Origin of the sequence: Halorubrum sp. CGM5_25_10-8B (genome assembly GCF_005435095.1) — an archaeon.
GTDB classification, from domain to species: domain Archaea; phylum Halobacteriota; class Halobacteria; order Halobacteriales; family Haloferacaceae; genus Halorubrum; species Halorubrum ezzemoulense.
Genome location: NZ_SGTY01000022.1, coordinates 1 through 41,148, shown reverse-complemented (window position 1 = coordinate 41,148; position 41,148 = coordinate 1). Strand labels below are relative to the sequence as shown.

The following is a 41,148-nucleotide window of genomic DNA, read 5'->3' as shown; positions in this document are numbered from 1 at the left end:
CGGGTAGGGTGGGCGTCGTTCGAACCGACTACGGCTCCAGCCGGTTGGGGTCACGCGGGAACATGATCGCCTCCTTGATGTTGTCGAGGTCGGCGACTTTCTGGACGAGGCGGTCGATACCGAGCCCGTAGCCGCCGTGGGGGGGCGTGCCGTAGCTCAGCGCCTCGATGTAGAACTCGAAGTTCGCGGTCTCGACGCCCTCCGCCTCCATGACCTCCACCATGCGCTCGACGTCGTGTTCGCGCTGGCCGCCCGAGGAGAGCTCTTGGCCCTTGTAGATGAGGTCGAACTTCCGGGAGGCGATCTCGTCGTCCGGCACGTCCTGCATGTAGTAGAACTTCTCGTCGGGGTAGCCGACGACGAAGAACGCCGGATGCCCCTGCTCCTCGAAGTGCTCGCCGAGCAGCTTCTCGCCCTTCGTGTCGAGGTCCGTCGGGTCGTCGGGGAAGTGGCCGAACTCGGTTTCGAGGATGTCGAGCGCCTCGTCGAAGGTGATCCGCGGGAAGTCGTCCTCGGGGACCTCCAGGTCCACGTCGAGAAGGTCGAGTTCGCGCTCGGCGTTCTCGGCGACCTCGCGGAGCGCGTAGCGCAGCGACTCCTCTTGGACGTCCATCACGTCGTCGTGGTCGTCGATGTAGGCCAGCTCCACGTCGAACATCGCGATCTCGGAGACGTGGCGAGAGGTGGCGAAGTCCTCGGCGCGGAACGCGGTCCCCGTCTCGTAGACGGCCTCGTAGCCCGAGGCCATCAGCATCTGCTTGTACAGCTGGGGGCTCTGCGAGAGGAACGCGTCCTGGTTGTAGTAGAGGATCGGGAACAGCTCGGCGCCGCCCTCAGCGCCGCCCTTCGAGATCAGCGGCGTCTTGATGTCGACGTACCCCTCGGCTTCGAACCACTCCTCCATCGCGGTGATCAGCTCGGAGCGCAGAGTGAACACCGCCAGCGTCTCCGGCTTCCGGAGGTCGAGCGCGCGGTTGTCGAGCCGGGTCGAGAGGTCGACCTCGATGTCCTTCGAGATCTCCAGCGGGAGCGGGGACTCCGCCTCGTCGATGACCTCGTACTCGGTCGGCGCGATCTCGACGCCCCCGGGCGCCTGATCGCTCTCCAGCGGTTCGCCGACGACGCGGACAACGTCCTCGGCGCCGACGTCCTGAACGGCCTCGAACAGCTCCGGCTCGCGCTCCTCTTTGAAGACGATCTGGATGAGCCCCTCGCGGTCCCGCACGATGAGGAACACGAGGCCCCCCAGGTCGCGGATCTCGTGGACGTGGCCGGCGATGGCGACCTCGTCCGCGTCCGGTTCGACGTCCGACGTGTGAATTCGCTCGATCATGGCGGTGACTGCTTACGCGCAACTGGTCGGGCGGCCGGCATAGGCCTGTCGTCTCGGGGGCGACTGAACGGGTCGCCCGCGGCCGCTCCGGCGGATTATCGGCGGCTTCCGGACCGAATTAGCCATGTCATGAGGTAGCATAACTAACATAATTTTAATACGAAACCGGTACTGGGATTGGACGACGGCGCATTCAGCGCCTCGGAGACCGACCATGACCCGTTCCACCCTCCCGACGCTCGTGCGGTCCGTGAGCGTCGCGTCCCTCGGGTGGATCGGGATCGGGTATTCGGCTCCGAACTCACGGTCCGTCCGCCCGACCGCGTGACGCGCGTCGGCTGGGGAGGTTTCCCCGCGGGACGGACCACACCCGTTCTCTCCAGCCGCCGCGTTCGTCGCGCGGGTCGAACCGGACGACCGTTGCCCTCGCGAGCGCTGCCGCCGGCGACCTCGCCGCCGGCGCGTTCGAGGCCGCGGACCGGTCGCGTTCCGGGTTGCGACCCCGGGCGGCCGACCGGCCGCACCGCGTTCGACTCGCGGCGGGGGCGTATGGCGGCAGCCATCCACACGCCGTCGGTCGAGGCCACGGTGACCGTCCGCGTCTCGCAGGCGGCCACCGGCGACCTCGTCGCCGGCGCACGAGCACAGATCGAGCGAATCGACGGCCTCCGCGTCGAGGAGATCGAGATCGCCGGCCTCCGTCCCGGCCTCAACGACACCACGGTCGAGGCGGTCGCCACCCTCGCGGTCGGCGAGGAGGCGGGCCTCAACGAGGACGCCGAGGAGTTCGTCGTCGATCGCGTCCGCGAGCGCCTCGCCGACGGCTTCGGCGTCGACCCCGAGCGCGTCGAGCGGGTCGACCCCCCCGACTGACGGGGGTGCCGGGGCGTCACCTCCCGGCCTATTCTCGCGGGAGCTGCTCCCGCACCTCGGCTTCGACGCGGCGAAGCACCTCGCGGATCGGGAGGCCGGTCGCCTCCGCGACCGCGGCCGCGTCGTCGTACTCCCCGCTGACGTCGTACACCTCCCCGTCGGTCGTCGAGGCGACCTTCACGTCGACCTCGTGGTCCTCGCCGTCGACCCGGAGCGTCGCCGTCTCGAACGCGCGGTCGGCGATCCAGCGGTGGCTCGCGCCGGACTGGCGCACCCCGAGCGTCCCCGTCTCGCGGGCGAGGCGCTCGGCGACGGCCTCGGCGTCCGCCGGCTTACAGATCACCTTCACGAGGTGTCCCGGGCGCGACTTCTTCATCGCCGTCGGGACGATCGTCACGTCCCGCGCCCCGGCCCGCGAGAGCGTCTCCTGAAGCCCGCCGAGCACCTCCGGCGCGGCGTCGTCGAGGTTCGTCTCCAGGACGGCGATGTCGTCGTGTGCGAGCCGTCCGTCGACGGGCTGCCCGGCTCGGGCTCGGTCATCGTCGCGTTTCTCGCGGTCGCCGTCAGGTCCGGGTTCTCTCCTGTCGCCGACGAGCGCGCGGAGGACGTTCGGGTGGCGCTCGAAGTCGGCGTCGCCCGCGCCGTAGCCCGCGCGTTCGACCGCGAGGTCCGGGACCGCGTCGAAGCCGTCGGCGACCGCTCCCAGTATCGCCGCGCCGGTCGGCGTGAGCAGTTCGCGGTCGATCGGCCCGCCGGCGATCCGGAACCCGGCCCGGCTCGCGATCTCGGTCGTCGCCGGGGCCGGGACGGGGTACGTCCCGTGGCTCATCTCGACCGTCCCCCCGCCGGCGGCGACCGGCGTCGTGACGACTCGCTTGGGACCGAGGTCGGCGAGCAGCAGCGCGGCGCCGACCACGTCGGCGATCGCGTCGTCCGCGCCGACCTCGTGGAAGTGGGTCTCGTCGAGGTCGGTGCCGTGGACCGACGCCTCGGCGCGGCCGAGCAGCTCGAAGGCGTCGAGCGCGGTCGACTCGACGGCCGGCGGAAGGCCCATCGACTCGACCAGATCGACCACTTCGCGGTAGCTCCGGTGGACGCCGGCCCCCTCGGCCGGTTCGTCAGATCCGGAGGTGCTCGGATCGTTGTCGTGGTCGTGGTCGTGGTCGTGGCCGTGGCCGTGGTCGTGGCCGTGGTCGTGGTCGTGGCCGTGGTCGTGGTCGTGGCCGTGGTCGTGGTCGTGGCCGTGGTCGTGGTCGTGGCCGTGGTCTCCGTCGGTCTCGACCGTCCTGTCATCGACGAGGACGTCGACCGTCGTCGCGCGGATCCCGTTCTTCTCGACCTCGCCGACGGCGTACCGGACCGGAAGCGCGTCGCTCACGGGGGCGAGCGCGTCGGGGTCCGCCCCGGCGGCGATCAGCGCGGCGCAGATCATGTCGCCGGCGGCCCCGGTCCGACCGTCGAAGACGAGCGTTCGCATGCTGGTTCCGACGCGACTGCCGGACAAATACCTCCGGATTCGATCGCGGGCGGGCGGCGAGGCTCGGGCGAGTTACACCCCCTGGCCGGCCGCGAACAGGTACAGTTCGCCGATCACCAGCAGCGCCACCACCGCGAGCGGGACGGCCAGAATCCCGGCGACGCCGAGCGCGTACAGCGCCGCCCCGACGAGCGCGCCGGCGACGAGGAAGGCGAGCCGAGCGAGGAGGGACCGCATTGGGCCGGAGAGGGAGTCGAACACGGCCGAAAGTCACCTCGGACGGGCAAAAAACGTCCGTTGCGGCCGCCGCAGATCCACGGCGAAAACGCACGCTTACGACGAGGTTTTAAGAACGGACGCCTAACCGTGCTATATGATAACACAACCTGCCGCGGCCGCCGACAGATCGGTGCGGAGCGGCGGCACGGGCAACAGGCTTATTCCCGGACCGGGTCCAGATACGACCATCCCCCGCGAGGAACTATGAACGAAGTCCAACTCGAAGTGGCGAAGGCGTACCCGAACGACTCGGGGCGCGGCATCGCCCGACTCGACCCCGATACCCTGTTACATCTGAAGCTCTCGCCCGGCGACATCATCGAGATCGAGGGCGCGGAGACCACCGCGGCGAAGGTCTGGCGCGCCGACCGCCAGGACTGGAACACCGACACCGTCAGGGTGGACGGGTTCACCCGCCAGAACGCGGACGTCGGCATCGGCGAGCGCGTCACCATCCGGAAGGCGGAGGCCGAGAAGGCCGACAAGCTCGTCTTGGCCCCGCCCGAGGAGGCGTCCGTCCAGTTCGGCTCCGACGCCGCCGGCATGGTGAAACGCCAGATCCTCAAGCGGCCGGTCGTCGAGCGCGACATCGTCCCCGTGATGTCGTCGACGAACCACCCGTTCATGCGGTCGCCCGGGCAGGCAATCCCGCTGATCGCAGTCGAGACGGAGCCCGATGGCGTCTGTCTCATCACGGAGGACACCGAGGTCGAGCTGCGCGAGGAGCCGATCTCCGGGTTCGAGAAGACCGGGGGCGGAATTACGTACGAGGACATCGGCGGCCTCCAGTCGGAGATCCAGCGCGTCCGCGAGATGGTCGAGCTGCCGATGAAACACCCGCAGATCTTCTCGAAGCTCGGGATCGAGCCGCCGCAGGGCGTCCTGCTCCACGGCCCGCCCGGCACCGGGAAGACGCTGCTCGCGAAGGCGGTCGCCAACGAGACTTCGGCGTCGTTCTTCTCGATCGCCGGCCCCGAGATCATCTCGAAGTACTACGGCGAGTCCGAACAACAGCTCAGGGAGATATTCGAGGACGCGAAGGAGGAGTCGCCCTCGATCATCTTCATCGACGAGCTCGACTCGATCGCGCCGAAACGGGAGGACGTCACCGGCGAGGTCGAGCGCCGCGTCGTCGCGCAGCTGCTGACGATGATGGACGGGCTGGAGACCCGCGGGCAGGTGATCGTCATCGGCGCGACGAACCGTGTCGACAGCGTCGACCCCGCGCTCCGCCGCCCCGGGCGCTTCGACCGCGAGATCGAGATCGGCGTCCCGGACGAGGTCGGCCGCAAGGAGATCCTCCAGATCCACACCCGCGGGATGCCGCTCTCGGACGACGTGAGCCTCGACCACCTCGCCGACGAGACGCACGGCTTCGTCGGCGCCGACATCGAGAGCCTCACGAAGGAGGCCGCGATGAAAGCGCTCCGGCGCTACCTCCCCGAGATCGACTTAGACGAGGAGGAGGTGCCGCCGAGCCTCATCGACCGGATGATCGTCAAGCGCGACGACTTCTCGGGCGCGCTGAACGAGGTGGAGCCGTCGGCGATGCGCGAGGTGCTCGTCGAGCTCCCGAAGATATCCTGGGACAACGTCGGCGGACTCGAAGAGGCCAAACAGCAGGTTCAGGAGTCGGTCGAGTGGCCGCTCACCTCTCCCGAGAAGTTCGACCGGATGGGCGTCGACGCGCCGAAGGGCGTGCTGCTGTACGGCCCGCCCGGGACGGGGAAGACCCTGATGGCGAAGGCGGTCGCCAACGAGACGAACGCGAACTTCATCTCGGTGCGGGGGCCGCAGCTGCTCTCGAAGTGGGTCGGCGAGTCTGAGAAGGCGATCCGGCAGACCTTCCGGAAGGCCCGGCAGGTGAGCCCGACGATCATCTTCTTCGACGAGCTCGACAGCCTCGCGCCCTCGCGCGGCCAGGAGATGGGGAACAACGTCTCCGAGCGCGTCGTTAATCAGCTCCTGACGGAGCTCGACGGCCTCGAAGACATGGGCGACGTGATGGTGATCGGCGCCACGAACCGCCCGGACATGATCGACCCCGCGCTGCTCCGCTCCGGCCGGTTCGACCGGCTCGTGATGATCGGCCAGCCCGATCAGGAGGGCCGCGAGCAGATCCTCGACATCCACACCGAGAACACGCCGCTCGCGCCCGACGTGAGCCTGCGTGAGGTCGCCGAGATCACTGACGGCTACGTCGGCTCCGACCTGGAGGGGATCGCCCGCGAGGCCGCCATCGAGGCCCTGCGCGACGACGACGACGCCGAGGAGGTCGAGATGAAGCACTTCCGGCGCGCCATGGAGTCGGTGCGGCCGACGATAAACGACGACATCCTCGCGTACTACGAGGACGTCAGGGAGCAGTTCAAGGGCGGCGGCGGCGAGTCGCTGCGCGACACCGGCGGTCGGATCGGGTTCCAGTAACGCGGCCGGCGGTCGATCTCCTGCGGGGACGTTTTGAGTGTCGCGCGCGTAGCGATGCTCATGTCCGACGACGTGACCGTCGACGTGGAGGTCGAGGTGGAGGTCGACCGGGACGAACTGGAGATCGAGCGCGACGACGCCGAGTCGATCGAGGCGACCTACGAGGCGAACGGGATCGAGATCGAGGTCGAAGCGGAGGTGGAGACGGACGGCGGAGACGGCGAGTCCGCCGAAGAGGAGGACGAATCCGCTGAGAGCGGCGGAGAATCCGGCTACGAGGACTCCGAGTAGCGGGCGTCGAGTCGCCGCCGCTCCCCCCGGCGCACCGACCCGTTCCGCTCCTTTTAACCTCGCCAGCGACCAAAGAGAGCTATGTCCAAGCCCCGCGTCCCCGGCGGCGACGAGAACGCGCTGGAGCTACCCTGCGGGGAGACGATCGGCGTCGGCGAACTGGACCTCGGGATGCGCGAGTACGAGTGCGACTGCGGCGAGACCCACGCAGTCGTGATGGACGTCCATCCCCCGGAGCGGTTCCTCCCCGACTTCTTGGTCGAGGTGCTCCGGGAGGCGATCGAAACGACCAGCGAGGAGATGCCGGAGTTCGACACGCCGCACCTCCTCGGCGTCGTCTTGGAGGAGTTCCCCGAGGCGGTCGTCGCGCACGACGCCAGCGAGAACGCCGACGTGGGGTACGCGATGGTGTGGGTGACCGAGTTCGACTCCCGCCGGCTCCACGAGGTCGTCGTCGAACTGGTGGTCGAGCTGATGGAGCACGCCGTGAGCCACGCCGACGACGACGAGGCGCTGTCGGCGTTCGAACGAGAGATGGTCGAGTTCGACGTGAGCGAGTTCGTCGAGCAGTACCGCGCGGAGCGCGACCTCGAAGCCGAAGACCCCTACGCCTGAGCGTCGGACTCACCGCGGTGACGACCGCGAGAATCGCTCAGCCCCCGGAACGCGGCCGCTTCGATGCCTGCGTCTGACAGTCGTCCGACTCCTGTCTCACTGAACCCTATATGTTCGGAGACCCTACGTAAGACGTATGAGCGCCGGCGAATACGACCGGTACGACCGAATTCGCGGCGTGCTCGCCGAGGCCGACGAGCCGCTGACCGCCCGGGAGATCCTCGCGCTCGTCGAGGAGTGCGACGAGTGCGAGGCGATCGACAGCCCGCACAGGGTCGCCACCGTGTTAGGGCGACGGGCCGAGCGCGGCGAGGTCGAGGTCATCGCGGGCCAACCGTACCGGTACCGGCTGGAGACCTGAGGGGCGGCCGGAGGCCCGGAAGGCAACTGTCTGCGGCCGGGCGTGCGATCGTTCGGCTGAGCCCGCGAGCGTGCTACGGCGTCACGATGAGATCGAACCGATAGACGCCGTCACGGTACTCGACGACGACGTTCCGGAAATCGACGCGCTCCTCGTAGCTGTCGATCGGTTCGAGGTCCTCGGCAATACCGAGCGCGCCGAGGGCCTCGCTGAGCTCGTCCGAGGGCGGCGCGCCCTCCTCGTAGCGGCGGGGCTCCTCAGCGATCGCATCGTCAAAGACCCCTTGAGCGGCCTGCGAGAGCCCGGCGTCGGTGAGATTGCGCTCGACGATGGCGTCGCGCGCGTACGCGATAAAATCGGCCCGCGAGTCGCTGACCTCGCCGATCGCGTACGTCCACTCCGGGACTTCGACGGTCCGGCGCTCCGTCACGGTCCGGAAGTACTCGTCCTCGTACTCGACGAACTCGAACGGGGGCGAGGGGACGAGGGCGCTCGCATCGGCGTCGAGCCCGTGATGGAACTCGACGGTCTGTAGCTCGTCGAACTCTGGGTCCCCGAGGAAGCCGTCGTTGCCCGCGTACACGGCGTCGAGCGCCGCGTCGAGCACGCGCTCGTCCTGGTCGGAGAGGTCGAAGGGCGGTTCCGCGACCGCCGCGCCGTCGGGCGGCGTCTCGTCGACCCGGTCGACCGCGAAGTGCCAGCGCTCGCGTTCGAGGACGCGCTCGTCGGTGATCCGGACCTCGTAGAAGGTCTCGTCCCGGCGGAGGAACGTCGGCCGCGGGCGCGTCTCGGTCCCCCACTCGTCTCGACCGACCAGCGGCCACTGTCTAACGGTCACCGTCCCGGTCTCGAACAGCGCGGAGAGGGACGCGGTCTTGGCTTCGGTCGTGAAGTCGACGCGGGTGGTGGCGTCGATGACCGTGGGATCGGGCCACAGGTAGGGGGGTCCGATCGACGAGAGGTCCAGTTCGTCCCCGATGAGGGCGTACGAGTCGAGGCTGCCGGGGCTCAGGCACCCGGCCGTCGCGGCGGTCGCGCCGGCGGTGCCGAGCAGTTGGAGGGCACGGCGGCGGGAACAGGGCATGTCGTCCGGGAGTTCCCGACATCTCGGTAAATTCCTTGCGATGGGCGGCTCAGGCCGTTACGCCGGCGGTGACGCGTCGTACGAGCCGGGCGTCGTGACTCGGTTCCTGACGGCGGTGTCGGCTACCGTGAGATGTCGTAACACTCACCGTGATACGGAATAGCTTGCGAAAATCGCAAATCTACTGCGAGATTCGTACTCTACCGCCGACCTTATTACGATGAGCGTATTCCGTCCGCGTAATGAGCGAAGACCGGACGATTCTCCTTATCGGCAGCGGACCGATCCAGATCGGACAGGCGGCCGAGTTCGACTACTCCGGCGCACAGGCGTGCCGCGCCCTACAGGAGGAGGGCGCCCGCGTCGTCCTAGTGAACTCGAACCCCGCGACGATCATGACCGACCCCGAGACGGCCGACCGGGTGTACATCGAGCCGATCACGCCCGAGGCGATCGCGGAGGTCATCCGGATCGAGGAGCCGGACGGCGTCATCGCCGGGCTCGGCGGACAGACGGGGCTCAACGTCACCGCCGAGCTCGCCGAGGAGGGCATTCTGGAGGAACACGACGTCGAGGTGATGGGGACGCCGCTCGACACCATCTACGCGACGGAGGACCGCGACCTGTTCCGCCGGCGGATGGAGGACCTCGGCCAGCCGGTCCCCAAGTCGACGACCATCTCCTTAGACGAGGGCGAGTCGGTCACCGACTTCGACGAGGCGGCGTTCCGGGGGCGCGTCCAGGAGGCTGTCGACGCGGTCGGCGGCCTCCCGGTCATCGCCCGGACCACCTACACCCTCGGCGGCTCCGGCTCCGGGGTCGTCGACGAGTTCGAGGAGCTCGTCGAGCGCGTCCGCAAGGGGCTCCGCCTCTCGCGCAACAGTGAGGTCCTCGTCACCGAGTCCATCTCGGGGTGGGTCGAACTGGAGTACGAGGTGATGCGGGACGCCGACGACTCCTGTATCATCATCTGTAACATGGAGAACATCGACCCGATGGGGATCCACACCGGCGAGTCGACGGTGGTCACCCCCTCGCAGGTCATCCCCGACGACGGCCACCAGGAGATGCGCGACGCGGCGCTCGAAGTGATCCGCGACCTCGGCATTCAGGGCGGCTGTAACATCCAGTTCGCGTGGCACGACGACGGCACCCCGGGCGGCGAGTACCGCGTCGTCGAGGTGAACCCGCGCGTCTCGCGGTCCTCCGCGCTCGCGTCCAAGGCGACGGGCTACCCGATCGCCCGCGTCACTGCGAAGGTCGCGCTCGGAAAGCGGCTCCACGAGATCGACAACGAGATCACCGGCGAGACGACCGCCGCCTTCGAGCCCGCCATCGACTACGTGGTGACGAAGGTGCCGCGCTGGCCGATCGACAAGTTCGACGACGTGGACTTCGAGCTCGGCACGGCGATGAAGTCCACCGGCGAGGCGATGTCGATCGGGCGGACGTTCGAGGAGAGCATGGTGAAGGCGCTGCGCTCCTCCGAGTACGACCCCGCCGTCGACTTCGAGACGGTGAGCGACGACGAGCTAGAGTCGGAGTACCTCGAACGTCCGAGCCCGGACCGCCCGTACGCGATGTTCGAGGCGTTCGACCGCGGCTACGACGTCGACGACGTGATCGACCTCACCGGCATCCACCGCTGGTACGTCGAGCGCTTCGAGCGCATCGCCGCCGGGACCGCGGCGGCCGCCGAGGGCGACTTCACCGAGGCCGCGATGGTCGGCCGCACCGACGCGGAGATCGCGGCGACCGCCGCCGCCGCCGGCGTCGACGCCGACGTGGGGCAGGTCGAGAGCGCGGTTCCGGACCGGACTTACAAGCAGGTCGACACCTGCGCGGGCGAGTTCGAGGCTTCGACGCCGTACTACTACTCCGCGCGGCTGCCGGAGTTCCTCCGGGGCGCCGACACCGCGGGCGCGGCGAACGAGGTCCGCGTCGACCCCGACGTGGAGAGCGTCGTGGTCGTCGGCGGCGGCCCGATCCGCATCGGACAGGGCGTGGAGTTCGACTACTGCGCGGTCCACGCGGTGCGCGCGCTCCGCGAGCTCGGCATCGACGCGCACGTGATCAACAACAACCCCGAGACGGTGTCGACGGACTACGACACCTCCGACGGGCTGTTCTTCGAGCCCATCTCCGCCGAGGAGGTCGCCGACGTGATCGAGACGACCGGCGCCGACGGCGTGATGGTCCAGTTCGGCGGGCAGACCTCGGTGAACGTGGGCGAACCGCTTCAGGCGGAGATCGAGCGCCGCGGGCTCGACTGCGAGATCCTGGGGACGAGCGTCGAGGCGATGGACTTAGCGGAGGACCGCGACCGGTTCAACGTCCTGATGGACGAACTGGGCGTCGCCCAGCCCGAGGGCGGCACCGCGACGAGCGAGGCGGAGGCGCTCGAACTGGCCCACGGGATCGGCTACCCGGTCCTCGTTCGCCCCTCCTACGTGCTGGGCGGGCGCGCGATGCGCGTCGTCGAGGACGACGCGGAGTTAGAGGAGTACATCGAGGAGGCGGTCCGCGTCTCCCCCGACAAGCCGATCCTCGTCGACCAGTTCCTCGACGACGCGGTCGAGCTGGACGTCGACGCGGTCGCGGACGGCGAGGACGTGCTCCTCGGCGGCGTGATGGAACACGTCGAGAGCGCCGGCGTCCACTCGGGCGACTCCGCGTGCATGATCCCGCCGCGCTCGCTCGGCGACGAGACGCTGGGCCGGGTCCGCGAGGTCACCGAGGATATCGCCCGCGCGCTCGACACGGTCGGACTGCTCAACGTCCAACTCGCGGTGACGGGGGTCGACGACCCCGACGCCGAGAGCGAGGTGTACGTGCTGGAGGCGAACCCGCGCTCCTCGCGGACCGTCCCGTTCGTCTCGAAGGCGACGGGCGTCCCCATCGCCAAGCTCGCGGCGAAGGTGATGACCGACGACCTGACGCTCGCCGACCTCGACGCCGCCGAGCAGATCCCCGAACACCGCAGCGTGAAGGAGGTCGTCCTCCCGTTCGACCGGCTGCCGGGGTCGGACCCGCGGCTCGGCCCCGAGATGAAGTCCACCGGCGAGGTGATGGGCACGGCCACCTCCTTCGGCAAGGCGTACGACAAGGCGCAGGACTCGACCGGGAAGCCGATCCCCGAGTCCGGCACCGCCGTCGTCGACCTCTCGGCCGAGGAGTTCCCGGACCCGGGCACCGAGGCGGGCGAGGCGCTGGTCGCGGGGTACGCCGAACACTTCGAGCTGAGCGAGGCGACGGACCTGATCGAGGCGGCCAAGCGCGGCGAGCTCGACCTCATCGTCTCGCGCCAGCGCGACCTGCTGGAGGTCGCCGTCGAGGAGGAGATAACCTACTTCTCGACGCAGGCCTCCGCGACGGCCGCGCTGGAGGCGCTCGACCACGCGGGCGACGACCTCGACGTGATGGCCGTCTCCGACCGGCCGAAGCGCGTCGAGCAGTGGGGCGCCGGGGGGTAGCCGACGCGGGACTCGTAGTGCCGTCGACTGCGTCCGCGTTCACCGGGGCGTGGGCTCGCGCAGGTGTCCGGTGAGGACGCGCCATCGTCGGCTGGCTCGGGGTGGAGGTCCGCACCGAACCGCTCGGCGAGTCCAAACTCTCAGGCGGGGTCGTTGGTCGTCAGACTGACACATGGCAGCGTCGATCGTATAAAAACGGCGTCGCGCGGAAACGACCCGACGCTCACGACGGGGGTACGCTCAGATCGAGGGACGGGAACCGCCGATAGCCGGTGACACCACCGGCAACCCCCGAGAAGATGAGCGTCACAGCTAGCTGCCCGATATCTGAAACGCCGGCGCCTGATAACAACCCGGCAACTGCTACCGTGATAACGAACACACCAACGCCGATAGCTGCTTCACGGGATAAGACAGGTTTTAGCCGCTCACGACGCTGTGAGCGGTTAAATCGGAACACCGGCGACTGGTCTCGTAGCCGGGTCTGGACAAGGTAATTTGTGAAGGCTGCGAGTACGCCCCCGAACAATGACCACTGGAGCGTGACGGTTCCAAACTGAAGCCCACCAGGCTCAAGCGCCGGGTCAGCGGCATCTCCGCCACCGTCTGACAGCGTTTCGTTGCTAATAGACTCTTGTGTGTCTGGATCTGTCGAAGATCCGTTCTCACTGTCACCGCTGTCCCCGGTGTTGTCTCCGGCGCCTGGATCCGTCTCACCATCATCGGTGTCACCCGACTCAGTCCCAGTGCCTTCCGTGTCGTCCGTATCGCCACCGCCCGAGTCGGTCTCCGGTCCATTACCGTCAGATTCCTCGGTGTTGTCAGACGCGTCGTCCGTCACACCACCGGGAGATCCAGCACCGCCTCCGTTTCCTTCCGTGGTGTCCTCGTCGGGGATTTTCACCTCAAGATCGACCGCCCCAGTAATACTGGCTTGATCTGTCTCGATGATCACACCGAACGTGACGCTCTCACCCGGCTGAAGTGTTATCTCACCGCTGTCAAAGGTCGCTCCCGTGTCCATCCGCCTGAGAGTGATGTGCGCGCTACTGCTGCTAAGCCCGACTGCTGTGGCATTGTCGCTGTCTTGATACCCGTCGAATCCGACGACGAACAGGTCATCGGCACGAGTGCGGCTTCCGGGTGGCACCCCATCGAACTGGAGACGGACTTCGTCGCTCGCATCGAACTGAACGTACTTGTCCGCGTTCTCACTGTCAGCAGCATCAAGATACACGTTAGATCCGGGTGCGACCTCGTCACCGTCAGTGAACGCCGCAACAGGAGCTACCGTGCCACTGATGAGGAGGAAGAAAGCGAGCACGACGACACTGGTACGATTCATGTTGAGACGGGGACTTCGGGATGTGTTACTCACACCGCTTTGAGACTGCTCGCGGGGTCGCTACGGCATTGTCACAGTAACGCTATATCCACCACTAGGCGCTGTTTGCGACAAACGTGATTTCGGCAATATCATCAAACGTATTTCCGTCGACACTACTGTCCCGCAGATCGACTACGACATCGAGCGACTGTGAACCACCGTCGGTGGAAACCTCAACGGCGTTGGTGCTGCCAACAATTGAGTTGTTATCGGTGGCAGTCTGGAGGTCAAGGACATCAGCGCTTTCAGCTCCCACGGGCACCGAGCTTTCGTCTTCGATATAAATATCAACGGCAGGGTCACCACTTCCTCCGTTGTTCGTCACGGTGAGCGCGTCTTCGAACACCGTCTTCGCCCGGTCGTTGAGGTCGGATTTGGAAACGGTGATAACCTCCACGCTGCTGGAGTCCGTACTAGTTCCGATAATGCTGCTTGCTCCATTTCCCGGGGTGAACCCGATCCGAGCTCCGTCGTCTTTCGTAACCGAGAGATCGACCGTCCGGTTCGCGCTAACTGTGGTGAATGCGCCAGATCCAAACGCGGCCCCGACGCCGATACTCGACAGGCCGATACCCGCGAGCAGTGCTCGTCTTTGCATTACCGGTTTATATGCGCTAGGGGGGTATAATATTGAGCCGCTTTAGCCATCTCGCCGGATCAAGTGGGTTGTTCAGGGTGTGCCTGAAGCGGGTCGCTGTCGCTAAATGTGGCGGTTAGAATCCTAACCCGGCGGTTTATTAAGTAGATGTCCTGCTTAGGGAGAGACACACCAATGAAAATGAACCGACGGAGTGTGTTAGGTGCGATCGGGGTTGTGGGCGTTGGAACGGGTGCGGCGTTCGGGTCGGGCGCGTTTAGCTCGACGACGGCACAGCGTGCGGTCGAAGTCAACGTGTTCGGTGCGGACCTCGGTGACTCAGGTACGACCGGCGTTGTTTCGGGATTGACTAGTGAGGAAGAGACCACTCTCGCAGGCAACATCACCGCCAACTTTGTCGATGTCCTCGTCGACGCGTCGTCTGACACCGTCGATATTTATAACGAAGCTGGTGACAGTAGGGAATCTACTGATGGCACTGATATATTCCCTGAAAATCCGAATTCAACAGAAACGTACTCCGGAATAGGAAGCAGCTACGTCAGTCTCGTTGCCAACGACGTGACGATTGTGTTCGGTGATGACAACGGTCTACCGCCGAACTCTACAGTGAGCTACGACGAGCTGTTCGCCTTCGTCGAGAACGATACTACTAGCTACGATGTTACGTTCGGAGATACGAACGGTGGTAGCATTCTTTCTTCCGTCGACGGATCTGACGTTAGCAGCGGGTCTACGGTTGAGGTGTCCTCGAGCTCGTCATCGCCGGTAAACGCTGAGGTAGAAACCGGAACTAGCGGCAACAGTCGCGAGGCCTTGGATATCCGTATTGAAGAGACCCCGTCCCCGTAACGCGCCGTAGCGGGGGTGTGAATTCACACGGACTCGTTCGTGGTGCGTCGGCTCATCCAATTTCGCTGTTTGCGGTCGTGGTAAGTGAAGGATAATCAAGAAGAGTAGCTGTATCGAGAGTGATAATCCTGTGACTCTGTGCCGAACACCCTCGTCAATGATTTTGCGTGGTGTCCGCTCTCATTCTACAGAAGCTAACTCAGTACACCCGGTAAAAGCTCTGTATAGAGCGTGTTCCGACACAGTACACTGAGCTCCCGTCCCACTGCTTTCTTAGATTAATACCGCGATGTTCGTTTCACTAAAATATATAAAGTCTTAGTACTATCTGATACATCTATTAATGTATACTTATAGAGAAGACGACGCCGTCGTCTTTTCTCCCGTACCATGAGCGCGTTATCCCAACCCACACAAACTAGTACGCAACTGTCACACACTGATATACACGACCTATTGAGTAACTCGCGACGCCGGCATACAATTCACATCCTGAAGCGTGACGACGGCGAAGGCGCTCTATCGAGCATCGCTGAAGAGGTCGCGGCGTGGGAAAATGACAAACCAGTGGCAGCGGTCGAATCAAGCGAACGCCATCGCGTGTACACCTCGATTCAACAGAACCACATCCCCCGATTAGAGCGCGCTGGCATCATCACACACGACAGGGGCGATCTCGAGTTGACCAGCGAGGCTGACAGGCTTGACCTCTATATGGACGTTGTTCCCGACGACTCAATCCCGTGGGGCGAGTATTATCTGGGGTTGTCTGCGTTCTCACTCGGACTCGTTGCCGCGGCGTGGGTTGGCGTGTTCCCGGCGTCGATTCCGACCCTGATGTGGGCAGCACTCATCGGGCTGCTCTTTGCTGGGTCATCGGCGTATCACGTGTATGAAAGTAGTCAACAGTTGCTCGGTAATAGCGAAAAGCCACCAGAGTTCAACGCATGACCCGAGACCACAGGTGGACTCGACGAGCCGCACTCGGATTCCTGGGGGCGGGCTTTGGCTTAGCGGCGATCAGTACCGATGCGGCAACACGCGTTCACTCGGATCGGGCCGTCGAACTCACGACAACCACTGATTCGACGGCGTTGTTGCCGCTCGAGGAGGAATCGCCATTCACTCCGATCAGTAGGCAGAATCCGTCGACGGTGATCTATACGATACTGGCCAGTGAAAGTGATACAGAATATACGTTCTCGGAGCTTAGTGTGACGGTTACGGATGTCTTAGACAGCTCAGGCACCTCGATCACTACTGAGGCGGTCGAAACGTCGCTAGATGAAACCGGAAGTGGAGACTACGCCGTAACGCTGGCGTGTGCTGACTCAGCAGGTGGATTCAGTGGCGAATACTACGTCACGTTAGCACTCGTCGCCGACACTGAATCGTTCTCCGTCGACGCGACGCGAACGACGGGAGAGGCGGTAAGTATCACTTGTCCGATCGATTACGGGAACGCAAACAACTACAGTGACGATGCTGCTGGCGAGGCCGCCCGTCCCGGCGACGCGGCCACTGGTACGGTTGTGGGTTCACAGAACGTGAACAACGGAGACAATAGGTCGTCTGCGGATCTGAAAGGTAGTGGCGGTAACGGGCTCTACGTCGGATTCAAGCTTCCGCCTGTTCCGTCTGCTACCACGTACGCGCTCGAGATTGAGGCATCGAAGACGACTGGAAACCTCATCGCGTATCTTGTGGATGGGAGCGGAGACAGGGTGATCTTCGTGGACGAGAACGGAACCGAACTGAGCTCAGAATTCGTCCTGAAAAATAGGAATCGCCCGTTCGAGTTTACTGTTGAGCCGGAGAACGATATTAGCAACAGCGAGCTGTTTTTGATATTCGAGGGGGGTACGAGTGGGCAGAACGCCAGTAAACTGGAGGGGTTCAGTTTCGAACCCTCGGAGTAGCCGCACGGCACTTACCTTTTTGTCCGATTGTGGTTCCTGTCAAGGGAATTATAAATTCACCGCAGTATAGTTCAGAGCAGTTCACACTCGGCTTCGACGGCGCCGCGTTCGCCGTGGCCCGAGGCCGAAGGCCGCGCCGATGAGTGTCGTGGTCGTCCCGATGATCAATAGGTTGAACGCGGCGATCGCGACGAGCGGGTGAATTGCGTGAAGCCGTGTAATAACTGTCGCCGGCGCAATGAGGAAATAGCGGTGCTCAGACACTGTTACCACTGCTTGCTCTCCTGGTGGGGGTGCTGTCACAGTCAAGCTCGCGGTTGCTGACTGGCCGCGAGGGACAACTAACTCCTCACGCCCGAGCTCTCCCTCTGGATGTGTCGTCTCAAGCAGTACGAGCATCGTTACAAGCCCACCGTTTTCGGCAGTGAGACTGGTGTCGACGGCTTCTCCTGCCGTTGTGCCGGCTGGCAGGTCATCGCCGTCAACGACGATCTGATGCGTACCCGTCGGTGCGAACATCGCCGCATTTGCCGGGACGAGAATCAAGAACGCGAGGCCGAGTGCCACCCACCGACCGTCGATACCTTGATCGTCAAATCGAGATCGACTGCGGATACGGTCGCGTGTATGTGACGTGCGCAGGTTGTCAGCGAACACGGCCAGCAGCAAGACCAAGCCGACCGCGATAAACAGTCCACTGAGGCCCTCTGAATCAGCGGTTGCTTCGATTCCAAGAGCTTCTGCCAGCGTTGTCTGTAGACGCGTTGCGGTTTCTCGAACCGCTTCGATACCAGTACCGAGCCGTGGGATTCGGACGACTTGCCCGTTCACCTGAAGTACGGTTGCGACAATCCGCCCGTCCGTTACGACCGGCTCATCGCCATCTTGGTCCGTGAATGGATTGTTGTCCCCTTGCGTGAGGTAGCCGGTGTCAGTCTCTCCGACTACTCGGTGCGTTGTGAGCCCGCCACCCTGTAGCTCAACGGCCTCGAATACGACTACGTCTCCAGTCTCGATATCACCGCCTAGCTGCGCCGGGACCGCAACGAACCCATCACCGGCTTCCAGTGTGGGGGCCATGCTCTCTGAGGTAACGAACCCCAGCAGGACCGGCTGGCCGGTGAGTTGTCCCACAACCAGTGCGACAACTGCGATAACCGCGAGCACGGCAAGGACATCTGTCGCGGTTCGCCGCAGCATACGATGTTTTCGAGTCGTCTGTGTTTTAACGTAGCGCTTCGTTCGACGTGTACCCTGAGTCAGTCCACGACCGCTGTTGTACTAACGTTACGAGTTCGGATAGTATGACTCACAGAGCCGTTCAAACGGCTTCACGGCGTGTTATCGTTTGTTAAGGAGTCGCAGGGCGACGAGCACGGCGACTACAAGCCCAACTGAGGGAACCTGTGGACGTGAGCCCGTATCGCGATGAATTTCGAACAGCCGAACCCACGGCGACCCGTCGCGTCTGCTCTTCGTATCGCCCGTCTCTGAGTTCCGGCGTCTTTCCGTCGGTGCCGAGATTCATCTCGCATTCCGGTAGGCGTGATACGCCGCGGTGCGGTGAAGCGCATCCCGATGACCGTCGCCCACGCGAGGCGCGGCACCGGCTCCGGGAAGACACCGGACGGGACGACAGCGACGAGACTAAGCGAAACCGGATCCGATCCGAGATGACAGCACGCCGCAACTCGTCACGACGTTGGCCTTCTCGGCCGTCGTCGGCGGCGTGTCCGGCGTCATAGGGTTCCCGAGAACCTGAGCTCTCCCTCCGGATGAACCGGTGGCCGACCCTACAGCGCCTCAAGCGTCGCGCGGTCCACCTCGGTCGCGGGCATCGCCTCGCCGCCGTGTTCCGCGACGAACGACTCGACGTCGGCCTCCTCGCTGAACGGGACCAGGTCCGGACCCATCGCGCCGATCACCTCGCTGCGCGCGACGACCGTGAGGGCCGTCTCGCGGGCGAACGCTCCGCTTCCGACGTGCGAGGAGAACATCGTGTCGCCGCCCTCCTCGAACACCTCCTGGTCGACCGCCGAGTAGTCGGTGAGGAAGGTCGCGAGCGGCGTCCGTCCCGCGTCCTCGGCGTCGAACCGGTAGGTGTACGTACAGGTGCCGCTACAGAACTGCGCCGGGCGCCCCCCCTCCGGCTCGTCGTCCTCGAAGTGGACCTGCCCGACCGTTCCGGGGTGGTCCGCGACGATCATCCCGCACTGGTCGCAGGCTTGGTCGTCGTCGATCGAGACGGGGGACACGGACTCCGACCCTCCGCCGGCACAGCCGGCGACCGCGGCGGCGCCGCCGGCGGCGAGTCCAGCGAGCAGGCGTCGCCGCGGGATGTTCTCGCGTCGGTCGGGTGCGCTCGTCGGCTGGTTGTCGCTCGTCATAGTTGTATTTGGAATACCGGGCTATTAGCCCCTCTGGACGCGTTCAACGGTTCGTTCGAGGAACGAACCAGACGTTCTAAGGCGCTGCCGATCGAAGCGGACGCGTGGCAGTTTTCGACCCCGCTACCGCCCGGTCGCGTCGCCTCCGGCTCGCGCTCCTCGGGCTCGTCGCGCTCGCCGCGGTCGCGACCGCGGGCGCGTTCGCCGCGGACCCGAGCGAGTCGGTACCCGAGCCGGTGCGGTTCGACGACGCGGTCGAGCTGGGGCTCTCCTCGGAGACGGACGCGCTGATGGCCGGCGACGCGACGCTCCCGCGCGTCCAGGTGTTCTACTCGCAGCTCCAGTACGTCGTCGGGTACAACGGGATCGCCTCGTTCGTCGACTCGCGCCGCGATGGGCGGACGGAGCGCCAGTTCGGCTATCCGCTCGTCGCGTACGTCGAGACGTTCGACCATCGGGACCCGGGCACGACCGAGTCGGGGCTGTTCGCCGCGGGCGGCGCGGGCGGCTGGACGCCCGTCGGAGAAGCGCGGTACGTGGTCGACAGCGACGCGCGGACGCCGGCCGGGCCGGTCGTCGTCCCATTCGCGAGCCGCGACGCCGCGGCGGCGTTCGCCGACGAACACGGCGGCTCCGTCGTCGGCTGGGCGGCGGTCCGAAGTCGGTCGTTCGACGTCGACTCCGCGGCGACCGTGCGGGCGCTCGCCCCGGACCGCTGGCGGACGGCGAACGACCGGATCGCCGCGGCGGAGCGGCGCGCGGACCGTCCGGTCTCCGTCGTCGTCGGCGAGGACGCCCCCACGATCGGCGCCGCGGTCGCGGCCGCGCCGCCGAACACGACGGTCCGCGTCCCGCCCGGGACCTACGAGGAGACCGTGACGGTGAACCGGTCCGTGACGATCGCCGGCGCGGGCAGCGGCACCGGCCCCGGAGCGACCCGCGTCGTCGGCGACGGGAACGGGTCCGTGATCACCGTTCACGCGCGCGACGTGGCGGTCACGGGGCTGCGGATCGCGGGCACGGGGAACCGCACCCGCGACCCGGAGGCGGCCCGCGCGTCCCGCGAGAGCGAGGGCGGGACGTGGGACACGAACATCCAGCTCGGCTACGGCTACGGCGACGCCGGGATCAAGGCGGTCGGCGCGCCCGGGCTCGTCGTCGACGACGTCGCCGTCGACACGGAGGCGAGCGGGATCCTGTTGCGCGACGGGTCGCACGCGACCGCGAGCGGACTCCTCGTCGAGGGGACCGACGAGTGGCAGGACGGGTTCATGGGCGTCGCCGGGATGAAGTCGCGCGTCACCGTCACCAACAGCCGGTTCGAGGGCGGACGCGACGGGATCTACCTCCACCGCGCCGACGGCTCGATCGTGCGGAACTCGACGTTCGTCGACAACCGGTACGGGACGCACCTCATGTACACCGGCGACGCGCTGGTCGCGGACAACGCCTTCCGGAACGAGCTGTTCGCCGGAGTCACCGTGATGACGCGGCCGGCCGGCAACGCGATCGTCGGCAACGACGTCCGCAACTCCAGCGCGGGGATCCAGGCGTCCGGCACGCGGACGTACGTCGGGTACAACACGCTGGTCGGGAACGAGCTCGGCTTCTCGACGAGCGCCCGGGGGTCGCTGTACGAACACAACGTCGTCGTCGACAACGAGCTCGGCGCGCGGGCGACGACCGTGGTCCCCTCCAGCCGGGTCGTCGCGAACGACTTCGTCGGCAACGGCGACCACGCCACGGCCGGGGCCGGGGCGCTCCGCGTGTGGGCCGACGGCGACCGCGGGAACTACTGGGACGGCGCGAGCGTCGGCCCGCACGCTCCCGGGAGCCGGGCGTATCGCCCGACTTCGCCCGTGGACGCCGCGCTCCACCGCCACGTGAGCGCGGCCGCGGTGCGCGAGTCGCCCGCGGCGCGGCTGCTCGACGCCCTCCGGGGGACCGTCCCCGGCGCCCGCTCGGGGAGCATCATCGACCCCGCGCCGGCGGCCGCGCCGTACCACCCCGAGCGGGTCGACGCGGTCACCGGTGCGGGCGCCGACGCCGACGGACCGGTCCGAGCGGACTGGCGGGCCGCCGGCGAGCCCGCCGGAAACGCCACGGCGACCGCGGAGGGGTCGGCGTGAGCGAGCCGACGCTCGCGGCCGTCGACGGCGTCACCCGAACCTACGGCGGCGTCCCGGTCCTCGATGGCGTCTCGCTGTCGGTCGAGGCCGGCGTCACCGCCGTTGTCGGCCCCAACGGGTCCGGCAAGTCGACGCTCCTCGGGATCCTCTCGGGCGCCGTCGAGCCCACCGCGGGGAGCGTCCGGTACCCCGAGGGCGGCCCGCGCGCCGGGTCCGAGAAGCACGTCGGGTACCTGCCGCAGCGGGTGCCGTTCCGCGACGGGTTCACCGCCCGGGAGACGCTCGGGTTCTACGCGGCGCTGGCGGGCGGCGACCCGGACGCGGCGCTGGCCGGCGTCGGGCTGTCCGACGCGGCCGGAAAGCGGGTGGGAGCCCTCTCGGGCGGGATGCGGCGACTGCTCGGGATCGCGCAGGCGACGCTCGGCGACCCGGACGTGGTCGTCCTCGACGAGCCGACGAGCGGGCTCGACCCGGAGATGCGGGAGCGGGCCTTCCGGGCGGCGGCCCGCGCGGGCGACGACGCCGCCGTCGTCGTCAGCTCGCACGACCTCGACCTCGTCGACGCGCACGCGGACGCCGTCGTCGTCCTCCGTCGCGGTCGGGTCGCCGCGGCGGGGGCGCGCGACCGGCTCCTCGACGACCACGGGGTCGACGGCGTCGCCGAGCTGTACCGCGCGGTCGCGGGCGGCGCCGAGTCGCCGGCCTCGCCCGCCGAAAGCGAGTCAGCGGACGACGGAGAGGGGGGTCGGGACGACGGCGAGGTCCACGTCACGGGGGTGTCAGAGCGATGAACCGGCGACTTGGCGGGGTCTGGGTCGTCTTCCGCCGTGAACTGGCCACGGTGCGGCGGACGCCCGGGTACGCCGTCCTCGCGGTCGGCCTCCTCGTCGTCCTCGGCGGGCTCGTCGCGGTCGGCGGCGGCGGCGCGACCGGGTTCGTGCCCGCGGTCGTCGACCTCCTCTTACCGACCGAGGTGTTGGTGCCGCTGCTGGCGGTCGTGCTCGGCTACCGCGCGCTGTTCGCCGACGCGGCGAGCGGGGAGCTCGGCGTGATCCGGACGTACCCGGTGAGCGCGGCCGGGTACGTCGTCGGCGTGCTGCTCGCGCGGACGGCCGCGCTCGTCGTCCTCGTCGGCGGGCCGTTCGCGCTCGTCGGCGCGTACGTGTGGCTCACCGCCGCGCCGGACACGGGGATCTTCGCGACGCACTCGGGCGTCGACTCGCCGGTGCTGTTCCTCCGCTTCCTCGCGCTCGTCGTCCCGTTCGGCGCGGCGTACCTCTCGCTGTCGGCTGCGGTGTCGACGATCGCGACGACCCGGCGGAGCGCGTTCGCGCTCGGCCTCCTCGCGCTGCTCGCCGGCGTCCTCGGCGGCGACCTCGCGGTGCTCCGGTCGCTGTCGGCCGGGGCGTCGCCGAGCGGGATCGCCGGCTCGGTCGCCCTCTCGCCGAACGGGGCGTTCAGGGGACTCGTCTTCGAGCACGTCATCGGCGTCTCCTTCGCGCCGGAGGGCGGGTTCGTCGACACCGGGCGGGCGGTGGCCTCGCTCGTCGGGTGGACCGTCGTCGGGGGCGTCGCGGCCGTCGCCGCCATCGCGCTCGGTCCCCGCGTCGACGTCGCGGTCGAGCACCTCCGCGCGCGGCTCGACCGATGAGCCGGTCGGTCGAATCGACTTGAAGCAAGCCGGCCGGTCGACTCACTTCGAGGCCGCGTCGTCACCGATCGCCCCGGGCGCGTGGGCGTACACCGCATAGAGGACGAGCGCGGCGATCAGGAAGTCGAGGCTGTGCGCGAGGAGGTGGTGGACCGGCATCGGCACGACCCCGAGGACGGTCCCGACGCCCACCACCGAGCGGGCCAAGAGCGCGCCGACGGCGAGGGAGATCAGTCGGTACTGCGCTCGGCGGCGGCGGCGGTACGCGGCGAGGCTGACGGCGAAGAGGAGGCTCGTCCCGAGTCCGGCGGCGACCACGACCGCCAGGATCGGGAGCGATCCCTCCACGGACCAGCCGGCGAGCGTCGGCACCTCTCCCGGGATCGACTGCGTCACGGGTCGCCCTTGGGAGGGGACGGATAAGAAGACGTTCCCGTTCGCCGTTCCCAGACGGGGGGACCGCACGAGCGCCTTTTATCCCAGAGGCGGGTAGTACGGACAGTCAGGAATGTCGGACACCAGAGCCCGGATCCGACGCCACGTCCGCGACACGCCCGGCGTCCACTTCAACCGGATCGGTCGCGACCTCGAGATCGCGACTGGGCAGGCGCAGTACCACCTCCGCCGGCTCGTCCGCGACGGCGAGCTCGCGGTCGAGCGGATCGGCGGGCGGGCACACTACTTCGACCCGACGGTCGACCCGTGGGACCGACGGACCCTCGCGTTCCTCCGGCGGGAGACGGCCCGCGAGATCGTCGTCCGCCTCCACGCCGCGGGACCGACGCGGCCGTCGGCGCTCGCGGACGACCTCGACCTCGCGCGGAGCACGGTGTCGTGGCACGTCTCGACGCTCGCCGACCACGGGATCGTCGAGAAGTCCCCCGACCGGCCGATGACAGTCTCGCTCGCCCGGCCGGACCGCACGGCCGCGCTCCTCGACGAGGTGTCGCCGTCGCTCCCCGACCGCATCGTCGACCGCTTCGTCCGCACCGTCGACTCGCTCTTCGACGCCGACGGGTGACGCCGCCGACCGGGTGGCGGCTCCCCCCGGGTGGCGGCTCCCCCCGGACCGACGCCGCGCGCGAACCGCTCCCGTTCGCCGATCGCACCAGATCGGTTAGCGGTCTCCGGCACCTCCGTCCGATATGGACCTCTCTAGCCTCGGCGCGCTCCGAGCGCTCGTCGCCACCGACGGCGGGGCGACGTGCGAGCCGACCGGCTCCCTGTACGCGACCGACTCGCTCGGCCTCGGCGTCTTCCTCCTCATCGGGCTGCTCGGCGGAGCCCACTGCCTCGGCATGTGCGGTCCGCTCGTCGGCACCTACGCCGACCGGATGCGGTCCGCGGAGGCCGGCGGACGCGACGGGCGGGACGACCTCACCGTGCGGCAGGTCCGGCAGCACGCGCTGTTCAACCTCGGCCGGACCGCGAGCTACGCGACGCTCGGCGGTCTCTTCGGCCTCGCCGGGAGCCTCGCGTTCGTCACGGGGCGGACGGTCACGACCCTCGCAGACGACGTCCACGCGCTCACCGGAATCGCGGTCGGCGGGGTGATCGTCGCCCTCGGCGCGCGCTACGCGCTCCGGCTGGAGTTCGAGTCGCTCCCGATACCGGGGTTCGACCGGGCGGCCGCGGCGGTGAGCGACCGGATCGTCGCCCGCGTCGACGCGTGGGTCGGCGACTGGCGCATCCTCGGGCTGGGGGCGGCACACGGGTTCCTGCCGTGCCCGCTGCTGTACCCGGCGTTCCTGTACGCGTTCGTTCAGGGGAGCGCGCTCGGCGGCGCCGTCTCGCTGGGCGTCCTCGGCCTCGGGACGGTTCCGGCGCTCCTGTTGTTCGGGACGGCCTTCCAGTCGATGCGCCTCGAGACCCGGCTCCGGTTCCACCGCGTCCTCGGCGTCGCGTTCGTCGCGCTCGGCTACCTCCCGCTCCAGCACGGGCTCGCGACGCTCGGCGTCCCGCTGCCGCATCCGCCGATTCCGTACTACACGCCGTTTTGAGGGATCGACGGCGCCCCGGGAGCCCGCGCACCCAATATCCCAATTTCCACCCGCAGCGGCCGCTCGTTCGGCGATCGCACCAGACGCGTTATGCGCCGCTCGGCCCTTCACACGGGTATGAATCGCCGCACGCTGCTCGCTGGGGCCGGAACGGTCGCGTCCGGCTCCCTCGCGGGCTGTACATCGCGTCTGTTCGGCGGGACGCCGGACGGCGTCATGCTCGACCCGCAGGAAGACCAGATCGCGGACAGCGAGGACCTCGCGTACCCCGCGTACGGCCAGCCGCTGCCGTCGTTCGAGCTGTCGGCCCCGCTCGCGGAGAAGACGTTCGACAGCGACGCGCTCGACCGGACCGCGCTCGTGACGGGCGTGTTCACCTTCTGCCCCGCGGAGTGTTCGATCCTGCTCCGACAGTGGGCTCGGATTCAGGGCCGCGTCGCGGACGCGGGGCTGACGGAGGACGTGTACTTCCTCCCGATCACGTTCGATCCCGAGCGCGACGACGCGGCCGCGCTCCGAGAGAACGCCGCGTCGGTCGGCGCCGACCTCGACGCGGGCAACTGGCTGTACCTCCGGCCCGAGACGCCGGCCCGCGCGAAGACGGTGGTCGAGGACCGACTGGGGATCGCCTTCGAGCGGACAACCGAGAGCGAGCGTCTCCCCGGGTACGACTTCACGCACATGGTGGTGACGTTCCTCGTCAACCCCGACGGGATCGTCGAGCGCGCCTACCGCGGCGAGCGGGTCGACCGGGACCGCGTCGTCGCGGACATCGAGCGGGTCGCGTCGGCGTTCGCCGACGAGTGACGCGGCGACCGGGGCTGACGGCTCGGCGCTGCGGGTCACCGGGAGTCGCCCGATCGGAGGGGAACGCACAAGCCCGCGCCGCTCGTTCGGCCCGGCATGAACGTCGATATTCTGGTGTACGACGGGTTCGACGAACTGGACGGTATCGGCCCGTACGAGGTGTTCGACTACGCGCTCGGCTACGCCGCCGAGGAGGACGACGGGACGACAGGGGACGACGGGGCAATAGGGGACGACGGGGCGTCAGGAGACGACGGCGGCCGCGTCCGATACGTGTCGCTCGACGAGCGCGAGACGGTGACCGCGAGCCACGGGACCCGCGTCGGCGTGGACGGAACGCTCCCCGGCCCGGGAGGAGAGGACGCCCCGGACCTGCTGGTCGTGCCCGGGGGCGGGTGGAACGCGCGCAACCAGGAGGCGAGCGCGTGGGCCGAGGCGCAGAAGGGCGACGTGCCGCGCGCGCTCGCCGCGCACCACGCGGCGGACACCCGGATCGCCTCGGTGTGTACCGGGTCGATGCTGCTCGCGGAGGCGGGCGTCACCGACGGCCGCCGGGCCGTCACGCACGCCTCCGCCGTCGAGGAGCTCCGGGAGTCGGGCGCGGAGGTCGTCGACGCGCGGGTCGTCGACGACGGCGACGTGCTCAGCGCGGGCGGGGTCACCTCCGGGATCGATCTGGCGCTGTACGTCGTCGAGCGCGAGTTCGGCGAGTCGGTCGCCGACCGGGCGGCGACCGTCATCGAGTACGAGCGGCGGTACGAGGTCGCGACGCGGGACGGGTCGCGGCGCGGGGAGAACTAGTCGTCCGGGAGCGGCGCGGCGTCGTCGTCGGCGTCGTTCGTCGTGGTCTCTCCGTCCGCGTCCACGGTGATCACGGTACAGTCGAGTTGGCTGCGGAGGAACGAGTCGATGTCGGGGTCGGAGAGCAACTTCTGGACCATCCGGCGCCACCGCCCCGCCTGTTTCGACCCGATGACGACCACGTCGGCCCCCTCGGCGACGATCTCTTCGAGGATCGTCTCCTCGACGAGGAAGCCCCGACGGACGACGTACCGCGCCCGGTCGATCCGGCCGATCCGCTCCTCGGCGGCGCGCTTGAGGTCGCTGCGCGAGACGCCCCCCGAGCGCTGGTATAAGTCGACGTGGAGGACCGTGAGGTCGGCGTCGCGCTCCGCGGCGACGCGGGCCGCCTCGCGGAGCGTCGCCGCCGAGTGCGACGAGGGAGGGAATCGAACCGGGACGACGACGAGCGTCATGTCGGGTCGGAGGGGTTGGGGGCGTAAATACGCTGTCGGTGTGGCCCTCGCTCTCGGTCGGTCGCGGTCGTCACTCTCACTCAGTCCTGACCGCCGATCGGCGGCGGCTCGGCTCACCGCGCTCACCGCCAGCGCATTTTTCCCTGCGCTCTCGAATGAACCGTTGTGGACCGCAGTTCGGCCGCGTGAGACATCATGGACCGACTTCCCACGGACCGGCTCTCGCCGCTGGCGAGCCGCGTCGACGACGTCCTCGCCCTGTACGGCTACGAGATACGACCGGCGATCGACGCCATCGACGACGCGGTGACCGGCTACGGCGGGCTGTTCGGCCCGACGACGACCGACGCCGAGATCCGGACCGCGGTCGAGTCGGTCCTCGCCGCCGACCCGCCGCGATCGGGCGACGACCGCGGCGAGTCCGCCGACGACATCGTTCTCTACGTCGACGGGAGCTCGCGCGGAAACCCCGGACCGGCCGGCGCGGGGGCCGTGCTGCTGGTCGGCGATGACCCCCTCGTTCGGCTGGGCCGACCCGTCGGGGCTCGCGCCGAGAACAACACCGCGGAGTACGCGGCGCTCCACCTCGGACTGGAGGCGCTGGCCGCGCGCTGCGACCCTGCGGCCGTCGAGGTCCGGATCGACTCGCGGACCGTCATCGACGACATCTGGGGCAGCGGTGACGGGATCGCGTCGGCCGCACCGTACCGGCCGGCCATCCGGGACCGCATCGCCGCGCTACCCGCCTGCGAGTGGACGCATCTGGCCGACAGCGACCCGAACCCGGCCGACGCCCGCGCGGCGGTCGGAGCCGATATCGCGGCGCTCGGTCCGTAGCGGAGGGGAAGCGGCTGCGGTGTTACGACCGGTCCCCGTCGTCTCGCGGCGAGACGGCTTCGACCGCTCCCGTTGGCGGTTCGAGCCGGACGGTGTGGCGCGTGTGGCGCGCGTGCGTCTCCGCCCAGCGCCGCGCCGGACGCTCCGCGAGGAAGCGCTCCCCGTCCGGGCAGCGGTCGCACCGGGCGACCCACGGGGTCACGCCGTCCGGGTAGTGGCCGGTGTGGCGCTCGTGGTCGAGCGCGAACTGCTCGATCGCGTGGCTCCCGGGGTCGAGGTCGTCGAACTCGCGGTCGAGCACCCACTCCCGGTCGCACCGCTCGCACGCGACGGTCGGTGCGTCTCGCTTGTCGTCGGGACGCGCGTCGTCGGTCACGGGTCCGCTTCGGTCCGCCCGCACTTGAACGGCGACGCCGGGACGACCCGAGCGCACCTCACAGCGCTGGCGGCTCGCCGCGGCCGATCACGATCTCCTGGCCCTCCACGTCCTCCAAGGCGGCGACGCGGCCGCCGATCTCGACGCGGCCGTTCTCGGTCTCGACGACCAGCGACGCCACCTCCTCCGTGTCGACGAACGCGACGTCGACGACCTTCCCGCGGACAGTGACCTCCTCGCCGGTCTCGATGTCGCGGCCCTCGACGGTCGCGTAGAACTCCTCGTCGCCGAACTCGCGGACGTCCTTCACGGCCCGACGGATGGAGGCGTAGCGGCGCGGGAAGGGCCGGTCCTCGCCGTCGGCGGCGAGCGATTCCGCGGTCGTCCACAGGACGGTGCCGAAGAAGCCGGAGACGAGGAAGCCGAGCGCGGAGCGGTTGAAGATGACACCGTAGCGCTCGCGGTCGTCGCGCAGCGCGTCCTGCGTTGCGTACACGGAGTACTCGCCGTCGCCGACCGCGAGGACCGGCGTGGTGATCCCGCGGCGCGCGCGGGCGATCGTCGCGACCTCCAAGTAGTCGAACTCCGTCGGGTCGGGCGCGTTCGACGCCGGCGTGACGAGCAGTTCGACGGTGACGCCCTCGGCGACCTTCGCGGCGAGTTCGTCCCGGAACCGCCGCAGGAGGCCGGGGGTGAGCGACAGCGCGAGCTCGTACTCCGCGTTCGCGATCACCTCTTCGAGGTACCGGAGGATCGTCGAGCGCGACTTGACAAGCGACACCGCCTCCGTCTCCCGCGTCGGCGCGGTGTACCGCGCCTCCAGTTCGTCGACCATCTCCGTGAACGACGACCGCAGATCGCCGAAGGCGTCCTCGGGGTCGACGGCGACGATCTTCATCGGCCGCGACTCGCGGAGCTCGACGAGCCCGCGGTCCGAGAGGCTCCGGACCGTGTCATACACCCGCGGCTGCGGGATCTCGGTCCGGTCGGCGATGTCGCTCGCCGTCAGTTCGCCGTGTTCCAACACCGCGAGGTACGCGTCAATCTCGTACTCGCCGAGGTTGAATCGGTCCCCCACGCGGTCGAGCGTGTCCCGGAGATCGTCAGTCATGTACCGAAGAACGGGACCGGGGATTATAGCTTTTTACTATGAGACGAGTTGTACGCGTTTTCAGAGCCCGGTCCTCACGGTCGGGACAGATGGGGTCCACATGTCCGTGCGGTCGTGGTCCCCTCCGGCTCCCGCTCCTCGATCCGCTCGGCGACGAGGACGGTGCCGTCGCGGTCCGAGTCGGTGTACAGCCGGAGCGGGTGGCGCGGCGTCCCCTTTCGTAAACGACGTGATCGACGGGGCGCCGTCGATCCGGACGCGCCCCGTCTCCTCGAGATCGAGGTCGTCGACCAAGTAGTGGACGGCGGTCAGGCCGGCGAGCCCGAACGGGGGGAAGCCGGCGAGCAGCGCGTCTCCCGGCTTGGTGTCGTGTTCGACGCCGAACCTCGTTGGGTCCGCAGGCGGTTGGCCCATACCGCCCGTTCGCTCAGCGGAGTCACAGTGGTTGCCCCGTCTCTCGTTCGAAGCGACTCGTTCGCCGCCGGTCGTGCGCGTGGAGAAACGCTTTTTCCGATGGCCGACAGCGGGTTCCCATGGTCTTCCCGGGGGGAACGCCGATCGCGGGGGCCGTCTCGCGGCTCGCCGATATCGGCTCTCGGCTCGCGGACCTGCCGGGAACGGGCGTGTTGACCGTCCTCGCGTCACTGGCGGTCGGCGTCGTCCTCGCGAACTTCCTCGTCCGGCTGATCGGTCGCCCCGTCGCCCGCCGCGTGTCGCGACAGAGCGTCGCGCAGACGATCGTCCGCGGGGTCCGGGTCGGCACGATCGCCGCCTCGGTGCTGGTCGGCCTGGGCGCCGTCGGCTTCCGGTTCGCGGACCTCCTCCTCGGGACCGCAGTGTTCTCGGCCGTCATCGGTATCGTCCTCGCGCCGCTCGTCGGGAACTTCATCAACGGCGTGTTCATCCTCGCGGACCAGCCGTTCGAGATCGGCGACATGATCGAGTTAGAGGACGGGACGACCGGGTTCGTCGAGGACATCACGATCCGCTACACGAAGATATTCACTCTGGATAACACCTTCCTCGTCGTGCCGAACGGGACGATGCGCGAGCGCGACGTGACGAACTTCTCGGCCGAGGACGAGCGGACCCGGCGCTCGATCGACGTGCTCGTCACCTACGAGAGCGACATCCCCGAGGCCCGGCGGCTCATCGAGCGCGCGGCGCGCGACTCCGAGGCCGTCGTCGACGGCGGCCCCGACATCCGGATCGGCGTGGCGCGGTACATGGCGGGCCCCGACTGCCGCCTCCACGAGTTCGCCGACGACGGGGTCCTCCTCCGGCTGCGGTACTGGGTGAAGAAGCCGTACAAGCTCGCGAAGGTCCAGTCGGACGTGAACACCGAGATCCGCGAGCGCCTCGCCGACGCGGACGTCGAGATGGCGTACCCGCACCGCCACCTCGTCTTCGACGACACCTCCGGCGTCGCCCGCGTCGACGCCGCCACCGAGACGTCCGGTGCCGACGGAGTACACGGCGCCGCCGATCCGACCCCGGGCGACGGAGCAGGCGCCACGGAGACGACCGAGGGCGGGCCTTCGGACGCGGACAATCCCGCCGGATCCATAGACGGTAGCGACGGGCGCCGGTGACCGGATCGGAAGCCTGATAGAGCGCGCCCGGCTTTTCAACCGCAGTGAGCGACGAGCCCGCTGCCGACCCCTCCGACCCGTCGGATTCCTCCGAGCCGCCGGACCCCTCCGGTGGACCGAGCGGCGATACCATGGGCGGCGACGACGGCCGCGACGGGGACGACGACCCCGAAGCTGCGTCCGACGCCCCCGAGCCCGCGCCCGACGACCCAGTCGGCGAGGAGTCGATCACCGAGGGGAGCCTCCTCCGACCGCTGTTCCGCCTGGCGTGGCCGATCGTCGTCATCCAGCTGCTCCAGGTGACGTACAACATCGTCGACACCCTGTACCTCGGCCGGCTCTCGGCGGAGGCCGTCGGCGCGATCAGCCTCGCGTTCCCGCTGATCTTCCTCCTGATCGCGGTCGCCGGCGGGTTCACGACGGCGGGCGCGATCCTCGTCGCGCAGTACACCGGCGCCGACGGCGAGGGCTCCGCCGGGCTCGTGGCGGGACAGACGATCTTCACCGTCTCCGTGCTGTCCGTGCTCATCGGGATCGGGGGCTACTTCTACACGCGCCCGGCCCTCGAGATCCTGCCGAGCGACGCGGAGACCGCGGCGACCGTGATCCCGCTCGCGGCAGACTACATGGAGGTGATCTTCGCCGGGATCCCCCTGATGTTCGGGTTCTTCGTCTTCTCGGCGCTGATGCGCGGCTACGGCGACACGCGGACGCCGATGGCCGTCATGTTCATTTCCGTCCTCCTGAACGTCCTCTTGGACCCGTTCTTCATCTTCGGGTTCGAGGGGAACCCGCTGTTCGAGTGGCTCGCCGCGGTTCCCGGCCTCGCGGCGCTCGACCCGGTCGCGCTGGAGGCGACGCTGCTCTCGGCGACGGGAGTCACCGGGATCGGCATCCAGGGCGCCGCGCTCGCGACGATCCTCTCGCGGGGCGTCGCGACCGCCATCGGCCTCTGGATACTGTTCGGCACCGGGTACGGCCCCGACGTGACGCTCGGGCACCTCGCGCCCGACCTCGATTTTATCCGGGACATCTTCCGGCTCGGGCTCCCCTCCAGCGTCGAGCAGACGACGAGCGCGCTCGCGATGATCACGCTCACCGCGATGATCGTCACGTTCTCGCCGCCGGTCGTCGCCGCATACGGGCTCGGCAACCGGCTCATCTCGCTCGTCTTCCTGCCCGCGATGGGGCTCGGCCGCGCTATCGACACGATGGTCGGGCAGAACCTCGGCGCGAACCGCGCCGACCGCGCCGGCAGGGCTGTGAAGTTCGCGGCCACGACCGGCGCGGGCGTGATGTTCCTCGTCGCGGTCGTCGCCGTGACGTTCACCGAACCGATCGTCGGCGCGTTCCTCGGCGACGTGCCGGACGCGCCCGCGACGATCGGCTACGCGGTGGAGTACGTCCGGATCCGGTCGGTCGAGTTCGCCTTCATCGGCGTCTCGCAGGTGATCTTAGGCGCGTTCCGCGGCGCGGGCAACACGAAGACCGCGATGGTCATCTCGATCCTCACCCTCTGGGTGGGCCGGGTCGCGAGCGTCGGGTACCTCGTGTTCGTCGCCGGGTGGGGCGAGACCGGAGTCTGGGTCGGTATGGCACTCGGAAACGTCCTCGGCGCCGTCATCGGCGTCGCGTGGTTCTCGCGCGGCACGTGGACCGAGCGGTACATCGACGAGCCCGAGCCCGGCGTCGACCCGGTGGGAGACGACTGACGAGCCCCCGGTCGCTCAGTGTCGGAAGAGGTACACCGCGTCGTCGGAACGCAGTAGGCAGAACCGCGCGCCGTCGTTCTCGGGGAACGTCGTCCCGGACTGTCGCGTGACGAAGAGCCGCGAAAAGGCGTCGTCGCACACCGGGCACGCCATCCCTTCCCTGTTCTCCCAGAGGCTCGTTCGGCCCGAGTCGCGGAGCTGTTTCAGTTCGTGACGGTGGTCGTGAACGTCGAACTCGCTCATGTGCGGGAGTCCGACCGGGGACTGTTGAACGTGTCCTCGCGAGTCTCAGTTCGGAGAACGCGGGGTCAGTCTTTCAGCCGCAACGGCTGTGCCTCCCCGTAGGTGAGCGTCCGCCACACCCACTCGACGGGACCGAACCGGAAGTACCGGAGCCAGATCACGGACAGCGGGACTTGGACCGCCCAGATCGCGACGACGATCCCCATTGCCTCGACGCGGCTGACGGAGCCGAACAGCCCGAGACCGTGACCGTAGAACACCGTCGTCGCGATCACCGTCTGGAGCAGGTAGTTGGTGAACGCGGTGCGGCCGACCGCGGCGAGCGCGCGGGCCACGAGCCCCTCACCGCGCCACCGGACGAACAGCGTGACGAGGCCGACGTACCCGCCAGCGACGAGCAGACTCCCGACGTAGTTGAACTGCCGCCAGTACAGTGCGGCGCCGGCGCTCCAGTCGTTCGCCTCGATATACGCGACGCCGGCGACGACGATTCCGACGCCGACGACGCCGCCCGCGACGAGCCGGCGGTAGAACGCGGTCGAGCGCTCGCCGGTCAACACGCCGCGCCTGTACAGTGCCATGCCGAGCAGCATGACGCCGCCCACGCGCCAGAAGCTCGACCCGATGAACCCGGACGTCTGTCGCTGGAACGACGAGGAGACGCGGTGGCTCATCTGGTCGAGCCAGCCGCCGCGGTAGGCGGCCACCTGGTCTCGGACCGCGGCCTCCGCGGGCAGCCACTGGCCGGCGATCGCCTCGCCGCCGATCGAGGTCGCGGCGAACAGCTCGATCGCGGGGACGAAGAGCAGGAATATCCCGGCGAGCCCGCCGAGCCGACGCGCGTCGAGGTCGCGGACGAAGAGGAGGAACAGCCCGAGCAGCCCGTACGTGACGAGGATGTCCCCGTACCACAGCAGGTACGCGTGAAGGAGGCCGATCGCGATCAGCACCACGGTCCGGCGGAGGTGGAGGCGGACGGCGTCTTGGCCCTTCTCCTCTTTGCTCTCGATGAACAGCAGGACGCCGGCGCCGAACAGCGCCGAGAAGACGGTGATGAACTTCGACTGCGCGAACACGTGGCCGACGAACCAGGTCCAGTAGTTGAGCCCGGTGAAGTCGCCGTACACGGTGGGGTTGAGCAGGGTCTGCTCCGGCATCGAGAAGACGCGGATGTTGATGACGAGGATGCCGAGCAGCGCGAAGCCGCGGAGCGCGTCGAGGCTGGTGATCCGTTCGGAGGGCGGCGTGGGGCCGGGATCGCTGGTCACGAGTTGTCCGCGGTGACGGTCCCCAGCACCGAATAGGTTCCCATCGCGGCTCCCGGGTCGGCCTGCTCGGTCGGCGGCTCAGTCCAGCCGCACCGCCGCGCCGGTCTCCGCGGAGCGGTAGATCGCGTCGATGACGCGCTGGACGCGTAACCCCTCCTCGACGGTGTTTATCGACGGCGCCTCGCCGTCGGCGGCCGCTTCGAGGAACGTCGCCTGCTCGGCGGCGTGCGCGTCGCCGTCGCGCGTCTCCACGCTCGCGTCCGTGAGGTGGTGGCCGCCGCCGACGCCCGCCTCGTGGACCGTGAGGTCGCCGCTACCGCGGTCGAGCGTCGCGCCCGCCTCGGTGCCCCGGACGACGAACTCGTCGGTCGCCGGCCGGTTCGTCGCCCACGCGACCTCCAGCGAGACGGTGCTCCCGTCGGCGCCGCGGATGAACGCGGACGCGGAGTCGTCGACGTCGAACCCCTCCGGCCCCGCGTCGTCGCCCCACATGTGGACGTACGCGTAGTCGTCGCGACCGCCGAACTCCGAGCGCGTGTCCCCGGACACCTCGACGACCTCGGGGTGATCGAGGAGGTAGAGCGCCAAGTCGATCGCGTGGACGCCGATATCGATGAGCGCGCCGCCGCCGGCGACGTCCGCCGACGTGAACCACGAGCCCCGGCCGGGGACGCCGCGCCGCCGGACGTAGTTCGCCTCGACGTGGGTGGTCTCGCCGAACCTCCCCTCGTCTTGGTAGTGTTTGATCACCTGAACCGGCTCCGCGAACCGGTTGTTGAACCCGACCATACAGAACCCGTCGGCGTCGCTGGCGGTGTCGGCGATCCGCTCGGCGCTGTCGAGCGTGTGCGCCAGCGGCTTCTCCAAGAGCACGTCGAGGTCGGCCGAAAGCGCCGAGGTCGCGTACGCTTCGTGGAAGCGGTTCGGGGTGGTGACCAGCACGGCGTCGCAGTCCTCGTAGAGGTCCGTCTCGTCCTCGTAGGCGGGGACGCCGAACTCCTCGTGGAACCGTGCCCGCGCGTCGGCATCGACGTCCATCCCGCCGACGAGGTTCGCGCCGCGCTCGGTCAGCTTCGTCGCGTGGTGGGACCCGATGCCGCCGAGGCCGACGATGCCGACGGCGACGTCGTTCGGATGCGTCATGGGCGGGCTTCACCACGGGTGTTGTTAAGGCTCCCGTCCCGCGGGACGCGCCGGAACCCGACCGCGCGTGGGGACGGCCGTCACGACCCCGCTGGCGGTCGGCTCACGCGATCGGGACGCCGACGGCGACGGCGATCGCGCCGTCGACCGCTACCGCCGCGGCGTCGGCTACCACTGTCACGCCGTCGATCGCGCCGGGCGCCATCGAGTCGACGAAGTCGAAGAGGTCGCCGAGCGAGCCGGCGTTCTCGGCGAGGCTCTCGCGCGCGTCGAGGAGCCCCCGGAACCGCTCCGGTTCGCGGGCGATCACGAACCGGCCGACCCCGGCGCCGGTGCCGAGGAAGGCGAGGAGGGCGAGCGCCCGCGAGATGGTGAGCAGTTTCAACAGGACCGGGAGCGCCAGCGCGAGCGCCAGCGCGGCGACGACGCCCGTGACGACCTCGCCGAACGACCCGCCGTCGGCGAGGTCGACGACGCCCGCGCCGGAGAGGATGACGAACCCTCCGACGCCGAGAGCCAACGTCCCCCACATGAACGCCGCCAGCAGGCGGACGGGACCGTTGTACCCACTCCCGGCGTCGTCCGGGACGTCGTCGTGAACCCACGGGTTGCGCATACGGGAAATTCAGACCCGACGAGTATATAGATCGCTTCAGATCTCGGAAACGCTCGGCGTGAAACGGACCGGTTAGGACCGGGGGTGGGGGCCGGTCATCCACTCGCTCGCCTGCGGTTCGTCCGGATCGGTGACGACCTCGACGAGGGCCGGGCCGTCGCGGTCGCGGGCGCGCTCGACGGCGTCGCCGACCGCGCCGCGCGCATGGACGCGCTCCGCGGGCAGGCCCATCCCCGACGCGACCGCGACGAGGTCGAGTCCGGTCTCCGCCCACCCGTAGCTCTGGTCCGGGAAGTCGTACGACCGCGACGCCTCCTCGCTGATGATCGCGTAGTCGTCGTTGTTGAGCGCGACGACGGTGACGTCGATCCCCTCGCTCGCCAGCGTGTGGAGCTCGTGGACGCACATCATGAGCCCGCCGTCGCCGGTGAGCGCGACCACGTCGCGGTCCGGGTTCGCCAGCTTGGCGCCGAGCGCCGACGGGAGCCCGGTACCCATCGTCGCCCACGAACCGGGGTTGACGTACGACCGCGGCCCCGCAGCGGGGAACGAGACGAGCGTCCACAGCCGGAACCCGCCCGCGTCGGCGGCGACGACCGCGTCCGCCGGGACCGCGTCGCGAACCGCCGAGAGGGCCTCGACGGAGCGGAGCGGGCGCTCCTCGCGGTCGTCGGCCGTCGACTTCCCCGAACCGTCGGCGCTCTGCTCGGACAACGCCGCGAAGCGCTCGCGGTCGGCCGCGCGGACCGACTCGGCGCGCTCGGCGCCGTCGGCGCCGCGGGGCGCCACCCCCTCGTCGTCGAGGCGGTCGGTGAGCGCCCGGAGGAAGCGGTCCGCGTCAGCGACGACGCCGAGGTCCGCTTCGTAGCCGAACCCGACATCGTCCCCGTCGAGCGTGACGTGGATCAGCGTCTCGGGCATCGCGACGGACCACGATGCGGTCGCGACCGCGTCGAGGTCTGAGCCGACGACAAGGCCGACGTCGGCGTCCGCGAGGAGTCCCCGGAGCTCCGCGCTGGCCCCGCCGCAGAGCACGCCCGCCGACAGCTGGTGCGTCTCGGGGAGCGTCCCCTTCCCCTTGTACGTCGTCACGACCGGCGCGCCGAGCCCCTCGGCGACCGACCGGAGGGCGTCGCTCGCGTCCGCGCGCCTGACACCGCCGCCGGCGAGCACGACGGGTGCTGTGGCATCGCCGAGCAGGTCTGCGGCCTCGCGCACCGCCGCCGCGGGCGGTGCCGGCGGCGGTGACGGCTCGCGCTCGCCGACCGCGGGCTGCGGGGTCCGACCGGCGAGGAAGTCCTTCGGGATCCCCACGCGGACCGGTCCCTGCGGGTGTTCGCGGGCGGTCCGGATCGCCTCGACGACGGCGGGGACCGCGCCCGCGGGCGAGTCGACAAGGACGTTCTCCTTGACGACGGTGTCGTACGTCTCCGGCGGCGTCTCGTGGATGCCGTCGCCGCCGCGGACCGACCGTTCCGTCTCGACGGCGAGGTGGAGCAGGGGGACGCAGTCGTTCAGGGCGTTCTTCAGCCCGTTCATCGCGTTCGTGTCGCCCGGGCCGGGGACGACGCAGGTGGCTGCCATCGCGCCGGGCTCGCTCGTCTCGGCGTACCCCCACGCTTGGTGCGGGACGGCGGTCTCGTGGCGGGCGACGACGAACCGCGCGTCGCGATCGGCGAGCGCCCGGTTCAGCGGGAGGGTCTGCTTGCCGGGGATCCCGAAGACGGTGTCGACGCCGCGGTCGAGCATCGCGTCGACGACCGCCTCGGCGACGGTCGGTGGGTCGTCGTGCCTATCGGCGGCGGGCGAGGGCTCGTCAGCGTCCATGTCGCGAAGTCGGCGGAGCGTATGTTGAAAGCTTCGTCCGCCGCCGGGCCCGCGGGCGAGCGCGGGACGCGACGCGGCGGGGAGGGGAACGCATCGGAGGGGCGGCGACACTCCGCGTCACAACGGAACGAGGGGGTAACCCGCGACTTCGGTCGCGGGGCACTGACATGTACACTTATGCTAGCGTGTGCTGTCATGTGTCATGTATGCGCTTACCAGAGACTCGTGACCTGTTCGCGAGGAAACTACAGTTTCCGGCGCCCCGAAGCGAGGTGCTGGAGACGGTCGGTGACACGGAGTTGTCGCCGCCCGACGGAGAGTCCACGACGATCCGGGCGGTCATCGACCGGTCGGAGGTCGAGACGTTCGACTCGGCCGACGACCTCTACGACACGCTGATGATGCTCGTCGGCGCGCAGTTCATCGGCCGCCGGTACTACGACGACCGCGGCGGGATGCCGGGCGACGAGGAGAACGAGGTGAGCTTCTGATGTCAGTCACGATCGTGTCGGGAGTCAACGGCGTCGGCCTTTCCAGCGTCTGTCAGGCGGTCAGGCGCGGACTCGGAGATGGGTACAAGCTGATCAACTTCGGCGACGTGATGCTCGAACAGGCGGCGGCGATGGGGCTCGCGACCGAGCGGGCCAAGCTCGGCACGCTCTCACAGCCCGAGACGCGGCGGCTCCAGCGCCGCGCAGGCGAGTTCGTCGCCGAGGAAGCGGAGACGACGAACGTGATCCTCTCGACGCACCTCGCGGTCGAGACGCTGACCGGCTACGTCCAAGGGCTTCCAGTCGAAGTGCTCGAAGACGTCTCGCCTGACGCGTTCGTCCTCGTGGAGGCGGAACCGGCGACGATCCTCGAACGCAGGCGGGCGAGCGACCGCGACCTCGACGGGGTCACCGAACGCCAGATCGACTTCGAGCAGGACCTCAACCGGTCCGCGGCGCTCCAGTACGCGCGCGACCAGAACGCGCCCGTCCGGTTCGTCGAGAACGAGGGGGAGATCGAGGGGGCGGCCGAGCGCTTAGCTGACGCGCTCTGAGCGAGCGGCGCGATTCGGCACGCGTCCGGTCCGGCGGCGTCGGGCCGCGGACTACTCCGCGACGTTCGTCTCGCGGACGCGGACGCCCTTCCGCCCGAGGTGCCGCATCTGTCGCTGGGCGAACTCCTCCTCGCTCGACCCGCGCGTCGCGAGGACGTAGACCAACGCGGAGCCGGTCGGCCGCATCGTCCGTCCCGCCCGCTGTGAGCCCTGTCGTCGAGAGCCGCCGAGCCCGCTCGCGACGACGGCGAGTTCGGCGTTCGGGAGGTCGATCCCCTCGTCGCCCACCCGCGAGACGACGAGGACGTCGAGGTCGTCGTCGGCCGCCCCGCCGCCCGAACCCTCCGCTTCGCCGTCCGCCCGGAACCGGCGGAACAGCTCCGCGCGCTCGTGGTGCGGCGTCTCGCCGCTGATGAAGGGGACGCCGAGCGCGTCGGCGATCGCGGCGCCCTGGTCGAGGTACTCGACGAAGACGAGCGTCTTCTTGTCGCGGTGGGCCGCGAGCAGGTACCGGATCTCCTCGACCTTCGCGGGGTTCTCGGCCGCGAGCCGTCTGCGGTCCCGGCCGTCCGCGGCGGCGTACTCGTTGCGCGCCGTCTCGTCGCGCCACGGGACGTAGCGGATCTCGACCTCGGGCTCCTGAACGAAGCCGGCCTCGAACAGCGCGTCCCAGTCCGCCCCGATGGGCTGGCCGATGAGGGTGTAGATCTCTTCCTCGCTGCCAGTCTCGCTGACGGGCGTCGCCGAGAGTCCGAGCCGGTGTTTGCTCTGGAGCTCGGCGGTCCGCGAGTACACCGGGGCGGTGACGTGATGGCATTCGTCGAAGCAGATCAGCCCCCATTCGCGGGAGTCGAAGAGGCTCCGGTGGCGGTCCATCCCGGCGATCTGGTAGGTCGCGATCGTGACGGGGCGGATCTCCTTGGTCCCCCCGTGGTAGAGTCCGATGTCGGCGGGGTCGACCGTGGAGTGCTCCAGCAGCTCCTCGCGCCACTGGTCGGCGAGCTCGCGTGAGGGGACCAAAATCAGCGTTTCGCCGCCGACCGCGGCGATCGTCGCGATCCCGGCGACGGTCTTGCCGGAGCCCGGCGGCCCGACGTACACGCCGGACTTGCGGTCGAGGAACGTCTCGACCCACGTCTCCTGGTAATCGCGGAGGTCGGTCGCGAGGTCGATCTCGACCGGGTCGCCGGTCTCGAGGTCGCGGTCGTCCTCGACCGGGTAGCCGGCGTCGTAGAGCGTGCGCTTGACCGCGGCGACCGCCGCCTCGTTCACCCACGCCTCGGTGTCCGAGATTGGCGCGCGGAGGTGGTCGTCGTCGAGGTGCTGGTCGGCGACGTTCCCCATCAGGTTCTCGGAGGCGGCCTCGAGGACGACGTACCCGTCCGCGTGGGTGTACAGCCGGAAGCGGTGCGCCCGACGCCACTGGTCGCGCACCCACGCTTCGAGGTGTTCGTACCGCCGCGGCAGCACCGACCGGAGCGCGCCCACGAGCGCGTCGGCGTCGTCGAACGGTGCTGCCCACACGTCCTCCTGGCGGATCCGATAGAGATACCCGCGGGTTCCGGGCTCGGTGCCGGTGGTGTCGACGAGGTTCGCGAACTGCGAGAGCCGCGCGCGGGTGTACTGCGTGGGGCGGTCGACGACGATCTCGCGGCGCTTCGGGAAGGTCACGACGCGCTCGCGGCTCGCCAACGCGCCCCAGTCGCGGGGGTAGAATACGACGGGGTCGGCCTCGACGTCGAGTCGGTCCACGTCGCCGCGGTCAACGAGCGCAGCGAGCGCGTCGCGCGCTGCCGCCTGCGACGTTCCGAGCCGGCGGGCGACCTCGCTCGCCGTTGCGACCGGTCGCTCCTCGGCCTCGAGCGCCTCGTGGAAGCGATCTAAGGAGAGGTCTTCAGCGTCGTCCTCGCTGGAATCGTCGCCGGCGTCGTCGCCGGTGTCGTCGGTCATCACCGCCGCTTCGGTCGCGACGCGGAAATGGATAGCGTCAGCGGACGAGACGGAACGGAGGTCTTACACATGTCGTACGGGGTTGCTCTCTGAGGAGCGACCGACAACATCTCCAAAGCCCCAGTCGTGCGGCCGCAGTACGCTTCGTTGCGCTCCTCGCTCGCGTCGCCCGCCGCGGTGCTAACGTCGCCTACTGCGGCCGCACGACTGGGGCTTTGGAGATGTTGTC

40 protein-coding genes are annotated in these 41,148 nt (G+C 68.7%); 21 read left to right on the top strand and 19 right to left on the bottom strand.

Annotated elements, in window-relative coordinates; all coding sequences use genetic code 11:
- Positions 1–28 precede the first annotated feature (28 nt).
- Positions 29–1,333, bottom strand: a complete 1,305-nt coding sequence (gene aspS / locus EXE51_RS15570; RefSeq protein ID WP_089308792.1) for an aspartate--tRNA(Asn) ligase — start codon at positions 1,331–1,333, stop codon at positions 29–31.
- Between the two features lie 549 nt (positions 1,334–1,882).
- Here aspS and EXE51_RS15565 point away from each other — a divergent pair.
- Positions 1,883–2,206 carry a hypothetical protein gene (locus tag EXE51_RS15565; RefSeq protein WP_086216685.1) on the top strand — a complete coding sequence of 108 codons (324 nt, stop codon included), beginning with the start codon at positions 1,883–1,885 and terminating at the stop codon, positions 2,204–2,206.
- A gap of 28 nt (positions 2,207–2,234) precedes the next feature.
- Here EXE51_RS15565 and larC read toward each other — a convergent pair whose 3' ends face one another.
- Together larC and EXE51_RS15555 are read right to left on the bottom strand one after the other, a co-directional pair.
- On the bottom strand, positions 2,235–3,683 hold the full coding sequence (larC, locus tag EXE51_RS15560) for a nickel pincer cofactor biosynthesis protein LarC (RefSeq protein WP_137693001.1): 1,449 nt from the start codon (positions 3,681–3,683) through the stop codon (positions 2,235–2,237).
- A gap of 72 nt (positions 3,684–3,755) precedes the next feature.
- Positions 3,756–3,944: a hypothetical protein gene (locus tag EXE51_RS15555; RefSeq protein WP_049932599.1), complete on the bottom strand. Its 189-nt coding sequence runs from the start codon at positions 3,942–3,944 to the stop codon at positions 3,756–3,758.
- A gap of 222 nt (positions 3,945–4,166) precedes the next feature.
- Between EXE51_RS15555 and EXE51_RS15550 the strand changes: the two genes are divergently transcribed.
- The 4 genes from EXE51_RS15550 (at position 4,167) to EXE51_RS15535 (ending at position 7,656) form a co-directional block, all read left to right on the top strand.
- On the top strand, positions 4,167–6,389 hold the full coding sequence (locus EXE51_RS15550; protein WP_049932597.1) for a CDC48 family AAA ATPase: 2,223 nt from the start codon (positions 4,167–4,169) through the stop codon (positions 6,387–6,389).
- A 60-nt stretch (positions 6,390–6,449) separates the two neighbouring features.
- Complete coding sequence (locus tag EXE51_RS15545) at positions 6,450–6,680, top strand: hypothetical protein (protein WP_049932596.1); 231 nt, start codon at positions 6,450–6,452, stop codon at positions 6,678–6,680.
- An 81-nt stretch (positions 6,681–6,761) separates the two neighbouring features.
- A complete protein-coding gene (locus EXE51_RS15540; protein WP_094520492.1) occupies positions 6,762–7,295 on the top strand; it encodes a DUF5815 family protein in 534 nt (177 codons plus the stop codon).
- Positions 7,296–7,431: 136 nt separating this feature from the next.
- Positions 7,432–7,656: a hypothetical protein gene (locus EXE51_RS15535; RefSeq protein WP_049932592.1), complete on the top strand. Its 225-nt coding sequence runs from the start codon at positions 7,432–7,434 to the stop codon at positions 7,654–7,656.
- A gap of 73 nt (positions 7,657–7,729) precedes the next feature.
- Here EXE51_RS15535 and EXE51_RS15530 read toward each other — a convergent pair whose 3' ends face one another.
- Positions 7,730–8,740 carry a hypothetical protein gene (locus tag EXE51_RS15530; RefSeq protein ID WP_137693000.1) on the bottom strand — a complete coding sequence of 337 codons (1,011 nt, stop codon included), beginning with the start codon at positions 8,738–8,740 and terminating at the stop codon, positions 7,730–7,732.
- A gap of 242 nt (positions 8,741–8,982) precedes the next feature.
- On the opposite strand from EXE51_RS15530, the gene carB reads away from it, so the two are divergent.
- Entirely contained in the window at positions 8,983–12,213 is a 3,231-nt protein-coding gene (carB, locus tag EXE51_RS15525) for a carbamoyl-phosphate synthase large subunit (RefSeq protein ID WP_137692999.1), read from the top strand.
- 223 nt (positions 12,214–12,436) lie between these two features.
- Here the strand turns inward: carB and EXE51_RS15520 are convergent, their stop codons facing one another.
- Positions 12,437–13,558, bottom strand: a complete 1,122-nt coding sequence (locus EXE51_RS15520; protein ID WP_137692998.1) for a hypothetical protein — start codon at positions 13,556–13,558, stop codon at positions 12,437–12,439.
- A gap of 94 nt (positions 13,559–13,652) precedes the next feature.
- Positions 13,653–14,198, bottom strand: a complete 546-nt coding sequence (locus EXE51_RS15515) for a hypothetical protein (RefSeq protein ID WP_137692997.1) — start codon at positions 14,196–14,198, stop codon at positions 13,653–13,655.
- Positions 14,199–14,372: 174 nt separating this feature from the next.
- On the opposite strand from EXE51_RS15515, the gene EXE51_RS15510 reads away from it, so the two are divergent.
- The 3 genes from EXE51_RS15510 to EXE51_RS15500 all read left to right on the top strand — a co-directional run bounded on the left by EXE51_RS15510 (position 14,373) and on the right by EXE51_RS15500 (position 16,969).
- Entirely contained in the window at positions 14,373–15,050 is a 678-nt protein-coding gene (locus EXE51_RS15510; RefSeq protein ID WP_137692996.1) for a hypothetical protein, read from the top strand.
- A 567-nt stretch (positions 15,051–15,617) separates the two neighbouring features.
- On the top strand, positions 15,618–16,001 hold the full coding sequence (locus EXE51_RS15505) for a hypothetical protein (RefSeq protein ID WP_321167015.1): 384 nt from the start codon (positions 15,618–15,620) through the stop codon (positions 15,999–16,001).
- Positions 15,998–16,969: a hypothetical protein gene (locus EXE51_RS15500; protein ID WP_137692994.1), complete on the top strand. Its 972-nt coding sequence runs from the start codon at positions 15,998–16,000 to the stop codon at positions 16,967–16,969. Before EXE51_RS15505 ends, EXE51_RS15500 begins: the two co-directional genes overlap by 4 nt.
- A gap of 81 nt (positions 16,970–17,050) precedes the next feature.
- Here EXE51_RS15500 and EXE51_RS15495 read toward each other — a convergent pair whose 3' ends face one another.
- Positions 17,051–18,169 carry a signal peptidase I gene (locus tag EXE51_RS15495; protein ID WP_137692993.1) on the bottom strand — a complete coding sequence of 373 codons (1,119 nt, stop codon included), beginning with the start codon at positions 18,167–18,169 and terminating at the stop codon, positions 17,051–17,053.
- Between the two features lie 593 nt (positions 18,170–18,762).
- Positions 18,763–19,356, bottom strand: coding sequence for a nitrous oxide reductase accessory protein NosL (locus EXE51_RS15490; RefSeq protein ID WP_137692992.1), 594 nt, complete (start codon positions 19,354–19,356; stop codon positions 18,763–18,765).
- A 104-nt stretch (positions 19,357–19,460) separates the two neighbouring features.
- On the opposite strand from EXE51_RS15490, the gene EXE51_RS15485 reads away from it, so the two are divergent.
- From EXE51_RS15485 to EXE51_RS15475, 3 genes are read left to right on the top strand one after another with little or no spacing between them, the layout of a single operon-like run.
- Complete coding sequence (locus tag EXE51_RS15485; RefSeq protein ID WP_137692991.1) at positions 19,461–21,485, top strand: NosD domain-containing protein; 2,025 nt, start codon at positions 19,461–19,463, stop codon at positions 21,483–21,485.
- Positions 21,482–22,276 (top strand): ABC transporter ATP-binding protein, encoded by a 795-nt coding sequence (locus EXE51_RS15480; RefSeq protein ID WP_089308783.1) that lies wholly within the window; start codon positions 21,482–21,484, stop codon positions 22,274–22,276. Before EXE51_RS15485 ends, EXE51_RS15480 begins: the two co-directional genes overlap by 4 nt.
- Entirely contained in the window at positions 22,273–23,136 is an 864-nt protein-coding gene (locus EXE51_RS15475) for a copper ABC transporter permease (RefSeq protein WP_137690999.1), read from the top strand. The genes EXE51_RS15480 and EXE51_RS15475 overlap by 4 nt, the downstream gene beginning before the upstream one ends.
- A gap of 42 nt (positions 23,137–23,178) precedes the next feature.
- Here the strand turns inward: EXE51_RS15475 and EXE51_RS15470 are convergent, their stop codons facing one another.
- Complete coding sequence (locus tag EXE51_RS15470; RefSeq protein ID WP_094495329.1) at positions 23,179–23,532, bottom strand: hypothetical protein; 354 nt, start codon at positions 23,530–23,532, stop codon at positions 23,179–23,181.
- A gap of 112 nt (positions 23,533–23,644) precedes the next feature.
- Between EXE51_RS15470 and EXE51_RS15465 the strand changes: the two genes are divergently transcribed.
- The 4 genes from EXE51_RS15465 to EXE51_RS15450 all read left to right on the top strand — a co-directional run bounded on the left by EXE51_RS15465 (position 23,645) and on the right by EXE51_RS15450 (position 26,744).
- The gene (locus EXE51_RS15465) at positions 23,645–24,157 is read left to right on the top strand and encodes a helix-turn-helix domain-containing protein (RefSeq protein WP_094520487.1); all 513 of its coding nucleotides are present in this window, start codon (positions 23,645–23,647) and stop codon (positions 24,155–24,157) included.
- A 124-nt stretch (positions 24,158–24,281) separates the two neighbouring features.
- Positions 24,282–25,136, top strand: a complete 855-nt coding sequence (locus tag EXE51_RS15460; RefSeq protein WP_094593255.1) for a sulfite exporter TauE/SafE family protein — start codon at positions 24,282–24,284, stop codon at positions 25,134–25,136.
- A gap of 117 nt (positions 25,137–25,253) precedes the next feature.
- Positions 25,254–25,943, top strand: a complete 690-nt coding sequence (locus EXE51_RS15455; protein ID WP_137692990.1) for an SCO family protein — start codon at positions 25,254–25,256, stop codon at positions 25,941–25,943.
- A gap of 96 nt (positions 25,944–26,039) precedes the next feature.
- Positions 26,040–26,744, top strand: a complete 705-nt coding sequence (locus EXE51_RS15450; protein ID WP_094593253.1) for a DJ-1/PfpI family protein — start codon at positions 26,040–26,042, stop codon at positions 26,742–26,744.
- Here EXE51_RS15450 and EXE51_RS15445 read toward each other — a convergent pair.
- The gene (locus EXE51_RS15445; protein ID WP_049932564.1) at positions 26,741–27,199 is read right to left on the bottom strand and encodes a universal stress protein; all 459 of its coding nucleotides are present in this window, start codon (positions 27,197–27,199) and stop codon (positions 26,741–26,743) included. The genes EXE51_RS15450 and EXE51_RS15445 overlap by 4 nt on opposite strands.
- A gap of 195 nt (positions 27,200–27,394) precedes the next feature.
- Between EXE51_RS15445 and EXE51_RS15440 the strand changes: the two genes are divergently transcribed.
- Positions 27,395–28,036: a ribonuclease HI family protein gene (locus EXE51_RS15440; protein ID WP_086220363.1), complete on the top strand. Its 642-nt coding sequence runs from the start codon at positions 27,395–27,397 to the stop codon at positions 28,034–28,036.
- Between the two features lie 22 nt (positions 28,037–28,058).
- On the opposite strand, the gene EXE51_RS15435 is transcribed toward EXE51_RS15440, so the two are convergent.
- The 3 genes from EXE51_RS15435 to EXE51_RS15425 are packed head-to-tail and all read right to left on the bottom strand — an operon-like array spanning position 28,059 to position 29,937.
- A complete protein-coding gene (locus EXE51_RS15435) occupies positions 28,059–28,412 on the bottom strand; it encodes a hypothetical protein (RefSeq protein WP_137692989.1) in 354 nt (117 codons plus the stop codon).
- 58 nt (positions 28,413–28,470) lie between these two features.
- The gene (gene trmB / locus EXE51_RS15430; protein ID WP_049932559.1) at positions 28,471–29,523 is read right to left on the bottom strand and encodes an HTH-type sugar sensing transcriptional regulator TrmB; all 1,053 of its coding nucleotides are present in this window, start codon (positions 29,521–29,523) and stop codon (positions 28,471–28,473) included.
- Positions 29,524–29,583: 60 nt separating this feature from the next.
- Positions 29,584–29,937 (bottom strand): PAC2 family protein, encoded by a 354-nt coding sequence (locus tag EXE51_RS15425; RefSeq protein WP_241990647.1) that lies wholly within the window; start codon positions 29,935–29,937, stop codon positions 29,584–29,586.
- A gap of 119 nt (positions 29,938–30,056) precedes the next feature.
- On the opposite strand from EXE51_RS15425, the gene EXE51_RS15420 reads away from it, so the two are divergent.
- On the top strand, positions 30,057–31,115 hold the full coding sequence (locus EXE51_RS15420; RefSeq protein ID WP_049932556.1) for a mechanosensitive ion channel family protein: 1,059 nt from the start codon (positions 30,057–30,059) through the stop codon (positions 31,113–31,115).
- 44 nt (positions 31,116–31,159) lie between these two features.
- Positions 31,160–32,827, top strand: a complete 1,668-nt coding sequence (locus EXE51_RS15415; RefSeq protein WP_089308776.1) for an MATE family efflux transporter — start codon at positions 31,160–31,162, stop codon at positions 32,825–32,827.
- Positions 32,828–32,842: 15 nt separating this feature from the next.
- On the opposite strand, the gene EXE51_RS15410 is transcribed toward EXE51_RS15415, so the two are convergent.
- The 5 genes from EXE51_RS15410 to EXE51_RS15390 all read right to left on the bottom strand — a co-directional run bounded on the left by EXE51_RS15410 (position 32,843) and on the right by EXE51_RS15390 (position 37,924).
- A complete protein-coding gene (locus EXE51_RS15410) occupies positions 32,843–33,070 on the bottom strand; it encodes a hypothetical protein (RefSeq protein WP_049932552.1) in 228 nt (75 codons plus the stop codon).
- Positions 33,071–33,135: 65 nt separating this feature from the next.
- The gene (locus tag EXE51_RS15405) at positions 33,136–34,338 is read right to left on the bottom strand and encodes a DUF418 domain-containing protein (protein WP_137692988.1); all 1,203 of its coding nucleotides are present in this window, start codon (positions 34,336–34,338) and stop codon (positions 33,136–33,138) included.
- Between the two features lie 78 nt (positions 34,339–34,416).
- Entirely contained in the window at positions 34,417–35,481 is a 1,065-nt protein-coding gene (locus EXE51_RS15400; RefSeq protein WP_137692987.1) for a Gfo/Idh/MocA family protein, read from the bottom strand.
- 103 nt (positions 35,482–35,584) lie between these two features.
- Positions 35,585–36,097, bottom strand: a complete 513-nt coding sequence (locus EXE51_RS15395; protein WP_094553336.1) for a hypothetical protein — start codon at positions 36,095–36,097, stop codon at positions 35,585–35,587.
- A 72-nt stretch (positions 36,098–36,169) separates the two neighbouring features.
- A complete protein-coding gene (locus tag EXE51_RS15390; protein WP_137692986.1) occupies positions 36,170–37,924 on the bottom strand; it encodes a thiamine pyrophosphate-binding protein in 1,755 nt (584 codons plus the stop codon).
- Positions 37,925–38,130: 206 nt separating this feature from the next.
- On the opposite strand from EXE51_RS15390, the gene EXE51_RS15385 reads away from it, so the two are divergent.
- On the top strand, positions 38,131–38,415 hold the full coding sequence (locus EXE51_RS15385) for a hypothetical protein (protein ID WP_049932543.1): 285 nt from the start codon (positions 38,131–38,133) through the stop codon (positions 38,413–38,415).
- Positions 38,415–38,969, top strand: coding sequence for an adenylate kinase (locus tag EXE51_RS15380; protein WP_049932541.1), 555 nt, complete (start codon positions 38,415–38,417; stop codon positions 38,967–38,969). The genes EXE51_RS15385 and EXE51_RS15380 overlap by 1 nt, the downstream gene beginning before the upstream one ends.
- 51 nt (positions 38,970–39,020) lie before the next feature.
- Here the strand turns inward: EXE51_RS15380 and EXE51_RS15375 are convergent, their stop codons facing one another.
- Entirely contained in the window at positions 39,021–40,919 is a 1,899-nt protein-coding gene (locus EXE51_RS15375) for a DEAD/DEAH box helicase (protein ID WP_049932539.1), read from the bottom strand.
- Positions 40,920–41,148: the final 229 nt, after the last annotated feature.

What these genes read in the sequence shown, in the direction of transcription:
- aspS (WP_089308792.1), bottom strand. Translation starts at nt 1,333, where the DNA reads ATGATCGAGCGAATTCACACGTCGGACGTCGAACCGGACGCGGACGAG.
- EXE51_RS15565 (WP_086216685.1), top strand. Translation starts at nt 1,883, where the DNA reads ATGGCGGCAGCCATCCACACGCCGTCGGTCGAGGCCACGGTGACCGTC.
- larC (WP_137693001.1), bottom strand. Translation starts at nt 3,683, where the DNA reads ATGCGAACGCTCGTCTTCGACGGTCGGACCGGGGCCGCCGGCGACATG.
- EXE51_RS15550 (WP_049932597.1), top strand. Translation starts at nt 4,167, where the DNA reads ATGAACGAAGTCCAACTCGAAGTGGCGAAGGCGTACCCGAACGACTCG.
- EXE51_RS15545 (WP_049932596.1), top strand. Translation starts at nt 6,450, where the DNA reads ATGTCCGACGACGTGACCGTCGACGTGGAGGTCGAGGTGGAGGTCGAC.
- EXE51_RS15540 (WP_094520492.1), top strand. Translation starts at nt 6,762, where the DNA reads ATGTCCAAGCCCCGCGTCCCCGGCGGCGACGAGAACGCGCTGGAGCTA.
- EXE51_RS15535 (WP_049932592.1), top strand. Translation starts at nt 7,432, where the DNA reads ATGAGCGCCGGCGAATACGACCGGTACGACCGAATTCGCGGCGTGCTC.
- EXE51_RS15530 (WP_137693000.1), bottom strand. Translation starts at nt 8,740, where the DNA reads ATGCCCTGTTCCCGCCGCCGTGCCCTCCAACTGCTCGGCACCGCCGGC.
- carB (WP_137692999.1), top strand. Translation starts at nt 8,983, where the DNA reads ATGAGCGAAGACCGGACGATTCTCCTTATCGGCAGCGGACCGATCCAG.
- EXE51_RS15520 (WP_137692998.1), bottom strand. Translation starts at nt 13,558, where the DNA reads ATGAATCGTACCAGTGTCGTCGTGCTCGCTTTCTTCCTCCTCATCAGT.
- EXE51_RS15515 (WP_137692997.1), bottom strand. Translation starts at nt 14,198, where the DNA reads ATGCAAAGACGAGCACTGCTCGCGGGTATCGGCCTGTCGAGTATCGGC.
- EXE51_RS15510 (WP_137692996.1), top strand. Translation starts at nt 14,373, where the DNA reads ATGAAAATGAACCGACGGAGTGTGTTAGGTGCGATCGGGGTTGTGGGC.
- EXE51_RS15500 (WP_137692994.1), top strand. Translation starts at nt 15,998, where the DNA reads ATGACCCGAGACCACAGGTGGACTCGACGAGCCGCACTCGGATTCCTG.
- EXE51_RS15495 (WP_137692993.1), bottom strand. Translation starts at nt 18,169, where the DNA reads ATGCTGCGGCGAACCGCGACAGATGTCCTTGCCGTGCTCGCGGTTATC.
- EXE51_RS15490 (WP_137692992.1), bottom strand. Translation starts at nt 19,356, where the DNA reads ATGACGAGCGACAACCAGCCGACGAGCGCACCCGACCGACGCGAGAAC.
- EXE51_RS15475 (WP_137690999.1), top strand. Translation starts at nt 22,273, where the DNA reads ATGAACCGGCGACTTGGCGGGGTCTGGGTCGTCTTCCGCCGTGAACTG.
- EXE51_RS15465 (WP_094520487.1), top strand. Translation starts at nt 23,645, where the DNA reads ATGTCGGACACCAGAGCCCGGATCCGACGCCACGTCCGCGACACGCCC.
- EXE51_RS15460 (WP_094593255.1), top strand. Translation starts at nt 24,282, where the DNA reads ATGGACCTCTCTAGCCTCGGCGCGCTCCGAGCGCTCGTCGCCACCGAC.
- EXE51_RS15455 (WP_137692990.1), top strand. Translation starts at nt 25,254, where the DNA reads ATGAATCGCCGCACGCTGCTCGCTGGGGCCGGAACGGTCGCGTCCGGC.
- EXE51_RS15450 (WP_094593253.1), top strand. Translation starts at nt 26,040, where the DNA reads ATGAACGTCGATATTCTGGTGTACGACGGGTTCGACGAACTGGACGGT.
- EXE51_RS15445 (WP_049932564.1), bottom strand. Translation starts at nt 27,199, where the DNA reads ATGACGCTCGTCGTCGTCCCGGTTCGATTCCCTCCCTCGTCGCACTCG.
- EXE51_RS15440 (WP_086220363.1), top strand. Translation starts at nt 27,395, where the DNA reads ATGGACCGACTTCCCACGGACCGGCTCTCGCCGCTGGCGAGCCGCGTC.
- trmB (WP_049932559.1), bottom strand. Translation starts at nt 29,523, where the DNA reads ATGACTGACGATCTCCGGGACACGCTCGACCGCGTGGGGGACCGATTC.
- EXE51_RS15425 (WP_241990647.1), bottom strand. Translation starts at nt 29,937, where the DNA reads ATGGGCCAACCGCCTGCGGACCCAACGAGGTTCGGCGTCGAACACGAC.
- EXE51_RS15420 (WP_049932556.1), top strand. Translation starts at nt 30,057, where the DNA reads ATGGTCTTCCCGGGGGGAACGCCGATCGCGGGGGCCGTCTCGCGGCTC.
- EXE51_RS15410 (WP_049932552.1), bottom strand. Translation starts at nt 33,070, where the DNA reads ATGAGCGAGTTCGACGTTCACGACCACCGTCACGAACTGAAACAGCTC.
- EXE51_RS15400 (WP_137692987.1), bottom strand. Translation starts at nt 35,481, where the DNA reads ATGACGCATCCGAACGACGTCGCCGTCGGCATCGTCGGCCTCGGCGGC.
- EXE51_RS15395 (WP_094553336.1), bottom strand. Translation starts at nt 36,097, where the DNA reads ATGCGCAACCCGTGGGTTCACGACGACGTCCCGGACGACGCCGGGAGT.
- EXE51_RS15390 (WP_137692986.1), bottom strand. Translation starts at nt 37,924, where the DNA reads ATGGACGCTGACGAGCCCTCGCCCGCCGCCGATAGGCACGACGACCCA.
- EXE51_RS15385 (WP_049932543.1), top strand. Translation starts at nt 38,131, where the DNA reads ATGCGCTTACCAGAGACTCGTGACCTGTTCGCGAGGAAACTACAGTTT.
- EXE51_RS15380 (WP_049932541.1), top strand. Translation starts at nt 38,415, where the DNA reads ATGTCAGTCACGATCGTGTCGGGAGTCAACGGCGTCGGCCTTTCCAGC.
- EXE51_RS15375 (WP_049932539.1), bottom strand. Translation starts at nt 40,919, where the DNA reads ATGACCGACGACACCGGCGACGACGCCGGCGACGATTCCAGCGAGGAC.